General features: G+C 68.3%; 59 protein-coding genes (1 of these 59 only partly in view). 33 read left to right on the top strand and 26 right to left on the bottom strand.

Annotation, left to right across the window (positions count from 1 at the left end; translation table 11 throughout):
• The 4 genes from ACFQQC_RS08415 to purC all read right to left on the bottom strand — a co-directional run.
• Positions 1 to 314, bottom strand: partial view of a YbhB/YbcL family Raf kinase inhibitor-like protein gene (locus tag ACFQQC_RS08415; protein WP_376861555.1) — the 5' portion only. It extends 166 nt beyond the left edge of the window; the window shows 314 of its 480 coding nt (coding positions 1-314); the start codon lies at positions 312 to 314; its stop codon lies beyond the left edge, outside the window.
• Between the two features lie 69 nt (positions 315 to 383).
• Positions 384 to 515, bottom strand: a complete 132-nt coding sequence (locus tag ACFQQC_RS08410) for a hypothetical protein (protein WP_376861554.1) — start codon at positions 513 to 515, stop codon at positions 384 to 386.
• Entirely contained in the window at positions 512 to 748 is a 237-nt protein-coding gene (gene purS, locus ACFQQC_RS08405; protein ID WP_376861552.1) for a phosphoribosylformylglycinamidine synthase subunit PurS, read from the bottom strand. The genes ACFQQC_RS08410 and purS overlap by 4 nt, the downstream gene beginning before the upstream one ends.
• Positions 748 to 1,506 carry a phosphoribosylaminoimidazolesuccinocarboxamide synthase gene (purC, locus tag ACFQQC_RS08400; RefSeq protein ID WP_376861550.1) on the bottom strand — a complete coding sequence of 253 codons (759 nt, stop codon included), beginning with the start codon at positions 1,504 to 1,506 and terminating at the stop codon, positions 748 to 750. The genes purS and purC overlap by 1 nt, the downstream gene beginning before the upstream one ends.
• A gap of 271 nt (positions 1,507 to 1,777) precedes the next feature.
• On the opposite strand from purC, the gene ACFQQC_RS08395 reads away from it, so the two are divergent.
• Positions 1,778 to 2,101, top strand: a complete 324-nt coding sequence (locus ACFQQC_RS08395) for a DUF1476 domain-containing protein (protein ID WP_376861548.1) — start codon at positions 1,778 to 1,780, stop codon at positions 2,099 to 2,101.
• 64 nt (positions 2,102 to 2,165) lie between these two features.
• Here the strand turns inward: ACFQQC_RS08395 and purU are convergent, their stop codons facing one another.
• From purU to purB, 4 genes are read right to left on the bottom strand one after another with little or no spacing between them, the layout of a single operon-like run.
• Positions 2,166 to 3,008, bottom strand: a complete 843-nt coding sequence (gene purU, locus ACFQQC_RS08390) for a formyltetrahydrofolate deformylase (RefSeq protein ID WP_376861546.1) — start codon at positions 3,006 to 3,008, stop codon at positions 2,166 to 2,168.
• Positions 3,005 to 3,454: a DNA-deoxyinosine glycosylase gene (locus ACFQQC_RS08385; RefSeq protein WP_376862105.1), complete on the bottom strand. Its 450-nt coding sequence runs from the start codon at positions 3,452 to 3,454 to the stop codon at positions 3,005 to 3,007. Before ACFQQC_RS08385 ends, purU begins: the two co-directional genes overlap by 4 nt.
• A gap of 52 nt (positions 3,455 to 3,506) precedes the next feature.
• Positions 3,507 to 3,869 carry a hypothetical protein gene (locus ACFQQC_RS08380; protein ID WP_376861544.1) on the bottom strand — a complete coding sequence of 121 codons (363 nt, stop codon included), beginning with the start codon at positions 3,867 to 3,869 and terminating at the stop codon, positions 3,507 to 3,509.
• Positions 3,870 to 3,872: 3 nt separating this feature from the next.
• Positions 3,873 to 5,171, bottom strand: coding sequence for an adenylosuccinate lyase (purB, locus tag ACFQQC_RS08375; RefSeq protein ID WP_376861542.1), 1,299 nt, complete (start codon positions 5,169 to 5,171; stop codon positions 3,873 to 3,875).
• A 124-nt stretch (positions 5,172 to 5,295) separates the two neighbouring features.
• Between purB and ACFQQC_RS08370 the strand changes: the two genes are divergently transcribed.
• Complete coding sequence (locus ACFQQC_RS08370; RefSeq protein WP_376861540.1) at positions 5,296 to 5,940, top strand: glutathione S-transferase; 645 nt, start codon at positions 5,296 to 5,298, stop codon at positions 5,938 to 5,940.
• 188 nt (positions 5,941 to 6,128) lie between these two features.
• On the opposite strand, the gene ACFQQC_RS08365 is transcribed toward ACFQQC_RS08370, so the two are convergent.
• Together ACFQQC_RS08365 and ACFQQC_RS08360 are read right to left on the bottom strand one after the other, a co-directional pair.
• Positions 6,129 to 7,793: a transglycosylase SLT domain-containing protein gene (locus ACFQQC_RS08365; RefSeq protein WP_376861538.1), complete on the bottom strand. Its 1,665-nt coding sequence runs from the start codon at positions 7,791 to 7,793 to the stop codon at positions 6,129 to 6,131.
• A 158-nt stretch (positions 7,794 to 7,951) separates the two neighbouring features.
• Positions 7,952 to 8,743: a uracil-DNA glycosylase gene (locus ACFQQC_RS08360; protein WP_376861536.1), complete on the bottom strand. Its 792-nt coding sequence runs from the start codon at positions 8,741 to 8,743 to the stop codon at positions 7,952 to 7,954.
• 199 nt (positions 8,744 to 8,942) lie between these two features.
• On the opposite strand from ACFQQC_RS08360, the gene ACFQQC_RS08355 reads away from it, so the two are divergent.
• The 4 genes from ACFQQC_RS08355 (at position 8,943) to ACFQQC_RS08340 (ending at position 14,363) form a co-directional block, all read left to right on the top strand.
• On the top strand, positions 8,943 to 10,592 hold the full coding sequence (locus ACFQQC_RS08355) for an electron transfer flavoprotein-ubiquinone oxidoreductase (protein WP_376862102.1): 1,650 nt from the start codon (positions 8,943 to 8,945) through the stop codon (positions 10,590 to 10,592).
• 56 nt (positions 10,593 to 10,648) lie between these two features.
• Positions 10,649 to 12,481, top strand: a complete 1,833-nt coding sequence (locus ACFQQC_RS08350; protein WP_376861534.1) for a tetratricopeptide repeat protein — start codon at positions 10,649 to 10,651, stop codon at positions 12,479 to 12,481.
• Positions 12,482 to 12,484: 3 nt separating this feature from the next.
• A complete protein-coding gene (locus tag ACFQQC_RS08345; protein ID WP_376861532.1) occupies positions 12,485 to 13,363 on the top strand; it encodes a 4-(cytidine 5'-diphospho)-2-C-methyl-D-erythritol kinase in 879 nt (292 codons plus the stop codon).
• A gap of 82 nt (positions 13,364 to 13,445) precedes the next feature.
• Complete coding sequence (locus ACFQQC_RS08340) at positions 13,446 to 14,363, top strand: hypothetical protein (RefSeq protein WP_376861530.1); 918 nt, start codon at positions 13,446 to 13,448, stop codon at positions 14,361 to 14,363.
• Positions 14,364 to 14,639: 276 nt separating this feature from the next.
• Here the strand turns inward: ACFQQC_RS08340 and ACFQQC_RS08335 are convergent, their stop codons facing one another.
• Positions 14,640 to 15,380 carry a polysaccharide deacetylase family protein gene (locus ACFQQC_RS08335; protein ID WP_376861528.1) on the bottom strand — a complete coding sequence of 247 codons (741 nt, stop codon included), beginning with the start codon at positions 15,378 to 15,380 and terminating at the stop codon, positions 14,640 to 14,642.
• A 109-nt stretch (positions 15,381 to 15,489) separates the two neighbouring features.
• Between ACFQQC_RS08335 and ACFQQC_RS08330 the strand changes: the two genes are divergently transcribed.
• From ACFQQC_RS08330 to glyS, 3 genes are all read left to right on the top strand, one after another.
• Entirely contained in the window at positions 15,490 to 16,377 is an 888-nt protein-coding gene (locus tag ACFQQC_RS08330; RefSeq protein WP_376861526.1) for a glycine--tRNA ligase subunit alpha, read from the top strand.
• Positions 16,378 to 16,484: 107 nt separating this feature from the next.
• Positions 16,485 to 16,934: an endonuclease domain-containing protein gene (locus ACFQQC_RS08325; protein ID WP_376861524.1), complete on the top strand. Its 450-nt coding sequence runs from the start codon at positions 16,485 to 16,487 to the stop codon at positions 16,932 to 16,934.
• Positions 16,934 to 19,144: a glycine--tRNA ligase subunit beta gene (gene glyS, locus ACFQQC_RS08320; RefSeq protein ID WP_376861522.1), complete on the top strand. Its 2,211-nt coding sequence runs from the start codon at positions 16,934 to 16,936 to the stop codon at positions 19,142 to 19,144. The genes ACFQQC_RS08325 and glyS overlap by 1 nt, the downstream gene beginning before the upstream one ends.
• A gap of 277 nt (positions 19,145 to 19,421) precedes the next feature.
• On the opposite strand, the gene ACFQQC_RS08315 is transcribed toward glyS, so the two are convergent.
• The 5 genes from ACFQQC_RS08315 to ACFQQC_RS08295 form a co-directional block, all read right to left on the bottom strand.
• Complete coding sequence (locus tag ACFQQC_RS08315) at positions 19,422 to 20,405, bottom strand: glycerophosphodiester phosphodiesterase family protein (protein WP_376861520.1); 984 nt, start codon at positions 20,403 to 20,405, stop codon at positions 19,422 to 19,424.
• Positions 20,406 to 20,445: 40 nt separating this feature from the next.
• Positions 20,446 to 21,351, bottom strand: a complete 906-nt coding sequence (locus ACFQQC_RS08310) for a cobalamin biosynthesis protein CbiG (RefSeq protein ID WP_376861519.1) — start codon at positions 21,349 to 21,351, stop codon at positions 20,446 to 20,448.
• 80 nt (positions 21,352 to 21,431) lie between these two features.
• Positions 21,432 to 21,938 carry a hypothetical protein gene (locus ACFQQC_RS08305; protein WP_376862100.1) on the bottom strand — a complete coding sequence of 169 codons (507 nt, stop codon included), beginning with the start codon at positions 21,936 to 21,938 and terminating at the stop codon, positions 21,432 to 21,434.
• A 12-nt stretch (positions 21,939 to 21,950) separates the two neighbouring features.
• Positions 21,951 to 22,748 carry an exodeoxyribonuclease III gene (xth, locus tag ACFQQC_RS08300; protein WP_376861517.1) on the bottom strand — a complete coding sequence of 266 codons (798 nt, stop codon included), beginning with the start codon at positions 22,746 to 22,748 and terminating at the stop codon, positions 21,951 to 21,953.
• 102 nt (positions 22,749 to 22,850) lie between these two features.
• Positions 22,851 to 23,828, bottom strand: coding sequence for a hypothetical protein (locus ACFQQC_RS08295; RefSeq protein WP_376861515.1), 978 nt, complete (start codon positions 23,826 to 23,828; stop codon positions 22,851 to 22,853).
• 136 nt (positions 23,829 to 23,964) lie between these two features.
• On the opposite strand from ACFQQC_RS08295, the gene ACFQQC_RS08290 reads away from it, so the two are divergent.
• Genes ACFQQC_RS08290 through ACFQQC_RS08265 form a run of 6 tightly spaced genes read left to right on the top strand, consistent with a single transcriptional unit; the run spans position 23,965 to position 28,794 of the window.
• Positions 23,965 to 25,056, top strand: coding sequence for an MBL fold metallo-hydrolase (locus ACFQQC_RS08290; protein WP_376861513.1), 1,092 nt, complete (start codon positions 23,965 to 23,967; stop codon positions 25,054 to 25,056).
• Positions 25,053 to 25,826, top strand: coding sequence for an enoyl-CoA hydratase (locus ACFQQC_RS08285; protein WP_376861511.1), 774 nt, complete (start codon positions 25,053 to 25,055; stop codon positions 25,824 to 25,826). Before ACFQQC_RS08290 ends, ACFQQC_RS08285 begins: the two co-directional genes overlap by 4 nt.
• 34 nt (positions 25,827 to 25,860) lie before the next feature.
• On the top strand, positions 25,861 to 26,334 hold the full coding sequence (locus ACFQQC_RS08280) for a GNAT family N-acetyltransferase (RefSeq protein ID WP_376861509.1): 474 nt from the start codon (positions 25,861 to 25,863) through the stop codon (positions 26,332 to 26,334).
• 41 nt (positions 26,335 to 26,375) lie between these two features.
• Positions 26,376 to 26,927 carry a DUF1285 domain-containing protein gene (locus tag ACFQQC_RS08275; RefSeq protein WP_376861507.1) on the top strand — a complete coding sequence of 184 codons (552 nt, stop codon included), beginning with the start codon at positions 26,376 to 26,378 and terminating at the stop codon, positions 26,925 to 26,927.
• Positions 26,924 to 27,586 (top strand): CoA pyrophosphatase, encoded by a 663-nt coding sequence (locus ACFQQC_RS08270; protein ID WP_376861505.1) that lies wholly within the window; start codon positions 26,924 to 26,926, stop codon positions 27,584 to 27,586. Before ACFQQC_RS08275 ends, ACFQQC_RS08270 begins: the two co-directional genes overlap by 4 nt.
• Entirely contained in the window at positions 27,583 to 28,794 is a 1,212-nt protein-coding gene (locus ACFQQC_RS08265; protein ID WP_376861503.1) for a CCA tRNA nucleotidyltransferase, read from the top strand. Before ACFQQC_RS08270 ends, ACFQQC_RS08265 begins: the two co-directional genes overlap by 4 nt.
• Here ACFQQC_RS08265 and ACFQQC_RS08260 read toward each other — a convergent pair.
• Positions 28,775 to 29,767: an endonuclease/exonuclease/phosphatase family protein gene (locus ACFQQC_RS08260; RefSeq protein ID WP_376861501.1), complete on the bottom strand. Its 993-nt coding sequence runs from the start codon at positions 29,765 to 29,767 to the stop codon at positions 28,775 to 28,777. The two genes, ACFQQC_RS08265 and ACFQQC_RS08260, sit on opposite strands and share 20 nt — an antisense overlap.
• A gap of 33 nt (positions 29,768 to 29,800) precedes the next feature.
• Here ACFQQC_RS08260 and ACFQQC_RS08255 point away from each other — a divergent pair, with 33 nt between their 5' ends.
• From ACFQQC_RS08255 to ACFQQC_RS08220, 8 genes are all read left to right on the top strand, one after another.
• Positions 29,801 to 30,280, top strand: coding sequence for a DUF4112 domain-containing protein (locus tag ACFQQC_RS08255; RefSeq protein ID WP_376861499.1), 480 nt, complete (start codon positions 29,801 to 29,803; stop codon positions 30,278 to 30,280).
• 152 nt (positions 30,281 to 30,432) lie between these two features.
• A complete protein-coding gene (locus tag ACFQQC_RS08250; protein WP_376861497.1) occupies positions 30,433 to 31,698 on the top strand; it encodes a DUF2793 domain-containing protein in 1,266 nt (421 codons plus the stop codon).
• A gap of 3 nt (positions 31,699 to 31,701) precedes the next feature.
• Positions 31,702 to 31,890: a hypothetical protein gene (locus tag ACFQQC_RS08245; RefSeq protein WP_376861495.1), complete on the top strand. Its 189-nt coding sequence runs from the start codon at positions 31,702 to 31,704 to the stop codon at positions 31,888 to 31,890.
• Between the two features lie 18 nt (positions 31,891 to 31,908).
• Positions 31,909 to 32,064, top strand: a complete 156-nt coding sequence (locus tag ACFQQC_RS08240) for a hypothetical protein (RefSeq protein WP_376861493.1) — start codon at positions 31,909 to 31,911, stop codon at positions 32,062 to 32,064.
• Complete coding sequence (locus ACFQQC_RS08235; RefSeq protein WP_376861491.1) at positions 32,061 to 32,300, top strand: hypothetical protein; 240 nt, start codon at positions 32,061 to 32,063, stop codon at positions 32,298 to 32,300. The genes ACFQQC_RS08240 and ACFQQC_RS08235 overlap by 4 nt, the downstream gene beginning before the upstream one ends.
• Positions 32,301 to 32,532: 232 nt before the next feature.
• Entirely contained in the window at positions 32,533 to 33,360 is an 828-nt protein-coding gene (locus tag ACFQQC_RS08230; RefSeq protein WP_376861489.1) for a flagellin, read from the top strand.
• A gap of 92 nt (positions 33,361 to 33,452) precedes the next feature.
• Positions 33,453 to 33,737 (top strand): hypothetical protein, encoded by a 285-nt coding sequence (locus ACFQQC_RS08225; RefSeq protein ID WP_376861487.1) that lies wholly within the window; start codon positions 33,453 to 33,455, stop codon positions 33,735 to 33,737.
• Between the two features lie 129 nt (positions 33,738 to 33,866).
• Complete coding sequence (locus ACFQQC_RS08220) at positions 33,867 to 34,700, top strand: flagellin (RefSeq protein WP_376861485.1); 834 nt, start codon at positions 33,867 to 33,869, stop codon at positions 34,698 to 34,700.
• Between the two features lie 2 nt (positions 34,701 to 34,702).
• Here the strand turns inward: ACFQQC_RS08220 and ACFQQC_RS08215 are convergent, their stop codons facing one another.
• A complete protein-coding gene (locus ACFQQC_RS08215) occupies positions 34,703 to 34,828 on the bottom strand; it encodes a hypothetical protein (RefSeq protein WP_376861483.1) in 126 nt (41 codons plus the stop codon).
• 146 nt (positions 34,829 to 34,974) lie between these two features.
• On the opposite strand from ACFQQC_RS08215, the gene ACFQQC_RS08210 reads away from it, so the two are divergent.
• The 5 genes from ACFQQC_RS08210 (at position 34,975) to ACFQQC_RS08190 (ending at position 40,557) form a co-directional block, all read left to right on the top strand.
• On the top strand, positions 34,975 to 37,695 hold the full coding sequence (locus tag ACFQQC_RS08210) for a transcriptional regulator (RefSeq protein WP_376861481.1): 2,721 nt from the start codon (positions 34,975 to 34,977) through the stop codon (positions 37,693 to 37,695).
• A 76-nt stretch (positions 37,696 to 37,771) separates the two neighbouring features.
• Positions 37,772 to 38,449, top strand: coding sequence for a hypothetical protein (locus ACFQQC_RS08205; RefSeq protein WP_376861479.1), 678 nt, complete (start codon positions 37,772 to 37,774; stop codon positions 38,447 to 38,449).
• Entirely contained in the window at positions 38,449 to 38,850 is a 402-nt protein-coding gene (locus ACFQQC_RS08200; RefSeq protein WP_376861478.1) for a hypothetical protein, read from the top strand. The genes ACFQQC_RS08205 and ACFQQC_RS08200 overlap by 1 nt, the downstream gene beginning before the upstream one ends.
• Positions 38,851 to 39,066: 216 nt before the next feature.
• A complete protein-coding gene (gene ssb, locus ACFQQC_RS08195) occupies positions 39,067 to 39,561 on the top strand; it encodes a single-stranded DNA-binding protein (protein ID WP_376861476.1) in 495 nt (164 codons plus the stop codon).
• Positions 39,562 to 39,651: 90 nt separating this feature from the next.
• Positions 39,652 to 40,557, top strand: a complete 906-nt coding sequence (locus tag ACFQQC_RS08190) for a DMT family transporter (RefSeq protein ID WP_376861474.1) — start codon at positions 39,652 to 39,654, stop codon at positions 40,555 to 40,557.
• A gap of 58 nt (positions 40,558 to 40,615) precedes the next feature.
• On the opposite strand, the gene ACFQQC_RS08185 is transcribed toward ACFQQC_RS08190, so the two are convergent.
• Both ACFQQC_RS08185 and lspA read right to left on the bottom strand, forming a co-directional pair.
• Positions 40,616 to 41,182, bottom strand: a complete 567-nt coding sequence (locus tag ACFQQC_RS08185; protein ID WP_376861473.1) for a DUF3035 domain-containing protein — start codon at positions 41,180 to 41,182, stop codon at positions 40,616 to 40,618.
• A gap of 61 nt (positions 41,183 to 41,243) precedes the next feature.
• On the bottom strand, positions 41,244 to 41,786 hold the full coding sequence (lspA, locus tag ACFQQC_RS08180) for a signal peptidase II (RefSeq protein WP_376861471.1): 543 nt from the start codon (positions 41,784 to 41,786) through the stop codon (positions 41,244 to 41,246).
• A gap of 179 nt (positions 41,787 to 41,965) precedes the next feature.
• Between lspA and ACFQQC_RS08175 the strand changes: the two genes are divergently transcribed.
• On the top strand, positions 41,966 to 43,225 hold the full coding sequence (locus ACFQQC_RS08175) for a cation:proton antiporter (RefSeq protein ID WP_376861469.1): 1,260 nt from the start codon (positions 41,966 to 41,968) through the stop codon (positions 43,223 to 43,225).
• Positions 43,226 to 43,298: 73 nt separating this feature from the next.
• On the opposite strand, the gene ACFQQC_RS08170 is transcribed toward ACFQQC_RS08175, so the two are convergent.
• Positions 43,299 to 44,090, bottom strand: a complete 792-nt coding sequence (locus ACFQQC_RS08170; protein ID WP_376862097.1) for a PhoH family protein — start codon at positions 44,088 to 44,090, stop codon at positions 43,299 to 43,301.
• Between the two features lie 286 nt (positions 44,091 to 44,376).
• Between ACFQQC_RS08170 and ACFQQC_RS08165 the strand changes: the two genes are divergently transcribed.
• A complete protein-coding gene (locus ACFQQC_RS08165) occupies positions 44,377 to 44,904 on the top strand; it encodes a gamma carbonic anhydrase family protein (RefSeq protein ID WP_376861467.1) in 528 nt (175 codons plus the stop codon).
• A 3-nt stretch (positions 44,905 to 44,907) separates the two neighbouring features.
• On the opposite strand, the gene ACFQQC_RS08160 is transcribed toward ACFQQC_RS08165, so the two are convergent.
• The gene (locus tag ACFQQC_RS08160; protein ID WP_376861466.1) at positions 44,908 to 45,450 is read right to left on the bottom strand and encodes a PAS domain-containing protein; all 543 of its coding nucleotides are present in this window, start codon (positions 45,448 to 45,450) and stop codon (positions 44,908 to 44,910) included.
• A gap of 153 nt (positions 45,451 to 45,603) precedes the next feature.
• Here ACFQQC_RS08160 and ACFQQC_RS08155 point away from each other — a divergent pair, with 153 nt between their 5' ends.
• Positions 45,604 to 46,461: a hypothetical protein gene (locus ACFQQC_RS08155; protein ID WP_376861464.1), complete on the top strand. Its 858-nt coding sequence runs from the start codon at positions 45,604 to 45,606 to the stop codon at positions 46,459 to 46,461.
• A 129-nt stretch (positions 46,462 to 46,590) separates the two neighbouring features.
• Here ACFQQC_RS08155 and ACFQQC_RS08150 read toward each other — a convergent pair whose 3' ends face one another.
• The 4 genes from ACFQQC_RS08150 to hfaA form a co-directional block, all read right to left on the bottom strand.
• A complete protein-coding gene (locus tag ACFQQC_RS08150; RefSeq protein WP_376861462.1) occupies positions 46,591 to 49,440 on the bottom strand; it encodes a M16 family metallopeptidase in 2,850 nt (949 codons plus the stop codon).
• 147 nt (positions 49,441 to 49,587) lie between these two features.
• Positions 49,588 to 50,838, bottom strand: a complete 1,251-nt coding sequence (gene hfaD / locus ACFQQC_RS08145; RefSeq protein WP_376861460.1) for a holdfast anchor protein HfaD — start codon at positions 50,836 to 50,838, stop codon at positions 49,588 to 49,590.
• Positions 50,765 to 51,781 carry a holdfast anchoring protein HfaB gene (gene hfaB, locus ACFQQC_RS08140; protein ID WP_376861459.1) on the bottom strand — a complete coding sequence of 339 codons (1,017 nt, stop codon included), beginning with the start codon at positions 51,779 to 51,781 and terminating at the stop codon, positions 50,765 to 50,767. Before hfaB ends, hfaD begins: the two co-directional genes overlap by 74 nt.
• A complete protein-coding gene (gene hfaA, locus ACFQQC_RS08135) occupies positions 51,778 to 52,203 on the bottom strand; it encodes a holdfast anchoring protein HfaA (protein WP_376861457.1) in 426 nt (141 codons plus the stop codon). Before hfaA ends, hfaB begins: the two co-directional genes overlap by 4 nt.
• Positions 52,204 to 52,320: 117 nt before the next feature.
• On the opposite strand from hfaA, the gene ACFQQC_RS08130 reads away from it, so the two are divergent.
• Both ACFQQC_RS08130 and ACFQQC_RS08125 read left to right on the top strand, forming a co-directional pair.
• On the top strand, positions 52,321 to 53,019 hold the full coding sequence (locus tag ACFQQC_RS08130; RefSeq protein WP_376861455.1) for a rhomboid family intramembrane serine protease: 699 nt from the start codon (positions 52,321 to 52,323) through the stop codon (positions 53,017 to 53,019).
• A 48-nt stretch (positions 53,020 to 53,067) separates the two neighbouring features.
• Positions 53,068 to 53,496: a CBS domain-containing protein gene (locus tag ACFQQC_RS08125; RefSeq protein WP_376861453.1), complete on the top strand. Its 429-nt coding sequence runs from the start codon at positions 53,068 to 53,070 to the stop codon at positions 53,494 to 53,496.
• The last annotated feature ends 373 nt before the right edge of the window (positions 53,497 to 53,869 follow it).

Below are 53,869 nucleotides of genomic sequence, written 5' to 3'. Positions count from 1 at the left end.
GGAGGCGGGGCGGCGCCGCCGAAGCCCGCGGGGCCATAGTCCGTGCGGCCCTCGACCGCTCCGGCCGGCAGGTCGGCGGACGAGGCGCCGGTCTTCAGCTCGGTCACATCGGCGGGAATGTTGGCCACCGTCCAGTGCCAGAAGCCCGAGCCCGTCGGGGCGTCCGGATCATAGCAGGTGACGGCGTAGCTCTTCGTGCCCTCGGGCGCTCCCGACCATTTCAGGTGCGGCGAGGTGTTCCCCTTCGCCTGGACCTGCGCGTCCGGCAGTACGCCGCCGTCGGTGATGTCGTTGGAGGTGAGGGTGAAGGTCATGGGCGTCTCCCGCGATTGGCGCGGCAGACTTAACGCATCAGGCGCGGATCCGTCACCCGCGACGCGACGTCAGTGCGCCGCGTCCTTGGCGGCTTGCGTGAAGGCGCTGTCATCCATCAACCCGCCGGCCAGCGCGGAGGCGAACACCACGCAGCCGGCGAGGATGAACAGCACGACCAGCAGCTTGCCGATCCGCTTCAAGCGACCTCGATCCGGTAGGATTCGATTACCGTGTTGGCCAGCAGCGTCTCGCACATCTTCTTCGCCTCGATGGCGGGGTCGCCCTCGCCGGCGAAGTCGAACTCGATCAGCTTGCCGACGCGGGCGTTGGCGACGCCGCCCCAGCCCAGATTGCTCAGCGCGCCTTCAACGGCCTTGCCCTGGACGTCCAGCACGCCCGGCTTGAGGAAGACGTGAACCTTGACCTTGGCCATCAGTGCAGCCCTCCCTGAATGACCGTCGGCATGCCCTTCATGATGCCCAGGCGGCGCGCGACTTCGGTGTAGCTTTCAATGACATTGCCCAGGTCGCGGCGGAACCGGTCCTTGTCCAGCTTCTCGCCGGTGGTGGTGTCCCACAGGCGGCAGCTGTCCGGGCTGATCTCGTCGGCCAGGATGACGCGGGCGAAGTCGTTCTCCCAGACGCGGCCGAACTCGATCTTGAAGTCGACCAGCTGGATGCCGACGGCGCCGAACATGCCCGACAGATAATCGTTCACGCGCACGGTCATCGCCAGGATGTCGTCCAGCTCCTGGGTCGAGGCCCAGTTGAAGGCGGTGATGTGCTCTTCGGTCACCATCGGATCGTTGAGCTCGTCCTTCTTCAGGTAGAACTCGATGATCGACCGGGGCAGGGGCGTGCCTTCCTCGATGCCGAGGCGCTTGCTCATCGAGCCGGCCACGACGTTGCGGCACACGACTTCCAGCGGAATGATCTCGACTTCGCGGATCAGCTGCTCGCGCAGGTTCAGCCGCTTGATGAAGTGGTTCGTCACGCCGATGCCGTTCAGGCGCGACATGATGAATTCGCTGATCTGGTTGTTAATGACGCCCTTGCCCTCAAGCTGGGCCTTCTTCTCGCCGTTGAAGGCGGTGGCGTCGTCCTTGAAGTACTGGATCAGGGTGCCGGGCTCGGGTCCTTCATACAGGATCTTGGCCTTGCCCTCGTAGAGCTTCTTGCGCTTGACGTTCATGGGGTCTCGTCCAGGCGGGCCTCTCCGGAAACAAAAAACGCGCGGCCAGCGCGTAGGTCTGGTCAGCGCGATCCGGAATCGGGGAGGCGGGTAAAATCGTCGCGGCCTCCTTAGCGGAACACGCCTCACGATACAAACGCGCGGCGTTAATGACACCGAAGGCGGACAAGCCGCCGCAACCCATCGGTTCCGGTTGCGTTCGACCCGGTCGCGGCTTAGAGCAGCGCGACGCGGCCATCCTCCCGGCCGTTTGAGGAGCCTGCAGACGCCCATGACCACCTTTGACGATCGCGAAAAGGGCTACGAGGCCAAGTTCGCCCTCGATGAGGAGCAGGAGTTCAAGGCGACGGCTCGCCGGAACAAGCTGCTGGGTCTGTGGGCCGCCGAGAAGATGGGCCTGAACGACGAAAGCGCCGCCCAGTACGCCGCCGCCGTCGTCCGCGCCGATTTCGAGCAGCCGGGCGAGGAAGACGTCTTCCGCAAGGTCGCCCAGGACTTCGAAGGCTCGGGCCTGACCGTCTCGGAAGGCGAAATCCGCCGCAAGATGGACGAGCTGTCGTCGGTCGCCCGCGAGCAGATCCGCAACGGCGAGTAATCCCGGCTCATACCGGACAGAATCAGGGCCGCTCCGGTGACGGGGCGGCCCTTTTCGTTGCGCCTCAGTCGGCGAAGACCACGGTCTTGGAGCCGTTCAGCAGCACCCGGTCCTCCAGATGGTGCGCCACGGCCCGCGCCAGCACCCGCCGCTCGATGTCCCGGCCCTTGCGCACCAGATCCTCGGGCGTGTCGCGGTGGCTGATCGGCTCCACGTCCTGCTGGATGATCGGCCCCTCATCCAGGTCGGCGGTGACGTAGTGGGCGGTCGCCCCGATCACCTTCACCCCGCGCGCATGCGCCTGATGATAGGGCTTGGCGCCCTTGAAGCCCGGCAGGAAGGAGTGGTGGATGTTGATGCACCGGCCCTCCAGCCGCCCGGCCAGATCGTCCGACAGGATCTGCATGTAGCGCGCCAGAACCACCAATTCGGTGTCCGTCTCCTCGATCAGCCGCAGCAGCTCCGCCTCCTGCGCCGCCTTGTCCGCGTTGCTGACCGGCAGATGGTGGAAGGGCAGGTCGCCCAGGTCGACATGGCCGATCTGATGACGCGGGTGATTGGACACGATGCCGGTGATCGTCATCGGCAGTTCCTCGGCCCGCCAGCGATACAGCAGGTCCGCCAGACAGTGATCGAACCGCGAGGTCAGGATCATCACCCGCCGAGGCTCCGGCCCGCGCAGGGTCCAATCCATGCCGAATCGCGTCGCGACCGCGCCGAAAGCGTCGCGCAGGGCGTCGATGTCGTCCCCCTCGGCGGGCTCGAACACCACCCGCATGAAGAAGGTCTCCGTCGACGGATCGCCGAACTGCTGGGCGTCCGAGATGTTCGCGTCGCGCTGGAACAGGAAGGCCGAAACGGCGGCCACGATGCCATGCCGGTCGGGGCAGGAGAGGGTCAGGATCATGCGGTCTCGGTCGGGGAGGCGACGTAGGGCGCCAAGATGGCCCAATGTTCGGCCTTCCACGCAAGCGGTTTCGCCATCGCGGGGCTGCTGGACGGCAGAACCAGCCGCGCGATCCGCCCCTCATCCGGCCCCAGAACCCGCTCTCCCTCCTTCGCCGCCTTGCCGCCGTTGAAGGCGATGGCGCGCAGTTGGGGCAGGCTGGCGATCAGGGTCTTCAGGTCCGCATGGGTCGGCATGCGGATGGCTGTGTCCAGACTGCCGACCCGCGTCGCCTCGGCGATCACGTCCCACAGCCCGATCCCGTGCGCCCGCAACAGGTCCAGCCGCGTCTCATAGGGCTGCGCTTTCAGATCGGGGTGCCCGATCACCCCGCCGACCAGCGGCCAGAAGCCGTTGCGCGGATGGCCGTAGTACTGCCCGGCCTTCAGCGAGGCCTCGCCGGGCAGGCTGCCGAGGATCAGCAGGCGGGTGTTCGCCCCGATGATCGGCGGTAGGGAGTTACTGACGCGGGCGATAGAATTCCGATCTCCCGTTCATGGTCATCCGCACGACGCGGCCCACCGCCGGAGCCCCGTCGGGGCCATAAACACGGGTCGCGGCCGCCATGCACTCGAACCGGCTACGATACCGCAGCACCGCCTCGTTCTGGGTGAGCAACTCGCACTGCCGCATGGACCCGTCAGCGGCGACCGTGCACTGCACCGGCACGTTGGAGAAGCCGACCAGGCTGCCGATGCAACGCTCCGCCGCACCGTCGTCGACCACACGGGTCAGTTCCACCGGCGCTCGCTCGGCCCGAGGGGCTTCAGCCTGCTGAAAGCCCATGGCCAGGACAAGCATGAGGAGCGTCATGGATGTCATGGATTACTCTCCGAACACCCGGGCGAACACCGTGTCCACATGCTTGGTATGGTAGCCGAGATCGAACAGGGCCTCCAGCTGGGCTTCCGGCAGGGTGACGCGGGCGTCGGCCTTCAGGAAGTCGAGGAAGCGACCTTCGCCGCGCCACACCTTCATGGCGTTCTCCTGCACGGCGGCATAGGCGTCCTCGCGGCTCACGCCCGCCTGCGTCAGGGCCAGCATCACGCGCTGCGAGTGCACCAGTCCGCCCAGCAGGTCGATGTTCTTCTGCATGTTCTCCGGATAGATGTTCATCCGCTCGACCACGCCGGCCAGACGGTGCAGGGCGAAGTCCAGATGGATGGTCGCATCCGGGCCGATGCCGCGCTCGACCGACGAGTGGCTGATGTCCCGCTCGTGCCACAGGGCGACGTTTTCCATCGCCGGCACCACCGACGAGCGGACCAGACGGGCCAGACCCGTCAGGTTCTCGGTCAGGATCGGGTTGCGCTTGTGTGGCATGGCCGACGAACCCTTCTGGCCCTTGTCGAAGAACTCCTCGGCTTCCAGCACTTCCGTGCGCTGCAGGTGGCGCACTTCCGTCGCCAGACGCTCGATCGACGAGGCGACCACGCCCAGGGCCGCGAAGAAGGCGGCGTGGCGGTCTCGCGGGATGACCTGGGTCGAGACCGGCTCGACCTGCAGGCCCATCTTGTCGGCGACGTACTGCTCAACGGCCGGATCGACGTTGGCGAAGGTGCCCACGGCGCCCGAGATGGCGCAGGTGGCGATCTCTTCCTTGGCGGTGATCAGGCGGCGCTTCGCCCGCTGGAACTCGGCGTGATAGCCGGCCAGCTTCAGGCCGAAGGTGATCGGCTCGGCGTGGATGCCGTGGCTGCGACCGACCTGCGGGGTGAACTTGTGCTCTTTCGCGCGGGTCTCCAGCGCCGCCAGCACGCGATCCACGCCGCCGATCAGCAGGTCCGCCGAGCGGGCCAGCTGGACCGCGAAACAGGTGTCCAGCACGTCCGACGAGGTCATGCCCTGGTGCAGGAAGCGGGCTTCCTCGCCGACGATCTCGGCCACATGGGTCAGGAAGGCGATGACATCATGCTTGGTGGTGCGCTCGATCTCGTCGATCCGGTCGGCGTCGAAGACCGCATCCTTGCCCTTGGCCCAGATGGCTTCGGCGGCGTCGGTCGGAATGACCCCCAGCTCGGCCATCTTGGTGGCGGCGTGGGCCTCGATCTCGAACCAGATCTTGTACTTGGTCTCTTGCGACCAGATGGCGACGGCGTCGGGGCGGGAATAGCGCGTGATCATGGACGGGCCGTGTCGGGTGATGGGGCCTCCGAGTCAAGCGCCGCTTGTGTTTCGCGCGATCAATCTCGGTCGCATCCGGTCGCGTCCCGCCCTATGAACGGACCCGAACCGGGAGGGATTTCAAATGGAACTGATCATCGGGCCGCGCCTGTATTCGACCTGGTCCCTGCGCCCCTGGCTGGTGCTCAAGCGCTGCGGCGCGGACTTCACCACGACCGAGATCGACATCTACTCCCCCGCCGGTCAGGCCGAGCTGGCGCGCATCTCGCCCTCCCGCCTGGTTCCTCTCCTGAAGGTCGAGGGCGAGACCATCTGGGATTCCATGGCCATCTCGGTCTGGTGCGCTGAACGCTATCCCGAGGCCAGACTCTGGCCCGCCGATCCCCACGCCCGCTGGCTGGCCCGATCCGCCGCCTGCGAGATGCATGGCGGCTTCATGGCCCTGCGCACCCACTGCGGCATGGGCCCCGATCACACCATGGTCGGCCCGGACCGCTCGCCCCTGCCGACCGGGGAGGGGCTGGAGCGCGATATCCGCCGCCTCGTCTCGCTGTTCATGGAGATGCGCGCCCGGTTCGGCGCCGGCGGCCCGTATCTGTTCGGCGAATGGTCGATCTCGGACGCCTTCTTCACCCCGGTGGCGACCCGTTTCCGCCACTTCCAGGTCAACCTGGCGGACGTCGGCGATGATGGGACGGCCCAGGCCTATTGCGACGCCCTGCTGGCGCAGCCGGACTTCCTCGAGTGGTCAGAGGCGGCGTTGCGTTAACCGCACACCCGAACCCGGCCTTAAGACAACGGCGGTATTCGTGGAAACCTGAACGCAGCGAAGCGTTCGAGGTCTGTCATGTCGATGCAAGCGCCCCAGCCCGTCGCCGCCCGCCGCCCCAGCCTGCTGGTGTACGGACTGCTGATCGTGGTCGCCTGCTGTCTGCCGGCCCTCCTGCTGGCCGGGCTTTAACCGCCCGTCGGCTGAACGGCCGCCACTTCAACCGGCTGCGCCGGCAGCGGAGGCGGCGGCACATAGTCCAGGCTCAGCGGAACCAGCGGCGCGCCTGACGCCACGGCGTCCAGCGTGTTCAGCGGCAGGCCGTTCATGCGCTGGTAGACCCAGTAGGCCGCGACCACCTTCTCCACATAGTCGCGAGCCTGCGGCACATCGATGGTCTCGATCAGCAGCAGCGGGTCGGCGTCCGGTCCCAGCTTGCGCACAGCGGCCATCATCGGGCCCGGCCCCGCGTTGTACGAGGCCGCGACCCGCAGCAGGTCGCCGTTGATCTCCGGCATGGCCAGCACGCGGTTCACATAGGCCTGGCCGAGGCGGGCGTTCACCGCCGGGTCGAACAGCCGGTCCGGCGAGCTGACGAAGCCCCGGTCACCGGTCAGCTCCGCCGCCGTCGTCGGCATCACCTGCATCAGGCCATAGGCCCCGGCGCCGGAGCGGGCGCGGGCGTTGAAGCCGGTCTCCTTGCGGGCGATCGCATAGACCAGCGAGCGCTCGATGGTGAAGCCGCCGACCGGCTCGATCACCGGCTGGGCGTAGTTGTTGGCGTCCACGCGCCGCACGTCATTGTCCGAGCCGGTTACGCGCGGTCCCAGCGCGCGTCCCAGCGCGGCCCACAGCTCGCGGCCGCGTTCGGTCGCCGCCGCCCGCATGCCGGTCCGCAGTTCCTGCCGGGCGTCGCTGCGACGACCGATCTCGGTGAAGGCGACGGTGCGGCGGGCGCGGGGCTCGGATCTGACGAACTCTTCCAGTTCATCGGCCGGCACGCCAATGGGCTCGTCCGGCGAATAGGCTGCGCGCTGTAGCGACGCCGCCTGATAGGGGCGCGGCCCCATGTTCTCGATGGCGACATCCTCGCCCAGCTGTCGCAGGGCGATCTGGCCGTAGAAGGTGGCGGGCCAGGCGGCGGCGCGACGCAGCAGCGGCTGCACCCGGTCCTGCTGGCTCGACCGGCCGGCCGAACGCGCGGCCCAGAAGCCCGCGCCGGCGCGCACCCAGCTGTCTTCGGTCGGATCGTTCAGCACGGTCTCGAAGGCGTTGGTCGCGGCGCCGAACTCACCCAGCCGGTACTGGGCCAGCCCCACGGTCCACCAGTCGCCGACCTCCTGTCCCAGGATCACGGCGCCGGCCAGGTCATCGCGGTTCAGGGCGACGCGGGCGGCCTTCAGCGGATCGCCCTCGGTGTTCTGGCCCGCGGCGGATGCGGCGGCCCAGCTGCGGTTCGAGAAGCGCGAGGCCCGGCGCGGCTCGGCGGCCCCGTCCGGACGACGGCGCATGGCCAGACTGTAGACCCGGTCCGCATTGGGCAGGTCCGAATACTCTTCCAGCCAGGCGGCCAATTCCTCGTAGGTGGCGGTGTGACTGCTGTGGAACAGGCGCTCGAACTCGACGGTCCCCAGCAGCACCCGGTCCTGCGCCTGTCGGGCCGAGGCGCGGGCGGCCTCAAGGTCGCCCCGGCGCAGGGCGTCGAAGGCGGTGGTGTAGCTGAGCCGGTCGGCGGGGCTCAATGCGCTGGGCGCGCGGGGATCATCCTCGTCCGCATGGGCCATGCCGCCGAAGGCGGTCAGCGCAAGAACAAGCGTCGGCGCGAGGATCGCGCGGCGGAAAGAAACAGGCACTGAGGCGGCCCCCCTGAGAGCGGACCCCTGACCGTCTCGCGCGGTTCGGCGTCTCGCTGTTCGTTCGGTCGTCAGATCAAAAAGGCGCCACGCCCTCGACCCATGTCAAGTTTTCCGGATTTTTGGGGCCGTTTTGCGTCGCCAAAGTTAACGGCGGATCAGTCCGCGGCGGCGTCCAGCTTGGCCGCAAGCGCCAGCATATCGGCCCAGGCCGCCTTCTTCGCCATCGGGGTGCGCAGCAGGAAGGCGGGGTGGAAGGTCGGCAGGGCCGGCGCCGAGACATTGCCCTCGGCCAGCCGCCATTCTTTCCAGTGGCCGCGCAGCTTCATGATGCCGTCCTCGGTCGACAGCACCGACTTGGCCGCCGCGGCGCCCAGCAACAACACCAGCTTCGGCTTCAGCAGGAAGAAGGCGCGTTCCAGGAAGGGGGCGCAGACCGCCTGTTCCGCCGGACTCGGCGTCCGGTTGCCCGGCGGCCGCCAGAAGACGGTGTTGGTGATGAAGACCCTGTCCGTCAGCCCGGCCTCGGCCAGCATCCGGTCCAGAAGTTGCCCCGCCTTGCCGACGAAGGGTTGGCCGCGCTCGTCTTCCTCGGCGCCGGGGCCTTCGCCGATGATCAGGATCGGCGCCCGCGGATTGCCGCGCGAGAAGACGGCCTGTTTCGCGCCCATGTCCCGCAGCGGGCATCCGGTGAAGGCGGCGATGGCCTCGCCCAGGGCTTCCAGCGTCTCGGCGCCGGCCGCCAGTCGTCGCGCCTCCGCCGCCGCATCGCCGGTGGCGGGCAGGGCGACCACCGAGGCCGTCGCCTTGGCCACCGCCTTCACCGCGGGCGGCGGCGCCACATGGGTGCGGTCGACCGGCGCGTCCTCGAAACAGGCGTCGACGCCCGCATCCCGCCAGAAGGCGAGCAGGCTTTCGGTCGCTGCGGTGTCGAGGGCTTGGGCGTTCATGTCGGTCCGCACAGGGATAGTCCTTGACCGCCCCCGCGTCACCTTCCGATAAGCGAACAAGGGAAGACCATACGAATAACGAGGATAATCGGGCATGGCCGAGGAAGCGATCGAGGGCGGGGCGAAGAACGCCTGGCAGGAAGCCGTGATCGACAAGCTGCCGCCGGCCGAGGCGCTGGCGGGCGTCGAGCGCGAGGTCATGGAATACGATGTCGTCATCGTCGGCGGCGGCCCCGCCGGCCTGTCCGCCGCCATCCGCCTGAAGCAGCGCGCCGAGAAGGACGGCAAGGACATCTCCGTCGCCGTGCTGGAGAAATCGGCCGAGATCGGCGGCCACATCCTGTCCGGCGCCGTCATCGACCCCAAGGCCCTGAACGAGCTCTTCCCCGACTGGAAGGAACGCGGCGCGCCGCTCGAGACGCCCGTCACCAAGGACAAATTCCTGCTGCTCGGGCCGCAGGGCGTCCTGCCGCTCCCGATGTTCGCCTTCCCGCCGCTGATGCACAACGACGGCTGCTACATCGCCTCGCTGGGCAATGTCGCCCGCTGGCTGGGCGAGCAGGCCGAGGCGCTGGGCGTCGAGGTCTATCCGGGCATGGCCGCCAGCCATGTCGTGTGGGATGAGCCCACCGGTCGCGTGAAGGGCGTCGTCGCCGGCGTCTTCGGAATCGACCGCGAGGGCAAGCCCACCGGTGAGTTCCAGCCGGGCATCGAGCTGCACGGCAAATACGTCTTCATCGCCGAAGGCGTGCGCGGCTCGCTGGCCAAGACCATCATGGCCCGCCACAACCTGTGCGACGCCGCCGACCCCCAGAAGTTCGGCATCGGCATCAAGGAGCTGTGGCAGATTCCGGCCGAGAAGCACCAGCCCGGTCTGGTCCAGCACTCGACCGGCTGGCCGCTGGACGAGTTCACCGGCGGCGGCAGCTTCCTGTACCACTTCGGCGATCGCTACGTGACCGTCGGCTATGTGGTTCACCTGAACTACAAGAACCCCTTCATCTCGCCCTTCGATGAGTTCCAGCGCTTCAAGCACCACCCCTCGATCGCCGAGCATCTGGAGGGTGGTACGCGCATCTCCTACGGCGCCCGCGCCATCACCGAGGGCGGCTTCCAGTCGGTGCCGAAGCTGGCCTTCCCGGGCGGCGCCCTGATCGGCTGTTCGGCGGGCTTCGTGAACGTCCCGCGCATCAAGGGCAGCCACAACGCCATGAAGACCGGCATGCTGGCCGCCGACGCCGCCTATGACGCCGTCATGGCCGGTCGCTCGGGCGATGAACTGGTCGAGTACCAGACCGCCTATGAGAACAGCTGGGTCTACAAGGAGTTGAAGCTCGTCCGGAACGCCAAGCCCCTGCTGTCCAAGCTGGGCACCAGCATCGGCGGCGCCGTCGGCCTGTTCGACATGTGGTTCGGCACTCTGTTCGGCGGCTTCTCCCTGTTCGGGACGATGAAGCATACCAAGACCGACGCCGCCTCCACCGAGCTGGCCTCGAAGCACAAGCCGATCGCCTATCCGAAGCCGGACGGGAAGCTGTCGTTCGACAAGCTGTCGTCGGTCTTCATCTCCAACACCAACCACGCCGAGGACCAGCCGGCCCACCTGAAGCTGCTGGATCCGTCGGTGCCGATCCGCGTCAACCTGCCGAAATACGGCGAGCCCGCGCGTCTGTATTGCCCGGCGGGCGTGTACGAGGTGCTGACCCCGGAAGGCGGCGGCGAGCCGCGCTTCCAGATCAACGCCCAGAACTGCGTCCACTGCAAAACCTGCGACATCAAGGATCCGTCGCAGAACATCGTCTGGACCACGCCCGAAGGCGGCGGCGGCCCGAACTATCCGAATATGTGAGCCGGAGGCGGCGACAGGCCTTGTCGCCGCCGCATAAAGCGGGAAGGGTCGCGGCCATGCGCTCTTCCTCGCTTCGCCTGCTCCTGACCGGCTGCGCCCTGCTGGCCCTGGCCTCTCCCGCCTTCGCGCAGGAGGCCCCGATCATCGTTCCGGCCACGCCGATTCCGGCGCCGGAGGATGCGCCGGACCCGCATCCGCCCGCCGTGGTCCCGACCGGTGAGCCGGTCGCCGAGGCCGAGCCCGCCGCGCCGCCCATCCCCGAGGTCTGGGCGCCTGTTCCCGTCGATGCGGAAGGCCGCTCCGCCTATGGCCTCTATCTGGCCGGCCGCATCGCCAGCTTCCGCGGTGACAGCGCCGAGTCCGCGCGTCTCCTCTCCGAGAGCCAGATCCTCGTCCCCGAGCAGCCCAAGCTCTCGAACGAAGCCTTCCTGACCAGCCTGTTCAGCGGCGAGCTCGACACCGTCGTCCGTCTGACCCCCGCCGTGGAAGGTCAGACAGAACTGGGCGAGGCGGGGCGACTGGTCACCATCATCGCCACCCTGCGCGACGGCGACGCCCGGGCCGCCTATGCCGCGATCCGTGAACGCCCGCTGGTCCAGCCCTTCGCCAGCATCGGCCAGTACATCACCCCGTCGCTGGCGGCGGCGACCGGAGACTGGGAGACGGCGCTGCGTCCGGTCACGGTCAACGTCCAGGATCCGGCGGCCCTCATTCTTCATCTCCAGCGCGCGCAGGCGCTCGAAGCCCGCCGTCGCCACGACGAGGCCGAGGCCGAATACAAGGCGCTGATCGCCCTGCCGAACGGGGCGCGCCTGTTCACCATCCGCTATGGCGAATTCCTTGAGCGCCGCGGTCGGCGCGAGGAGGCCCTGGCCCTGTATCAGGGCTCGCTGGCCGGACCGGCGCCCGATCCCGGCGCGCTCGATGGTCTGGCGCGCCTGTCGACCCGCGGCCGTCCGCCCGCCGCGCCGACGCCGAAGGCCAGCGTCGCCGCCGCCCTCGACTTCGCCTCCTTGATCGCCACCGAGCGTCAGGATCACAAGCTCACCGCCCTGCTCCTGCGCCTGTCGGAGAGCCTGCAGCCGTCCGACACCACCACCCTGCGTCTCGGCATGGCGCTGGCCTCCGATCAGCAGGAGGACGCCGCCCGTCAGGCGTTCGAGCGCGTCGGCCAGGGCAATGAGGTCGTTTACGCCGCCGCCCGCTACAATCTCGGCCTCAGCTATCAGCGCGAGGAGCAGGACGAGCCGGCGCTCGCCGCCTTGACCTCCGCCTGGGAGGCCGCACCCGGCCAGACCCGTCTGGGCCTGTCGCTCGCGGGCCAGCTTCTGGCCATGGACCGGAACGAGGAGGCGCTGGCCGTGCTCAACGGTCCGGAGCTCAACACCGCCGACCAGACCGCCGATGTCCGCTTCATGCGCGGCGCGGCGCTGGAAGCCGTGGGCCGCGTCGAGGAGGCCGAGAACGAGCTCTGGACCGCGCTTCAGGCCCATCCGGAAAATCCGATCCTGCTCAACCATCTCGGCTACCTCTGGGTCGACAGCGGCCGCCGCGTGGATCAGGGCGCCGAGATGATCGCCCGCGCCCACGCCGCCGACCCCGAGAACGGCAACATCCAGGACTCCCTCGGCTGGGCCCAGTACCGCCAGGGCCAGTATGAGACCGCCGTGGTCACGCTCGAGGGCGCGGTCGCCAAGGAACCGGCCAACGCCGAGATCAACGACCACCTCGGCGACGCCTACTGGCAGGTCGGGCGTCGTCGCGAGGCGGGCTGGCAGTGGAACCGCGTCCTGACCCTCGACCCTGACGCCGAGCGCCGCGCGGAGATCGAGCAGAAGCTGGTTTCGGGCCTGCCTGAGCCCACGCCGGTCGCCACGGCCCAGCCCTGAACCATGGCTGACGCCCCGGCGCTCGCGTCCGCCCTGGCTCCGGCCAAGGTCAATCTGTTCCTGCACGTCGGCCCGCTGGACGCCGACGGCTACCATCCGCTCGCCAGCCTGGTCGCCTTCGCGGATGCCGGTGACCGGGTTAGCGTCGCCCCGTCGGACCGCCTGTCCCTGACTGTCACCGGCCCCTTCGCCGCCGGACTGGGCGGGGAGGGGGACAACCTCATCCTGCGCGCCGTCCGCGCCCTGGCGGATACGGCGGGCCTGGCCGAGCCGGAGCTGGCCTTCACCCTCGACAAGCGTCTGCCCATCGCCGCCGGTCTCGGTGGCGGTTCCTCGGATGCGGGCGCCGCCCTGAAGCTGGCCCGGGACGGGCTGAACCTGTCGATGGACGATCAGGCGCTCGCCGAAGTGGCCGCACTGATCGGCGCCGACGGCCCCATGTGCCTGCACGCCCGCGCCGCCTGGGCCGAGGGGCGGGGCGACCAGCTGACGTTCGAACCGGCCCTGCCGCCGCTGCCCGCTGTCCTGATCAATCCCGGCGTGCCGTCCCCCACCGGCGCGGTCTATCGCGGCTATGACGCCGGACCGCCCGCGACTGCCGACCGTCCCGCGCCGCCGCGGGACTGGAGCCTGCCGGTCGTCCTCGACTGGCTGGCTGCCTTGCGCAACGACCTCCAGTCGCCCGCGCTGGCCCTCCAGCCCGCCATCGGCGCGGCGCTCCAGGCCGCCGCCGAGCTCCCCGGCGTCCGCCTGTCGCGGATGTCCGGGTCCGGCGCCACGGTCTTCGCCCTGTTCGACACGGATGCGGGCGCGGCCGTCGCCGCCCGGTGGCTCGCACAGCAGCGCCCGGACTGGTGGGTCCAGCCGACGATCCTGTCCTGATCATCAGGCCGGCGCCCGTCTCCGGCCCTTTTCTCGCGCCCGCTTAACCGTCGGCAAACCGCTGCCGGTGCAGGCTGCGGCCATGGAAACGCTCACGCCCGCCCACATCGCCGCGTTCGAGGCTGTTCTGAACCGTGTCCCGGCCGAGGACCGCGCCCGCCTGCACGCGCTCAAGGACTCCGCCGCCGCCGCCGCGCTCGCCTCCGCCCCGCACTGGGACTTCGACCAGCCCGGCCACCGCGCCGAGGAGGCGCTGCAAGCCGCCTTCGGCCCGGCCCTGACCGACGACCACCGCCGCGCGCTCGTGGCCATCTGGGCGCTGGAGATGCCCGCCCGCGTCCCCGCGGCCGACCTGCCGCTGGCCTCGCTTGAGCTCTATCCGCAATGGATCGACCGCCTCGCCGCCTTCCTGACCGAGGGCGCCAATCCCTACGACCGCGACTTCTGGGCCAAGGATGTACGCATCTCGCTGGTCCTCAGCGTGCCCGGCGCCCGCACCCAGATGATCGACCTGTCCTCGCCCATGGGGCCGGGCCAGATCCTGCGCCACGCCCGCGAAGGCTGGGGCTGGTCGGTGATCCCGGCCTACGCCGCCGCCCAGTCGTGGAAGCCCTGGCTGGAGGTGCACACCGAAAGTCGCGAACTGTCGGACTTCAACGAGGCCGGCTGGGACCGCGCCTGGGCCACCGCCGCCGAAATCCTCAAGCGTCGCCCGGAAATGGCGGGCATGCTGGGCTCGTCGTGGTTCTACGATCCGCCGCTGGAGCAGATCAGCCCGCGCCTCGCCTATCTGCGCGTGAACCCGCTGAAACACGGCGCCTTCCTGGTCCATCAGGGGCCGGGCGACATCCACACCCAACGCGCCGCGACCTCGTCGCCCACCCGCAAGGCCCTGATCGAGGAAGGCAAGTACACCGCCCGCTCCTGGATCGTTGCCTGGCCGCGCGCCGCGCTGATCAGATGGGCCGATGCGCGCAAGCAGATGGCGGAAGCCGCCTAAATCCCTTCTCCCCTCGAGGGAGAAGGTGGGCGGCGGAGCCGCTCGGATGAGGGGGCTGTTTGAGGGTGACGGGTAAGAGGCGGGCGTGCGTCTGGCCTACCCCTCATCCGTCACGCTCCGCGTGCCACCTTCTCCCTCAAGGGGAGAAGGAAAACGCATACGTCCAATATTGACGCACCGGCATGCCAGACTGCGTGTCATGGCTCCCGCGCAACTGCACAAAGTGTACAAATTGGACGAAGTGGACTGTGTTTTCGCCGACACGGACCGTCCAATTTACCCGGCGTGCATCGCCCGCCACGCCTCGCCCACCGGTCGGACCTCCAGCCCCGCGCCCTTGGCCAGCCGGATCACACGGTCCAGATCGTCGGGGGTGCAGCCATAGTCGGTCGGGTCGTCAGACACGTCGTGGGCGTAGGCGGTCAGCCAGCCCTTCGACGCCGCCGCCTCGGCCATCAGGCCTTCGAGGTCGTAGTGGGGCAGGCGGCGGCTCTCCAGACCGATGGACTTGATCAGCCCCCGGTCCTCGCGCCCCGCATTGACCCCGTCGCGCACGCCCCGGCCCAGATCGAACCGCCCGCGCACATGCCGCTTGGCGCTCAACGTCGCGTCGCCGAACGGATAGGCGAAGGTGGTCATCTCATACCCGCCAAGCCGCTCGCTCACCCAGGCCGCATTGGCGTCGAGGCTCAGCTTCAGCGCCGCCGCATCCATCCGCAGCACGCTCGTATGTCCATAGGTATGACACCCGACCTCGTGCCCGGCCGCGTGCAGTTCCTGCAGGTGCCGCACCTGGAACTGGTCCCGGTCCATGTTCCGCCCGCCGGCCAGCCCACCGCAGACATAGTAGGTCGCCTTGATCCCGTGCTCCGCCAGGATCGGCCCCGCCTCGGTCCAGGCCGTCGCCGGAATGTCGTCGAAGCTCAGCGAGAACACGCCTCTCGCGGGGGCGATCTGAACCGCCTCCACATCGAGATACCGCGCGGCGCGCCGCCGCATCTGGTCGATCTGCTTCATGGCGCCACGAATACCGGTTCGCGCTTAAGGAACCGTATGGCCTCGCCTTGCCCCGCTACCCCCTTGCCGTTTAGGGTCCGCGGCCTTCTTCCCCGGATGAAATGCTGCCGTGACGACCGAACCGCTCGCCTTCCAGGACCTCATCCTGACGCTCCACAAATACTGGGGCGATCAGGGCTGCGCGATCCTCCAGCCCTATGACATCGAGGTCGGCGCGGGCACCCTGCACCCGGCCACCGTCCTGCGCGCGCTCGGCCCCAAGCCGTGGAAGGCCGCCTACGTCCAGCCCAGCCGCCGTCCGGGCGACGGCCGCTATGGCGAAAACCCCAACCGGCTCCAGCATTATTATCAATATCAGGTCCTTCTGAAGCCGAACCCGGACAATCTGCAGGAGCTCTATCTCGGCTCGCTGCGCGCCATCGGCATCGATCCCAGCCTGCACGACATCCGCTTCGTCGAGGACGACTGGGAGAACCCCACCGTCGGCGCCTGGGGGCTCGGCTGGGAGGTCTGGTGCGACGGCATGGAGGTGACGCAGTTCACCTACTTCCAGGGCGTCGGCGGCATCGAGGTCGACGTCGTCTCGGGCGAGCTGACCTATGGGCTGGAGCGTCTGGCCATGTACGTCCAGGGCGTCGACAACGTCTACGATCTCAAATTCACCAAGGAAGGCGTGACCTACGGCGAGGTCTTCCTCGAGAACGAGCGCCAGCAGTCCGAAGCGAACTTCCACGGCTACGACGTCGACGGCCTGAAGCGCCGGTTTGAGGACATGGTCGCGGAGGTCTCGCGCCTGCTGGCCATGACCGGCCCGCAGGGCCAGCAACTGGTCCTCCCGGCCTACGACCAGGTCCTCAAGGCCTCGCACCTGTTCAACCTGATGGACGCCCGCGGCGCCATCGCCGTCGCCGAACGCCAGAGCTACATCGGCCGTATCCGCGAGCTGTGTAAGGCCTGCGCCACCGCCTATGTCGAGCGCGAAAGGGCTGAGGCGTGATCCTTTCTTCTCCCCTTCCCCTCGAGGGGGAAGGGGCCGGGGGATGGGGTGGCGGCAGTGCGTTTCAGAATGTGGCGCGTGAGGCGTCGTCGAAAGGGAGGGCTTTCATGGTGGATTTCGACCGCTTTGCTGGTCCCGACCGGATCAAGGCCGGAGGAGAGCGAAGGGCTCGTCGCCTTCGCGCTGATCCTACCCATGCTGAAGCGAAGCTGTGTGAGCGCCTGCGTCTTCTGACCATCCGCATTCGCCGACAGGCGCCTATTGGCGGCTATGTCGTGGACTTCGCCTGCCTGCGGGCCAAGCTGGTCATCGAGGTCGATGGGGGCGTGCACGAACGCACCGATGTCGCCCTGCGCGACCTTGAACGCGATACTTGGCTCAAGTCCGAAGGTTTCCGGGTCATCCGCATCCCGAATGCTCGCGTCGAGAATGATCTTGATGCGGTGGTGACCGAGGTCGAAGCCGCCATCCGCGCCTCAGTGCCCAACCTGAAACAGCCTGCCTCCACCCCATCCCAACCCTTCCCCCTCGAGGGGAAGGGCTTTAGCGACTTCTGATGCCCCAACTCCTCCTCGAACTCTTCTCCGAAGAAATCCCGGCCCGCATGCAGCAGGGCGCGGCGCGCGACCTTGAGCGGATGGTCGCCGACCGGCTGAAGGCCGCGGGCCTGACCTATGAAGCCCTGACCACCTATGGCGGGCCGCGTCGCCTGACTCTGGTCATCGACGGCCTGCCGTCGGCCACACCCGACCGTGAGGAAGAGCTGAAAGGCCCGAAGGCGAGCGCCCCGGAACAGGCGCTGGAAGGCTTCCTGCGCAAGACCGGCCTGACCCGCGAGCAACTGGTCGAGCGCGACGGCGTCCTGTTCGCCGTCATCAGCCAGAAGGGCCAGTCTACCGCCGCCCTGATCCCGGCCATGGTCGACCAGATCGTTCGCACCTTCCCCTGGCCCAAGTCGATGCGCTGGGGCACGGGCACGCTGCGCTGGATCCGTCCGCTGAAGCGGATCATCGCCCTCTTCGACGGCGCGGTCGTGCCATTCGAGATCGACGGCATCGAAAGCGGCGACCTGACCGAGGGCCACCGCTTCTTCGGCTCGGGCAAGCCGTTCGCCGTGAAGGACTTCGCCGACTACCGCCAGAAGCTGGAGCGCGAGCATGTCCTGCTGGATGTCGCCGACCGTAAGCTGCGCATACTCGAAGCCGCGAAGAAGGTTTGCGCCGACAAGGGCCTCGCGCTCGTCGATGACGACGGCCTGCTGGACGAGGTCGCCGGTCTGGCCGAATGGCCGACCCCGATCCTGGGCGACATGGACCCGCAGTTCCTCGCCCTGCCGCCCGAGGTGGTGCGCCTGTCGATGAAGGTGCACCAGAAGTATTTCGCCGTCCGCGACCCCGCCAAACACGGCCTCGCCCCGCACTTCGTCGTCGTCGCCAACGTCGAGGCCTCGGACGGCGGCAAGGCCCTGGCCGCTGGCAACAGCCGCGTCCTCTCCGCCCGCCTGAACGACGCCCGCTTCTTCTGGGACGAGGACCAGAAGGTCGGCTTCGAGCCCTGGCTGAAGAAGCTGGAAGGCGTCACCTTCCACGCCAAGCTCGGGACCCTGGCCGAACGCGTTGAGCGCATCGCCGCCCTGGCCCGCGAGATCGCCCCGCTGGTCGGCGCCGACCCGGATCAGGCCGAACAGGCCGCCCGTCTGGCCAAGGCCGATCTCGCCTCGGGCATGGTCGGCGAGTTCCCGGAACTGCAGGGGATCATGGGCGGCTACTACGCCCGCGCCTTCGGCCAGCCGGATGATGTCGCCGACGCCATCCGCGACCACTACAAGCCGCAGGGCCCCTCCGACACGGTGCCGACCGCCCCGCTGACGGTGGCCGTCTCGCTGGCCGACAAGCTCGACACCCTCGTCGGCTTCTTCGCCATCGACGAAAAGCCCACGGGGTCGAAGGACCCGTTCGCGCTCCGTCGCGCGGCGCTTGGCGTGATCCGGCTGGTGCTGGAGAACGGGGTGCGGGCGCCGCTTAGAAGGACGCTAGGCTTGCGCTTTGCGGAAGTCTGGTTGGAAGCGCTGATCAAGGAACTGCGTCAGGGCGATCAGCAGGCGATGCGGTCGGCGGCAGATGCTGGCTGGAATATTGCTGAGTTGGCGGAGGCCAACGAGGAAGCGAAGCAAGAGCGGACTGCGTTGATTGCCCAACGGTCGATGTCGTCGGGAAGCCCTGACCTCGAAGTGGCGGTTCGTCTCCGAAACCTCTTGGACTTCTTCGCCGACCGCCTGACCGTCCTCCTGCGCGACCAAGGCCAACGCCACGACCTCGTGGCCGCCGTCTTCGCGCTCGGCGACGACGACCTCGTCCGCATCGTGCGTCGGGTCGAGGCGCTGGCCGCCTTCCTCGCCACCGACGACGGCGCCAACCTGCTGGCGGGCTACAAGCGCGCGTCCAACATCCTCAAGGCCGAGGAGAAGAAGGGCGAACTGCCGGTCGGCATGGTCGAGACCGGCTTGCCGAACCAGCCGGAGGAGGAGACCACGCTCGCCTTCGCCGCCGCCGCCGCCGCGACCGCCGTCGACGCCGCGCTGGAGACCGAAGACTTCGCCGCCGCCATGACCGCCCTGGCCCGCCTCCGCGCCCCGGTCGACGCCTTCTTCGAGAAGGTCATGGTCAACTCGGAGGTGGCGTCCGAGCGCGACAACCGCCTGAAGCTGCTGGGGCAGGTCCGCACGGTCATGGGCCGCGTCGCCGACTTCGGGCAAATCAACGGCTAGGTTTTCCTTCTCCCCTTGAGGGAGAAGGTGGCTCGCGGAGCGAGACGGATGAGGGGGATGGTCGGGTCGCCCCGGCCGTCATCCGACCTGTCTCAGGCTCACCCCTCATCCGGCCCTGACGGGCCACCTTCTCCCCCAAGGGGAGAAGGGCGATAGGCATACGTCCGTTTTTGACGCATCGGGCTGGCATAATGACCGTGCTCCATTCCGGAGCCGGTCTTTGACACCGTTAGCCTAGTGAGCCTGATGAGACCAATGAGACCTGCTTTTCAGGGTCTCAGCGTCCGGCCAATTCCGGCTGATCCATGAACGCCGCATCCAGCCCGTAGCCGGCGAACCTCGCCAGCCGCTCAGCGATCCGCCCATGCCCCGCCGGAGCATCCCCGATCCGGTCGCCCTCCGGCAGGAAGGCGTTCTCGGCCCGGAAGGTCCAGGCGGCGACCTTCAGTCCCGCCGCATGGGCGTCCATGATCAGCGCGGTCGGCGCCCCCGGCTCCGGCTCGATCATCGCCGTGTCCGCCCCGATCCAGCGGGCATAGCCGGCGATCCGCGCCAGCCCCTCGGGCGTCGCCATTTCGGCATAGGTCAACTCCGGCCGGTCCGCTGGCCCGCTGCCCCGGGCCATCAACTGCAGCAGGGGCGTCTCGATCCGTGCGGCCAGCCGCTCCAGCGGCCCCACCTCGAAGCACTGGACCAGTATCGGGGCGTCGGCGCCGGTCAGCCCATGCCGCTCCAGCACCGCCACGAAGGCGTCCTCCATCGGCAGGCCGATCCCGGCGAAATACAGCGGGTGCTTCAGCTCCGGCGCCACCGCGACCCCGGCCTCCCGCGCGATCTCCAGCACCTGCTCGAAGGTCAGGATCGGCTCCTGACCGTCAAACGCCGTCCCGCGCAGCTCCGGCAGCCGCTCCCGCGCCCGCAGGGTCATCAGCTCGGCCAAGGTGAAGTCCTCGGTGAACCAGCCGGTCACCGCCAGTCCGTCGATGGTCTTCGTGGTTCGGCGGGCCGCGAACTCGGGGTGGGCGGCCACATCGGTCGTGCCACCGATCTCGTTCTCGTGCCTGACGACCAGCACCCCGTCGCGGGTCATCACCAGATCCGGCTCGATGACGTCCGCGCCTTGCCGGATGGCCAGTTCATAGGCCGCGCGCGTGTGCTCGGGCCGTTCGCCCGAGGCGCCGCGGTGGGCGATGATCAGGATGTCAGCCACGGCAGGGCTCGCGGTCAGGAGGAGCAGGGCGGTCAGGATGATCCGGAACATGGCGCAGCGATAGCGCCGCGCCACGACATCCCGGTGAAGGTCACGCCCCCAGGATCCAGCCTTCTTCCTGCTCGACCTGCTCAACCAGCGCCTCGCTCGCGCCCTTCGGCGGGGCGAAGGCCTTCGCCAGTTCGCCGGCGTCGTCCATCCTGGCCAGGGCCTCGGCGGTGACCCGCACCTGGGCCTGATCCTTGTATTCGCCGGCTTCAGGCTTGGCGGCGAACATCGACGGCCACACCTCGACCACCACGGCCGACAAGGGCTCCACGTCCGAGGCGTCCAGCGCGCGCCAGCCGGTGCCGAAGGGCCAGACGGCGCCCGACGGGCCGAGGCTTTCCAGCAGGCGGCGCACCATCGGGATGCCGGTCAGGGTCTGGCCGCCGACCGCGCCGGCGCCGTGCATCTGCCAGACCGACTTGGGCTGCAGCTTGCCCTTGCGGGCCGCGTCCTCGGTGGCGCGGAACTCGGGGATGTCGGCACCCGCGCCTGCGGGCGGCTTGGTCGTGGTCAGCCAGCGCTGGGCCTGCTTGGCCGGGGCGCCCCAGAAGGGCCAGGCCTCGTCGGTCATCAGCCGGTTCATCTTGGCCGCGACCTGATAGCGGTTGTTGGTGTTGTCGGCCTTGTCCACGACGTTGGCCGCGATGAATTTCCACATCGCCGACCACGGGGTTCCGTCCAGCTTCAGGCGCGCGGCCGTGCCGACCGGATAGCCGAAGTTGAAGTCCAGCCCGACCAGCACCCGGTCGCCCCGCTTGCGGTGTTCCGAGATCAGCTTGGTCAGCAGGGCCTCGCCCTCGGCGCGCGTCGCGACGTTGTGGGTCTCGGTGTACAGGCGGAAACGGACGTCACGCTTGGCCACCCCGATCCAGACGGACTGGTCGCCGAGCTTCTTGGTCTCGGCGGCGGTCCAGTCGGCAATGATGACGGCGTCGAACAGGCGGGCCACGCTGGGCTCCTTCAGGCTTACTCAAGACAGGTTGCGGGGCTTCTAGCGCTCCCCTGACGCGGGAGGAACCCCGGACGCGATCAACCTTTGAGCAGCGCTTCCAGATGCGACAGCCAGCGACGGCCCAGCCGCAGGGCCTCGCCGGGAGAGCCTGTCTGGACGGGCTGGGCGGCGTCCCACAGGGCCAGTTCAAACTCGGGATGGCGGGCGTCCGCGAACATCAGCCGCAGCACCACCTGTTCGGCGTCAGGGGCCAGGATGTCCAGCGACTTGCGGGTCTCGCCCCGACGCACGCGGGCGACCACATGGCCGTCGACGATGATCTCGCCGCCCTCGATCTCCTCGAAGGCGTAGACGAGGCCGGAGCCGCCGCGGTTCCAGAGCACGGCCACCTGGCCGCCGTCGAAGTCCAGCCCGGCGGCGCGACCCTCGGCGGGCGACAGGGCTTCGGCCTCGGGCGCGACGCCCAGCGACTTGAGCAGGGTCCGGCGCATCCGGCGCACGGGCTCCATCCACCAGACCAGCAGAAGCGCTCCGGTGGTCAGCGCCGCCGCGGCCAGCGCCACCAGCAGGATGACCCGGAACACCTCGCCCAAGGATCAGTCCTCCAGCTCGACGACCACGGGAACGTGGTCGGACGGCTTGTCCATGTCGCGGGCGTCCCGGTGGGTCTCGACGCCCCGGAACCGGTCCGCCGCCTGTGGCGACAGCAGGTGGAAGTCAATGCGGATGCCGTGGTCCCTCTGCCAGGCGCCCGCCTGATAGTCCCAGAAGGTGTAGGTTCCGGGCGGCTGCTTGCCCAGTTCGCCCGCCTCGCTCAGGCCGAGGTAGCGCAGGGCGCGGAAGGCGGCGCGGCTCTCGGGCTGGAACAGGGCGTCATTGACCCAGGCCTTGGGATCCTTGGCGTCGTCCGGCGTCGGGATGACGTTGTAGTCGCCGCACAGGGTGAAGGCTTCCTCCTGCGCCAGCAGGGTGCGGGCGTGGGCCTCCAGCCGCTCCATCCAACCCAGCTTGTAGGCAAACTTGGGGCTCTCCACCGGATTGCCGTTGGGCAGGTACAGGCAGCCGACCCGCACCGGGCGCGGCGCCTCGATCAGCGCCTCGATGTAACGGGAGTGGACGCCCTCGGCCTCGACGCCGGACTGGTCCTCGCCCGGCAGGCCGCGCATCACGTCGGACATCGGGTATTTCGAAAGCAGGGCGACGCCGTTGTAGGTCTTCTGCCCGTGAACCTCGACGTTGTAGCCGAGGCTCTCGAAGGCCTCGCGCGGGAACTTCTCGTCCACGCACTTGATCTCCTGGAAGCCGACGACATCCGGCTGGGCCGCTTCCAGCCACGCCAGCACGGTGGGCAGGCGGGCGTTGACCGAGTTCACATTCCAGGTGGCGATACGCATGGGGCGGGAAGCTAAGGCGTGTCGCCGGGTGAGGGAAGCGCCAACGAAAAACGCCCCGGAGTCTCCTCCGGGGCGTCTGTCTGGATCAGCGTCTGACGGGTGTCAGGCGCGACCGCCGGTGGCCGGGGCGGCGGCCGGAGCCGGAGCCGGGACCGGCGTCAGGGTGCAGCCGCCGCCGATCGGCTGGGCCGTGGCGCAGGGATAGATCTGCTGGGTCACGCCCTCGGTGCTGACGCGGGCGATATAGCCCTCGCCGTCGGTGGCGCATTTCACTTCGTAGAAGCGGCCGTTGGCGTTGTGGCCCATCAGCTTGGACTGGGTGACGGTGCAGCCCGCGGCGTCGGTGCCGGCCAGCTTGGCCTGGATGGTGGCGTTCTGTTCAGCCGGGGTGGTGAAGCGGCAGACGCCGCGGGCCGACATGACCTCGAAGCAGTCACGGGCGGTCCAGCCGTTCGCGCCGCGCTCGACCCAGTAGCCGTCCGCGCCGTCGCAGCCGACTTCATAGACCATGTTTGCGCCGTTCTTGCCGCTGGCCACGGCCTGGTCGATCGTGCAGGTCACGCCGGCTTCACGGGCCCAGCCGCCGATGACGGCGAGGCTGTTGTTGTTGGCGGGCAGGCTGCATTGCAGGCCGGTGTCGGCGGTCGGATCGCGCTCACGGCTGATGGCGGCGGTGCCGGCCAGTTCGAAGCAATCGATCGCGGTCGGCGGGGTCGCGCCGATCAGGATGTAGCCCGGGCCGGTGGCGCAGGCGACTTCATACACGGTGCCGGTCGGGACGATGCCGGGGCTGACGGCTTCGGTGACCTGACAGGAGGTAATCCCGGCGGTGCCGAGCACGCCTTCGGCCGCGGCCTTGATGGCTTCAGGGCTCTGTCGGGGCGCCGGACGCTCGCTGCCGCGGCGGCGGCTGCGCGACGAGCTGCCTTCCGTTTGCGGCGGGTTGTTGCCGTGGAGGCCTTGCGACTGGGGCGCGGCGGGGGCGGTTGCGGTCGCCGTCGCGGCCGCTGCAGGCTCGGCCATCAGGGCGAGCCCCATCAGGGCCGTGGCGAGAAGGCCAAAAGTCTTGCGTTTCGTCACAAGAGAACTCCGTCAGGGAAAAAGCGTCCCGCAACCCATGACCACCCCGTCGAACGGGGTCAAGGCGCATAACGGTCAGGCTGGACGCGGCGGGGATGTCCGGCGTATCACTCCTCCGTTGCGATTGGAGACGGACTTGGCGGACGGAGTGATCCCGGCAGAGACGGAGGCGAGGCCCCCCGCGCGTGGCCTGACCTATCCGTTCGCGGGGCCGCCTGCCTCCGGTGAAGCCGTCGCGGTGACGCCGGACATTCTGTGGATGCGCGTCGCCATGCCGATGCAACTGGACCACATCAACGTCTATGCGGTGCGCGATGGCGACGGCTGGGCGGTGGTCGATTGCGGTCTGGCCATTCCCGCCACCAGGGAAGAGTGGGAGTTGCTGCTGGCCGGGCCGATGCAGGGGCTGCCGGTCACGCAGGTCATCTGCACCCACATGCACCCGGATCACATCGGACTGGCGGGCTGGTTGTGCGAGCGCTTCGAGGCGCCTCTGCTGATGACCCGGCTGGAATATGTCATGGCCCGGATGCTGCTGGCCGACACCGGCAAGGAGGCGCCTGAAAGTGGTGCGCTCTTCTATCGGGCGGCGGGCTGGGACGAAGCGCAGATCGGCCGCTATCGCAAGGAGTTCGGCCGGTTCGGACTGGCCGTGTCGCCGATGCCGGCCGCCTATCAGCGCATTCGGGAGGGCGATCGCCTGACCATCGGCGGCCGGGACTGGACGATCGTGGTGGGCGAGGGACACAGCCCTGAGCATGCCTGCCTGTGGCGGCAGGACGACGGGATCGTGCTGGGCGGCGACCAGATCCTGCCGCGCATCTCGTCCAACGTCTCGGTCTGGCCGACGGAGGCGGACGCTGATCCGCTCGGCGACTGGCTGACCTCGCTGGAGCGGATGAAGTCGGTCTTCCCGGACGATGTGCTGATCCTGCCCTCGCACGGGGACGTGTTCCGGGGCGTGCAGCCGCGGCTCGACGCCCTGATCCGCGGGCACCAGGTCGCCCTGAAGCGACTGGAGCGCAGCCTGCGCGAGCCGAAGCGGGCGGTGGACGTGTTCCCGGCCCTGTTCGCCCGCCCGGTCGGAGACAGCGTGCGCGGCATGGCCACGGGCGAGGCCATCGCGCATCTGAACTACATGCGCCTTCAGGGGACGGCTGTTCGCGAACGCGATGCGGACGGCGTCGACTGGTGGCGCTCAACAACAAATGGGGAGGCGGCGGCATGACCGACCACATCAAGACTGAACTGGCCGGCGGCGTCCTGACCGTGACGCTGGCGCGGGCGGACAAGAAGAACGCGATCACCCAGGCCATGTATGCGGCCCTGGCCGAAGCGACCCAGCGGGCGCGGACCGACGACGCCGTGCGCGTGCTGGTCTTCAAGGGCGAGGGCGACAGCTTCTCGGCGGGCAATGATATCGGCGACTTCATCGCCATTGGCTCGCAGGCGGGGAGCCCGTCCGACATGGCGGTCTTCCGGTTCCTCAAGGCGCTGGCGGATCTGGACAAGCCGGCGGTGGCGGCGGTGCGGGGGCGGGCCGTGGGCATCGGCCTGACCCTGCTGCTTCACTGCGACATGGTGGTGGTGGCGGAGGACGCCCTGCTGTCGGCGCCCTTCATCAATCTGGCCCTGGCCCCGGAGGCCGCGTCCTCCCTGCTGCTGCCGCAGGTGCTGGGCCACCAGCGGGCCTTCGAGATCTTCGCGCTCGGCGAGCCCATCGACGGGAAGACCGCCCTGGCCTGGGGCCTGGCCAACCGCGCGGTTCCGGCCGATCAGGTCGAGGCTCTGGCGGACGAACTGGCGGGCAAGCTGGCGGGGCGGGCGCCCAACTCGATCCGCAAAACCAAGCGTCTGATGCGGGACGCGGAGCGCATCTGGGAGCTGATGCAGCGCGAGGGCGAAGCCTTCGGCAGCCAGATGAAGAGCCCCGAGGCGATGGAGGCCTTCATGGCCTTCACCCAGAAGCGCGCGCCGGATTTCTCGAAAGTCGGTTGATTCCCGGCTGCGCGGGCCTTAGGTGCGCGCGCTCATGACCGAAGCCGCCTTCCAGACCTCCGTGCGCATTGACGCCGAAACCCCCGCCGACGCTGCGTCGGTGGAGGCGCTGGTCATGGCCGCCTTCGGCCCGGGCCGCTACGCCAAGACGGCCGAGCGCATTCGCGAGCAGGCGGCCATCACCGCCGGCTTTGTGGCGCGCGAGAACGGCCGGGTGATCGGCGCCGTCCGTCTGTGGTCGATCACCGTGGGCGACCGTGCGGCCCTGTTTCTGGGGCCCATCACCGTCTCGGCGGACAGCCGCAAGGGCGGGCTGGGCGCGGATCTGGTTCAGGCCTGCATCGACCATGCGGGCGAGACCGGCATCCTGCTGATCGGCGACGCGCCCTACTTCAGCCGTTTCGGCTTCCGGCCCGCGCCGGAGGCCCGGTTGCTGGGTCCGGTGGATCAGCGCCGGGTGCTGTGGCTGGGCGAGGGCGACCCTGCCGGGATCGTCCGCCCCGCCTGAGCGGGTTTGCAGGTCGGGGCGAACACCCTAAGTCTGGCTTCATGGCCAACGCCGACAAGACAACAGGATTGGCCGCCATGGCCGAGGCCGCGAAACAGGCGCCCGGGCGCGGCCTGCCGCCGGTGCATCTGTGGCATCCGGCGCATTGCGGCGACATCGACATCGTGATCCGCCGTGACGGCGTCTGGATGCACGAGGGCTCGCCCATCGGTCGGCCGGAGCTGGTGCGCCTGTTCTCGACCATCCTGCGCAAGGACGCGGACGGCCATGTGCTGGTCACGCCCGGCGAGAAGCTTTCGATCACCGTCGAGGATCTGCCGTTCCGCGCCGTCGCGGTCGAGCGACGCGGCGAGGCGCTGGTCTTCACCACGGATGTGGGAGACGAGACGACGGCCGGGCCGGAGTGTCCCCTGATCGTCGAGACCGACCCGGAAACCGGCGAGCCCTCGCCGCGCGTGAGGGTGCGCGCCGACCTGTGGGCGCGGATCGCCCGACCGGTCTTCTATGAGCTGGTCGAGATGGCCGAGCAGGAGAGCGGGCGGCTGGTCGTCCGGTCGAGCGGCGAGACCTTCGTGCTGGGCGAGGTCGGATGAGCCTGACGACCCTGCGTGACCGCTTGCTGGAAAAGCTGACGCCGCCCTCCGACTGGTCGGCGGACGCCAGGCCCGCGCGCTCCGACTTCGATCTGAACCCCGGCGCCCGGTCGTCCGGCAAGGCGTTGCGTCCGGCGGCGGTGCTGATCCCGGTCATCGCCGGGCCGGAGGGGGCGACCGTGCTGATGACCCGCCGATCTGACAGCCTGGCCAGCCATACCGGACAGATCGCCTTCCCCGGTGGACGGCTCGATCCGGGCGAGACGGCGGTGGACGCCGCGCTGCGCGAAGCCTTCGAGGAGGTCGCGCTGGATCCGGCGCTGGTCGAGGTGCTGGGGATCTGCGACCCGTATGAGACCGGGACCGGCTTTCTGGTGACGCCGGTGGTCGGCTGGTTGCGCGAGACGCCGTCGACCACGCCCTCGCCGGCGGAGGTGGCCGAGGTGTTCGAGGTGCCGTGGGACTTCGTGATGGACCCGGTGAACCATCGCCGGGATTCGTATCAGCTGGAGGGCCAGCCGGAGCGCTGGTTCTGGGCCATGCCCTATCAGGAGCGCTACATCTGGGGGGCGACGGCGGGGATCCTGCGGAACCTCTGCGCCCGGTTGTATGGCGACGAGGCCGACCGGGCGGCCGCCGCCGGGGAGGACGCGGCGTGACGGATCTGGCTGGTCAGGCGTGGCTGACGACTTCGGCCACGCGCGCGGTGATCGCGGCGCTGGAGGCGGCGGGCGGCCCGGGCTGCGCGCGCTTCGTCGGCGGCTGCGTGCGCAACGCCCTGATGGGGCGCGAGATCGACGACATCGACATCGCGACCACCTTGAAACCCGAGCAAACCGAGAAAGCCATCCGCGCGGCGGGGCTGAAGGCCGTGCCGACCGGCATCGCCCACGGCACGGTCACGGCGGTGGCGGAGCGTCAGCCATTCGAAATCACCACCCTGCGTCGCGATGTGACCACGGACGGGCGTAACGCCACCGTCGCCTTCACCGATGACTGGGCCGAGGACGCCGCGCGCCGCGACTTCCGCCTGAACGCGCTCTACGCCGACGGCGAGGGGCGGGTGTTCGATCCGACCGGCGAGGGCGTGGCGGACGCGGCAGCTGGCCGGATCATCTTTGTCGGCGACCCGCGCACCCGCATCCAGGAAGACTACCTGCGCATCCTGCGCTTCTTCCGCTTCTTCGCCTGGTATGGCCGGGGCCAGCCGGATGCGGCGGGGCTGGAGGCCTGCCGGGAGCTGGCGTCGGGCATGACGCGACTTTCCGCCGAGCGGGTGTCGAAGGAGCTGATGAAGCTTCTGGCCGCGCAGGATCCGCGTCCGGCGATGGCGGCGATGGCCGGCACGGGCGTGCTGGCGCAGGTGCTGCCGGAAGCCGGCGGGCTTGAGCTGTTCGATGCGGTCATCGGGCTGAGCGATGATCCGGTCGTGCGGCTGATGACGCTGTTTCAGGTGGATGCCGACGCCATGCGCGGCGCGGCGGAACGATTGCGGTTCCCCAATTCCGCGCGGGACCGGCTGGTCGCGTCAGCCCTGGCTGCGCCCGATGTCTCGCTGGACATGACGCCGGCGCAGGCCCGGGCGGCGGTCTATCGACACCGCAGCCGGGCGGTCGAGGATGCGCTGCTCAGGCTGTGGGCCGCCGCGCCGGATCGCGACGCGTCGGCCCTGCTGGCCCTCGCACGGGACTGGACGCCCCCGCGTCTGCCGGTCGGCGGCAAGGACGTCGCCCGGCTGGGCGTCGCGCCGGGGCCGCAGACCGGACGTCTGCTCAAGGCGTTTGAAGACAGCTGGGTCGCCGACGACTTCCCGGGCGACGGCCACGCCGAACGCCTGTCGGCGCTGGTCAGTCCGCCGCGCGGGTGAACTCGGTGATGACCGGATAGTGGTCTGACCCGTTCCGGAGGCCCAGCTTGCGGCTGGTGAAGGTCAGGTCGTACGAGCGCCAGACCTGATCGATGGTGATGCCCAGCGGCGCCGGCAGATCCGTGGGCCAGGTGCCCGGGAAGCCGCCGGCGGGGGTCATGTCCAGGTCCTGCTTCATCTGGCGGCCGATGCGGCCGTTGGAGACGCTGTTGAAGTCCCCGGCGATGATGACCGGCCCCTCGAGGGTCCGGCGGATGTCCCCCAGCGCCATGGTCTGACTGATCTGGCCCCATTGATACTGGAAGGGCCAGGGACGGGTCAGGTGGACGCCGACGACGTTCAGGTCGCCCAGCGGAGTCTCGGCCACCGCCGTCACCGAGTGCAGCCCGTTCGGCCGGCTGGCCACCGGTCGCAGCGGCCAACGCGATGCGATGATCGATCGGGACGGCCCTCTGACGCTGTCGGTGCGCATGGAGCCGGCGCGGTGGGGGTAGCCTTCCAGCAGGGCGTCCAGCTGTCCGAGCGGCGCCTGGCCCAGTTCGATCAGGATCAGGATGTCCGCGTCCGCCACCTCGATCGAGCGCCGCATCGCTGCGACATCTTCGTTCAGATAGTAGACGTTGGCCGAGTAGAGCCGGATCACCGGCGCGCCGTCGGCGGGCGCCCTGCCTTCGATGAACCACTGGGGGGCCGCACAGACGAAGACCGAAATGCTGGCCAGGAAGCCGGCCCAGACGGCCTTCTTCAGGCGAAGGACAGCGGCGACGAGCATCGCGGCGACCGTCGCGATGAACAGGGGGGCAGTGAACTGGGCGAAGATGTCGATCCAGCGATGACCGATTTCAGCGCGCAGCAGGGCGGTCAGAATGATGACCCCGGCGAAGGCGGGTATGCTCAGCCAGTCGAGCGCGCGAAGGATGAAGGGCCGCGCTGACGAACGGCCTTGCGCTTTATGATGAACGCCGGTCTCCATGGCGCGTTACGGTCTCGCTTTCGGAGAGTGGGAATGGCCCGACGGACCCTCGGCGATATCGAGAAAATCTGGACCAATGTCGAGAGCGTCAAAAAGCTCTCTGACCGGGTGATCGGCATTGGCCCGTTCGGGGTCGGGATGGATGGCCTGCTGACCTGGATTCCGGTCGTCGGGACGGCCTACACCCTCGGCGCGTCCGGTTGGTTGCTCCTGCAGGCGGTCAGGGCCCGCGCGGCGCCGGGCACCATTGTGAAGATGGTCGGCTATCTGGGGCTGGACAGCGTGACGACCGCCGTGGGGGAGGTGCCCTTCCTCGACTTCGTCCCGAACGTGGTCGATGTCCTGTTCCCGGGGCATCTGATGGCCGCGAAGACGCTTCAGAAGGACATCGAAAGCACCCATTGGGTCGAGGCGCGGGAGCAGGACGCCCGCGCGTCCGGGGAACACGACCAGCATGTCGCCCGGGTGAAGGCGGACCGGAAACTGCGTCGGATCGTCTATCTCCACGACTGAGAAAGCGCGGGAGTTAATGTTGAGCCATCCTATCGGATCGGCCCAACAGATTGAGATTTCTGCAGAACCTCCTCCGACCGTTCGGCTGAGCCCGCCTGAGGTAGCCGGGCGCGCAGACTGATCTCCGACGATCCCTGATCCCGGAGATTTCCATGAGCGACGACCAATCCGCCCGCCTCGGCCTGCCCTATCTGGCGGCGGGGCAACTGCAGAAGCATGTCACCCTGAACGAGGCCCTGACCCGGCTGGACGCTCTCGTCCAGACGACGGTGGTGAGCCGATCGATCGTGGTCGAGCCGGGCGATGCGCCGGAGGGGGCGCTCTACATTCTCCCCGAGGACGCTTCCGGCGAGGCCTGGACCGCCTTCGCGCCCGGCGATCTGGTGCGGGCCGACATCAGCGGCTGGATCCCGGTGGCGGCGCCGCAGGGCGCGCTGGCCTGGATCGACGACGAGGCGGTCTTCGTCGTGAGGGGCGCCGGCGGTTGGTCCTTGCTGGGCGCGCATTTGGGCGCGGTCGGACCGCTGGGTCGGCTCGGCCTGGGCACGGAAGCGAATGCGGAAAATCCGTTCGCGGCGAAACTGAACAAGGCGCTGTGGACCGCCCTGGAAGCCGCCGACGGCGGCGATGGCGATCTGCGGCTGACGCTGAACAAGGAGGCGACGGCGGACGTGCTCTCGATCCTCTTCCAGTCCGGCTATGTCGGCCGCGCGGAACTGGGACTGGTCGGCGGTGATGACCTGACCCTGAAGGTCAGCGCGGACGGCGCGACCTGGCGCACCGCCTTCAGCGTGGATCGGAACAGTGGTCGGGTGTCCTTTGCGGGCGGCGCCGGTCGGCGCGAGACCACGATGGTCGCTGCAACCGCCGCCTGGAGCCCGCCCGCCTGGACGCGAACGGTCGAGGCGGTGGTCGTCGGCGGGGGAGGCGGCGGAGGTGCGGGAGCCTTCGGCGCCAGCGGCGCGCGCTATGGCGGTGGGGGCGGCGGCGGCGGCGTCAGTCGGGCGGTCTGGGCGGCGGACCAGCTTTCGGCGGGATTGACCGCCGTCATCGGAGAGGGCGGCGCCGGCGGCAATGGATCAGCCGGTGGAGGCGGCTCCGGGTCGCTCGTCTATCTCGGTTCGACCATGCTGGTCTGCGCGACCGGCGGCGGGGGCGGAGGGCTGGGCACGGCGTCGACGGGCGCCGGAGGGTCGGCCGGCGCCGGCACGCCGAACTCCAATGCCGGCGGATCGTCCAGCGTCACAGGCCCTGGCGCGACCGGCCGCGCCTTTGATCGTCCGGACGCCCCCGGCGGAGGCGGTGCGGGGGGAGGGCTGGACGCCGGCGGCGTGGCCCGGGCGGGCCTGGTGGTGACGGCGGCGTGCTGGCGGTCAAGGCCGTGGGCGGCGCCGGAGGAACCGCGTCTGGCGGCGTGACCGGTGCGGCTGCGCTGCTGCCGCAGCTGCATTGGGCGGGCGCAGGCGGAGGCGGCGGTGGGGCGGCGGCGACCGGCGCGGGCCATGCCGGGGCGGCTGGCGGTCTTCGTGGCGCAGGCGGTGGAGGCGGCGGCGCAGGCGTCAGTGCGGGCGGCGTCGGCGGCGCGGGCGCGTCCGGCACGATCTGGCTGACGGCGATCGGGTGAGATCATGGCGCTCGAACTGATCCTCGATGATCCCGAGATGCTGGATCCCGAAGACTTGGAGGCGCCTCGCCGCCTGAGCAGGGACGAATTGTACGCCGCCTCTGATCTGGGCTGGCGTCGGGATGGATGGCGGTTCGACGAAATGGAGGACGGCGCATGACGGAGGCGCCGCCTCTCGCCGAAGGTCGGTGGTTGTGGCGAAGGCTCTATGTCTTCGCCGCCACCGGGGCCGCCTGGACCCTGCTGGGCAAGTTGGTCGCCATGGCTCCGGCCGTTGCGGCGCCGGGCCTGGCCGGGCGTCTGATCGATCTGCTGGCGTTGACCCTGGTCCTGTACCTTGTCGCGCCGACGGCCCAGCAACTGCTTGCCGGTCTGCGCGTGCTCAAGGGCCGGTGAAAAGGCCGGCGCCCGGCAAAACCTGCCCGGCGCCCGGTAGATTTTGCCGGGAGGGCGGTCAAAAGTGCCGACAGATCGACGTGCTTAACAGGAACTAACGTAGCAAAAACAATGATCGACGGCGTGGCACGCCGAAACCCGAAGTGGTCCCATCCTTGCTCCGAGGCCCACTGAGCAAAATGCTCCCGGCAGCCAAAATGGCGTCGGACACCTTGAAACAAGGACTATCGTCATGGCGCTGAACAGCGTTAACACGAACATGGGCGCTATGGTCGCCCTGCAAAACCTGTCGGTTACCAACTCGGAACTGGCTACGGTTCAAAGCCGCATCAATACCGGTAAGAAGGTCAACTCCGCCAAGGACAACGGCGCCGTCTGGGCTATCGCCCAGGGGCAACGTGCCGAGATGGGCGCCCTGAATGCCGTCAAGGACAGCCTGAATCGCGGCCAATCGGCCGTCGACGTCGGCATCGCCGCCGGTGAAACGGTGTCGGACCTGCTCACGCAAATGAAGGAAAAGGCGCTCGCCGCCACCGACAAGAGCCTGACCACGGCCGCCCGCAAGGCCCTGAACGAAGACTTCGTCGCTCTGCGCAAGCAGATCGGTTCGACCGTGTCGAACGCCAAGTTCAACGGCGTCGCCGTGATCTCGGGCACCGCCGGCTTCAAGGCCCTGGCCGATTCGGCCGGCTCGACCACCATCGACATCGCCGCTGAAAACATGTCGCTGTCGGGTGCTATCGTCACCCTGACCTCGACCGCCAGCATCAGCACGATGACCAACGCCACCGCCAACCTGGCGAAGGTCAATGCGTCGATCGACAACGTGTCGGCGTCGCTGGCCCGTCTGGGCACCGGCTCGAAGGCCCTCGGCACTCACCTGAACTTCGTGAGCAAGCTGCAGGACACCATCGACTCGGGCGTCGGCAACCTGGTGGACGCCGACCTGGCCAAGGAGTCCGCGCGACTGCAGGCCCTGCAAACCAAGCAACAGCTGGGCGTGCAGGCGCTGTCGATCGCCAACTCCTCGACCTCCATGCTGCTGGGACTGTTCCGCTAAGGAACGATCGGAACGGCGGGAGCTTCGGCTCCCGCCTGACCGCTCCAGTCCCCTTGAAGGGAACCGACGCCTGAAATGCGTCGGCAGGAGACATGCAAAGCAATGCAAAGATAGGTGCAGTAGCCGCTTACGACGTTTCCGGTATTTCGGTCGCCAACGGCGATGACTTCCACGAGAACCGCACCCAGCAGGAGGCTGATCAGGCCGCCCGCTATCGCCTGGTGATCGAGGAAGGTCCGCGAACCGGATCCTTTATCTACAAGACGATGGACCGGGTGACCGGCGAGATCGTGAAGCAGTTCCCCCGCGAGCAGGTCATCGAGCTGATGCGGGACCCGGGCTACAGCGCCGGCGCGGTGATCGACACCCGCGCCTGACTATCCAGACCCCGACCGACCCGCCGCGCAGGAGCGATCCGCGCGGTTAAGATGCGTGGTGAATCGACGTTAACCATGTGTCCACCCTTCCGGCCTTAGCCTTGGCCAAACCTCGAAGGGCTGAGTCGGATGACGAATAGCGTCCACACCAACGTCGCGGCACAAATCGCGCTGCAGAACCTGAGCAACACGAACAGCCGTCTGGCTGACGTGCAGGGCCGTGTTTCCACGGGCCTGAAGATCCAGGGCGCGAAAGACAATGCCGCCATCTGGGCGATCGCCCAGACGCAGCGTGCGGACGTCGGCGCCCTCGGCGCGGTGAAGCAGAGCCTGGACCGTGCGACCTCGATCGCGGATGTGGCGCTCTCCGCCGGTGAATCGGTCTCGGACCTGATGAACCAGCTGAAGGAAAAGGTCACCGCGGCGAAGGACAGCTCGCTGAAGACCCAGTCGCGTCAGTTGCTGAACGCCGACTTCCAGGCCCTGATGAAGGCGATCAAATCGGCCATCGACAACGCCAGCTTCGACGGCGGCAACATCCTGAACGGCTCGCTGACCAACGGCATCAAATTCCTGGCCAACGCCGACGCCTCGGCCTTCGTGACCCTGTCGTCGAAGAACCTGTCGCTGGGCGGCTCGATCATCGAGCTTTCGCTGAGCGACAGCCTGATGACGATGACGGGCGCGACCAACGCCCTGACCAAGCTGGACGATTCGATCACCCAGCTGAACGCCGCTCTCGGTGAGATCGGCGCCCAGGCCAAGCAGATCGAGGCTCACAACACCTTCGTGTCGAAGCTGATCGATACGCTGGAATCGGGCATCGGCAACCTGGTCGACGCCGATCTGGCCAAGGAAAGCGCGCGTCTGCAGGCCCTGCAGGTCCAGCAGCAGCTCGGCGCCCAGTCGCTGTCAATCGCCAACCAGGCGCCGCAGATCATCCTGTCGCTCTTCCAGGGCTGACGTCAGGCGAGACGCCGGTCTCCCGATCGCCCGATCGAAACGGGCGCGGGACGCCGGCGGTGGGCGCCGCGCGGTCCGAAGCCGTACAGGGCGAGAAGCGATACAAGGGTGTTGACGAAGGCACTCATCGGGCACTCCTCCGTATTGGCCGCGCGATCAACGGGCGCGGGCGATCATTGTTCCCCGAGTCGCGTGACTTGTCGCGTCGGCTGTCGCCTCATCCGTTAAGCCCTCGTTACGCCTCAGCTGTCAGACTGGCGCGCAGGAGCCGCCTGTGATCGACAACAGCTATCTTCTGGGCCTGTTCACCGGAACGACGGTCACGCCGTCGAACGCCGCCGCGACGGCGCTTGCCCAGGCAAAGAAGCAGCCGACGCCCCCGTGGTCGACCACCACCAAGCCGCCGGAACAGAGCGCGCTGTTGCGCGCCGCTCTCGGCGGGCGCGACTTCATCAACGAAGGCAACGCCCAGCTGGACGTGAAGGGCGCCTCGGCCGACTACAAGAAGCTGTTCGCCCTCTATCAGGGGCTGGAGAGCATGAACGCCCTGGTCAACCGGGCCGCAACCAAGGGCGTCTCGGCGCTCGAGCTGACCCAGCTCAACAAGCGTTTCGCCGCCGGCATGGCCGAGGTGAGCAAATGGCTCCCGTCCGCCGATCTGGACGCCATCCGGCTGGTGCAGGGCACCTCGGCCACGACCAGCAAGACCACGGCGGCCGTCGCCCGCGATTCCGCGATCTCGGTGACCGGGCCGATCCATGAAGGATCTCCGGACTCGCTGTCTCCCGCCTTCGCCGGCGAGGTGCAGTTCTCGATCTCGGTGAAGAAGTCGGACAACAGCGTGGTCGAGGTCGCTATCGACCTTGATGAGATGGGCACGACCTCCCGGACGCTGACCAATGTGCTGGAGCACATCAACGGCAAGCTGGAAGACGCCGGCCTGGAGACGCGTATCGGCCGGGAGCTGGTCAAGCCGGAGCCCAAGACGATCACGACGGGCGGCAAGACCATCACCCTGCCCGCGGGACCGGATCAATTCGCGCTGGTCGTGCGCGGATCGACCACGGAAAAGGTCAGCTTCGTGCCGGCCCAGTCGGCGGATGCGGTCTACGTCGTTCAGAAGTCCGGCACGGCCGGCGGTCTGCAGATGCTCAAATTCCAGAGCGACACCGGCGGCGCCGCCCCGGCGCCGATCGCAGGGGTGGGTGAGACCCAGTGGGTCGAGGGACGGGCCTCCCAGACGGCCCTGCCGGAGGGTGTGGAAACCGTGCGGGCCAGCGCGACCGGGCCGGACGGCTCGGTCTGGATGGTCGCCGACCTGACCGCCGGTCCGGACAACCAGCCGATCAAGGGCCAGAAGGACGTCGCCCTGATCAAGCTCGACTCGGCGGGGCGGGTGGTGATGACCCAGGCGCTGGGCGCGGCTTCCACCGCCAGCGGTTACGCCATCGCCGTCGATGAGAATGGCCGGGTCGCCGTTGCGGGCTCGGTCACCGGCGCGCTGGACGGCGGCAAGACCGGCGATGTCGCCAATGTGGCTGACAGCTTCGTTTCGGTGTTCGACGCCGACGGGCAGGAGGTCTGGACCCAGCGGCGCGGCGCCCGGGCGGCGGACGAGGCCACCTCGGTCAGCTTCGGACCGGACGGCATGGTCTATGTGGCCGGACGCTCGCAGTCCGCGATGGCCGGCGCGGTCGGTGTCGGCGGCTGGGACGGCTATCTGCAGGCGTTCAGCGAGACGCAGGCGCACAAATACGCCCCCATCGTCGCCACGGCGACCGGCACGGTTCAGTTCGGCACCAGCGGCACTGATGGCGTGGACGCCGTGGCGGTGGACGGAAACAACCTCTACTCCGCCGGGATCGAGGATGGGCGCATCGTGGTGCGCCAGTTCACGCTGGAGGCCGGCGGCAAGCCCGTCCTGGCGGCGACGCGGGATCTGGGCGAGGCCAGCGGCGAGATCAGCGGTCTGGCGATTGTCGATGGCAAGGTCGTGCTCAGCGGAACGACCCGCAACGCCGCGCTGGATGTCGGCACGGTGACCACGGCCCATCACGGCGGCAAGGACGCCTTCATCGCCGTGATCGACGGCAGCCTGACCGCATCGGCGGACGACCGCCTGACCTATGTGGGCGGGGAAGGCGACGACAGCGCCGCCGATATGAAGATCCTGGACGGCAAGGTCTGGCTGACGGGCGTGGCCAACCGGCCGGAGGGCGCCAAGGACACCGACCCGACGCGGGCCTACCTGACCCGCGTGGACGCCACGACCGGCGCCGTGGAATGGCGTCAGGAGTGGGATGGCGACGGGGCCCAGGCCGCGCCGCTGACCTTGGCTGTCGCCTCGGGTGGCGCCAGTGTTCTGGATCGGCTGGGTCTGCCGCAGGGCGAGATCGACCAGAGCCAGTCCAAGACGCTGGTCAACGCGACGTCCTTGCGGGTCGGCGATCGCTTCTATGTCTCGCCTGCCGACGGCGGGCGGTCGGTCGCTGTGACCATCGAGGCGCGCGACACCCTGCAGACCCTGGCCCGGAAGATCGAGCAGGCCTCGAACATGAAGCTGAAGGTCACGGTCTCCTCCGAGTCCGCCAAGGACGGCGAACCGGGCGATCTGGCGACCGCGCTCAAGACCGGGCTGCAACGCCTGTCGATCACGGCGCGGGATGGGGTGAAGGGCGCAGTTCTGACGTCCGGGGAGACGGGGCGCGACGCCCTGGCCGGACTGGGCCTGTCGCAGGGCTATATCGGCAAGACCAGCGGCGATGACGTGACCGCGACCTTCGGTCTGGGGCTGCCGACGAACCTGAATCTGGGCAGCGCCAGCGCCATCGCGACGGCGGGCGAGAAGCTGCAGGCGGCGATGAAGGTGATCCGCGACGCCTATCGCGGCCTGTCCCCGGAAGCGAACAAGCCGGCGGTGACCGGGCAGGCTCCTGCCTATCTGCAGGCCCAGCTGGCCAACTATCAGGCGGCGCTCGCCCGACTGACCGGCTGAGGCGCGCGGCGACGAATCGCGTTGACGCGCCGGGGCCCGCCGGGGTTAGTGGGGGCTTCATCCGCGTGAGCTCCGTATGCCCAAGGACAACCGAATTCTCATCCTGATCGGCGCGGCCGCGGCCGTTCTGATCGCCATCATCATCGGGCTGCTGCTTTCGGGTGGACGTGATGAGGGGCCCGCCGAGCCGCCGCCGGCCGCCCAGGGCGGTCTGACCGTCGCGGTCGCCGACGCGCCCGGGCTGGATTCCACGCGCGAGCTTCGCTGCTACGTCGATGGCCAGTTCGTGGGCATGGCGACCCTGACCGACTGCGCCCGCCGCAACGGTCTGGCGACCGACGCGCTGGACGTCGGCGTTGACGCCACCGGCGCCCTGGTCGCCGCGCCGACCGCCTCGCTGACGCCGCCGCCGGCCTTGCCGCCGGTCGAACTGACGGACAATTCAACGGGCGCGGCGCCGATCGACTCGACCCAGCCGGCCCAGCCTTCCACCCAGCCCGCTTCGACCGGCGGCCAATGCCTGCGCTACACCGGTTCGGACTGGCGCGTGGTGTCGTCGGGCGGGAGCCTGAACCAGTGCGTTCAGGAGCTCTACGCCGGAACCTGCGTGCGTCCGGGCGAAGCCCTGTACGGTCGCTGGGGTGAGACGACCCTGCGTCTGGTGCCCCGCCGGGTCGAGCAATCGCCTGACAACAACCGCTTCCGCACCCTCGCGGATCAGGATCGCAGCTGCCAGTTCCCGGGACTTCGCTGATGACGCGTTCGCTTGTTCTGCTCACCGCCCTTGCAGGCGCAATGACACTCGGCGCCTGCGCCGGCGGGGTCGAGGCGCCGGCCGAGCGCGGCGTCTGTTACGCCATCGAACCGGGCGAGAACGGCGCCGAGCCCAAGTTCAACGTCGTGGCCCGGGACCAGCCCCAGATCGAGTTCTGCGCCGCGCGGCTCGAGGAAATGCGCCTGCGTTTCCTCGGCCTGGGCGGCACCCGTCGCGAGGTGAGCGGCGCCTATCAAGGGCAGTTCATCTTTATCGACCGGGCGGGAGTCTGGTTCGGCAAGAGCCTGGAAGGCCCGCGCTTCATGGCGCTGGCGCGCACCGGTGACGGTCGTCTGGCGGTTCCGGGCGCGATCGAGCAGCCGCCGCCCGTCCCGCAGTAGGAGACCGATCTGTTCCGCGCTCCCGGTCGGTCGGCTCAAGCCGTCTGGACAGGTGTGAACAAAGGTGGAACAGTTGGGCGTCCGCCTGAGGGCTGTGCGAGTTCTGTGGATTGCGACGACAAATCGGCCCCGGCGGCGCGAAAGCGCGCTAGGCCACGTGGGAAGGGCCCGAACAGCGAGAATCGCGGTGGGCCAGCTAGCTAAAGGAGCTCGATGATGGCGGGCAGCGTCAACAAGGTCATTCTGGTCGGCAATCTGGGCAAGGATCCGGAAATCCGGTCCCTCAACTCGGGCGAGCGCGTCGCCAACCTGTCGATCGCGACCTCGGAGACGTGGCGCGACAAGTCGACCGGCGAGCGCAAGGAAAAGACCGAGTGGCACCGGGTGGTGATCTTCAACGAGAACATCGTGAAGGTCGCCGAGAACTATCTGAAGAAGGGCTCGACCGTTTACATCGAGGGCGCGCTCCAGACCCGGAAGTACGAGCAGGGCGGCGTCGAGAAATACACCACCGAGATCGTGCTGCAGAAGTTCCGTGGCGAACTGACCATGCTGGGCGGTCGCAATGACAGCGGCGGCGGCTCGGGCGGTGGTTACGGCGGCGGCGGTCGTGGCGACGACGACTATTCGTCGGGCTTCTCGACCGGCGGCGCCAACAAGCCGTCGGGTCCGAAGGAAAGCTACGACCTGAACGACGATATTCCGTTCTGATCGACGGATCGGCCTGACGGCCACATTCCGAAATGCGAAGTGTCGGGCGCGTCTCTCGCGTCCGGCGCTTTCGCGGGCTAACCCGGTGCGGTGATTACCCCGGACAAGCCCCACAGCCCGCTCAGCCCGCTCGAGATCGCCGCCATCGTGGCGATCATCGTCATCTGGGGCGTGAACAACGCCGCGGCGAAGGTGGCGACCGAGGTCCTGCCGCCGCTGATGACCGGCGCCCTGCGCTTCGCCATCGCCGCGCTTTGTCTGGTTCCTTTCGTCCGCCCGCCCTTTCCCAACTGGAAAAGCCTGCTGCTGATCGTCGTGATCGGCGGCCCGCTTCACTACGGTCTGGTCTATCTGGCCTTCTGGCTGGCGCATGACGTCAGCCCGGTGTCGGTGGCGACCCAGCTATGGGTGCCGTTCACAGCCCTGTTCGCCTTCCTGGTGCTGGGCGAGAAGCTGTCCCGCGCCGCCCTCATCGGCATGGGCGTGGCCTTCCTCGGCGTGGCGTGGATGACGCTGGACGCCCATGCGATCGAGGACTGGAAGGCCGTGGCCGTCGGCGTCGTGGCGGCGAGCGCCTGGGCGATGACGACCGTGATCGCGCGGCGCACCACCTCGATCCCGCCGCTGAAGATGCAGGGTCTGCTGGCGCTGGTCGCCCTGCCGACGCTGGCCTTCGCCTCGGCCTTCTTCGAACGGGGCCAGATGGAGGCGCTGCAGAAGGCCGACGCCCTGATCTGGGCCTGTCTGATCTGGGCGGGCGTGGTGTCGTCGGTGCTGGCGACCACGCTGGTGTTCTGGCTGGTGCAGAAACGTCCCGCCGGGCGGGTGACGCCCTATCTGCTGGCGACGCCCGTGGTGTCGATCCTGATCGGCTGGTCCCTGATGGGCGATGTTCTGACGCCGCAGATCCTGACCGGGGCAGGGATGACCCTGCTGGGCGTGGCGGTCGTCGCGATCGCGGAGCGAGGCCTGCGGGCCGGCGCGGCCAAGGCCTGAAAGCAAAAGGCCCGGACGCGAACGTCCGGGCCTGATGATATTCGACTGTGGTCCGGACCTAGAGGCCGGGAAGCTTGAAGCCCGAGTCGCGGCGCGGGGTGATGCTGATGCCGGCGCGGCCGCCGGTCAGTTCCTGAAGGCGAGCGTACTCGCTGGCCGCATCGATGGTGACCGAACCCTCGGAAGTCTGGGCGACCGTCGCGGTCTGGGTCGACGGCTCGCCGCGACGCCAGAACATGATGCGGTTGGCCCAGCTCTCTTCCTTGTGGGTCAGGTCGCCGAACTCGTCGTCAACGACGTAGCGGGCGAGAGGATCGGCGCGGTCGCCACCGGCCTGTGCGACCAGTTGCTGCTCACCCGCCGAGCGCGTGACCGACTGGCGCTGGCCCAGCAGGATCTGACGGGCGGCCGATTCCGGCGCCAGCTCTTGCGGGCGGGGCTGGCCGGGGGCCGGCGGTGTCAGGCCGTATTCCGGCGGCACGGTCAGCGGGGCGGTCGAAACGGTCAGGAACTCGTCCGGCGTCACCTTCGCCAGGCCGATGCTCCGCTGGAGACCGCCACAGGCGCTCAGCGTGAGAGCCGACACGGCGGCGAGGGTCAGAACGGCGGTAGTGCGAAGGCGCATGGTCAATCCCGGTGCAACGCGCCGATGGGGCGCATGCGTAAACCCTAGTGGAAGCGGTTGATTACGACTTTTCGGCGGCGACGCCAACCTTCGCGGCCCGGTCGCTCAACAGGCTGTCGATGATCAGCAGGACAACGCCGATGGTGATGGCGCTGTCGGCGATGTTGAACACCCAGGGGAACAGGTTCGTCCCCGAGAAATCCAGGAAATCGACCACGAAGCCGAAGCGGACCCGGTCGATCAGATTGCCGATGGCCCCGCCCATCACCAGGCCGATGGCGGTGATCAGCAGGCGACGGTCGGCCTTCAGCGCCCACCAGCCCAGGGCGATGGAGATCACCACGGCGAAGATGCTCAGGAACCAGCGGGCCGAGCCGTCTCCGAACAGGCCGAAGCTGACGCCGTAGTTGGCCACGAAGGTGATGCGGAAGATGTCGCCCAGCACCTCGACCGAACGGTAGCCCCACAGTTCCGGGTCCAGCATGGCCCCGTTCAGATCCAGCATGTGCAGGCCGGACAGAACCCAGGCCTTGGTGAGCTGGTCGAGGACGATGACGACGAGGGCGAAGCCGTAGGCGGCAAAGGCGATGCGTGGGATGTTCATTCGGGCCGCTGAGAAATTGAGCGATCCCGGTTAGCAGTCCCGGTCACGTGCGCGAAGTCTCTTTTTGTCGTGGCACAGGGTCGCGGATCAGCCCTTTTGGCTTGTTTTGAAGGGCTTCAGGCCCCAAATGTCACGCTTCAACCCGCAAGGATTCCCCTCACGCACCTCAAGGAGCGCCGATGACGCATGCCGACGTGGCCCAGCAAGCCACCAACGTCGCCAGCCACGCTGACAGCCTGATTCTCACCTTGGTGGGGGGCTTCGTGCTGGCGTTCGTGTTCGGCATGATCGCCAACCGGATGAAGCTGTCGCCGCTGGTCGGCTACCTGTTTGCCGGGATCATCGTCGGCCCGCACACGGCCGGGTTCGTGGCGGACCAGGAGCTGGCGCCCCAGTTGGCCGAGATCGGCGTGATCCTGCTGATGTTCGGGGTGGGGCTCCACTTCTCGCTCGCCGACCTGATGAAGGTCCGCAAGATCGCGATTCCCGGCGCTCTGGTGCAGATCGCCGCCGCCACCGTCCTCGGCTGGGGTCTGGGACGACTTCTCGGCATGGGCGACGTCGAGGCCGTGCTGATGGGCTTCGCCCTGTCCGTGGCATCGACCGTCGTGCTGCTGAGGGCTCTGGAAGAGCGCAAGCAGGTCAAGGGCGACGTCGGCAGGCTCGCCATGGGCTGGCTGATCGTCGAGGATCTGGTCATCGTCATCGCCCTGGTCGTGCTGCCGCTGGTCGTCGTCCAGCCGGGTACGGAAGTGAACGGCGGCGCCCTGGCCGCCTCGATGGGCTGGACCCTGTTCAAGGTCGCGGCCTTCACCGCCGTCATGCTGGTGGTCGGCGCCAAGGTGCTGCCGTGGGTACTGGTTCGCATCGCCCACACCAAGTCGCGTGAGCTGTTTACCCTCGGCGTTCTGGCCATCGCCCTGGGCATCGCCTGGGTGGCCTATGCCCTGTTCCACTCCTTCGCCATGGGCGCCTTCCTGGCAGGGCTGGTGCTGAACAGTTCGCCGCTGGGCCATAACGCCGCCGAGCGCTCCCTGCCTCTGCGCGACGCCTTCGCCGTTCTGTTCTTCGTGTCGGTCGGCATGCTGTTCGACTGGCACATCCTGATCGAGCGTCCGCTGGACGTTCTGGGCGTGCTGGCCATCATCATCGTCGGCAAGTCGATCGCGGCGCTGATCATCACCACGGCCTTCAAGCTGGACAAGGCGACCAGCCTGACCGTCGCCGCGGCCCTGGCGCAGATCGGCGAGTTCTCCTTCATCCTGACGAAGATGAGCGTGGATCTGGGCGGCATGAGCCCGGACACCCAGAATCTGGTTCTGGCGGCGGCCCTGCTGTCGATCTCGCTGAACCCGTTCGTCTTCGCCCTGATCGATCGTTTCGGCGGCAAGCCCAAACCGCCGGTCAAGGAGACGCCGCCGGTCACCTCGTTGATCTAGGCGAGGGACAAAGAAGAAGGGGCGCCGGTCGATCCGGCGCCCCTTTTCCGTTTCAGGCGGGCGGCGTCGAGGTTCAGAGCACGCCGATCATCGAGGCGACCAGCGGGTGACGAACGATGTCGCGCTCGGCCAGCTTGACCACGCCGATGTCCGGTACGGCGGTGAGTTTCTCGGCGATGTCGGCGAGGCCGGAAATGCCCGGAAGCAGGTCGGACTGCTGCGGGTCGCCGGTGACGACCATGGTCGAGTGCCAGCCCAGCCGGGTCAGCAGCATCTTGAGCTGCACATAGGTGCAGTTCTGGGCCTCATCGACGACGATGAAAGCGTTGTTCAGCGTCCGGCCGCGCATGTAGCCGATGGGGGCGATCTCGATCAGGCCCTCGGCCATCAGCGCCTTGACCCGCTTCATCGACAGCCGATCCGACAGGGCGTCGTAGAGGGGGCGCAGATAGGGGGCCAGCTTGTCCTCCATGTCGCCCGGCAGGAAGCCGATCGACTCGCCCGCCTCGACCGCCGGGCGGCTCAGGACGATGCGCCCGACCTTGCCGGCCTCCAGCGCCTCGACCGCCTTGGCCACCGCCAGATAGGTCTTGCCGGTGCCTGCCGGGCCCAGGGCCAGGACCAGGTTGTGATGATCGATCATCGTCATCAGTTCGACCTGGCCGTCCGACTTGGGCTTCAGCGTCTTCAGATAGGCCTGGTCCCGCTCGTCATTCGAGGGATGGGGCGACCAGCCGGCGTGGGTCGGCAACCGCCGTACCTTCGAATCCTGGATGAACTGGCTCGTATCGAGCACCCCGAACTCACGGGACGCTTCACGGGTTTGACGCTTCAGGGCCGAACGCTTGGTCATGGACGCCTCCAGGGCATGAAAAAAGGCGATGCCGCAAAAGCATCGCCTCGAACGATCGTGGGGAGGAGAGAAGAGGATGCGCAGCACCCGCCCGGGTCGGAGGAGTATCCAACTTCCAGCGGACGAAGCCGCCGAACCGAACGCGTCACGGCGTTCCTCCTGCTTGACCGGACCGGGGTTGATCCGGTTACGGATCCGGGGCCGAAATGTCGGTCTCGAATCGCATCAACAGATTGATGCTAGCGTGGTTTACGAAGGCTTAAAGCGCTGATTAAGCCAAAGATAAGGTGATGTTTCGATGACGATCTATGCGTTGGCGGACAAGAAACCGCAGCTTCCGCCGGAGGGCGAATACTGGGTTGCGCCAAATGCTGTGGTGGCAGGAGACGTGATTCTTGAGCCCGGCGCCAGTGTCTGGTTCGGTGCGGTCGTGCGCGGAGACAATGATCCGATCACCATCGGCCGCGACACCAACATCCAGGACGGCAGCGTCCTGCATTCGGACCCGGGCGAACCGCTGACCATCGGCGCGGGAGTGACCGTGGGCCATATGGTCATGCTCCACAGCTGCGAGATCGGCGACAACACCCTGATCGGCATCGGCGCGGTCGTGCTGGGGCGGGCGAAGATCGGGAAGAACTGCCTGATCGGGGCCAACGCCCTGATCACCGAGGGCAAGGTGATCCCGGACAACTCGCTGGTCATGGGGCAGCCGGGCAAGGTGGTGCGCGAACTGGAGCCGGGCCAGATCGAGGCCCTGCGCATCTCCGCCCAGCATTATGTCCAGAACTGGAAGCGTTACGTCACCGACCTGAAGCCGCTCTGAGGCTCAGGCGATCCGGCGGCCCCCGACCACGGCCAGGCTGAGGGCTGGTCGGCCGGGCGATCCGGCGGCCACCGACAGACGGGCCGTCAGCAACGGAGCATCCCCGCTCACCGGTGTGAAGGCGGAGGCAGGCGCGAACAGGCCGAGCACGCGGTCGGGGCGATCCGAAGCGCCGCGCAGGGGTGCAATCACCATCTCGACCGCCAGCGCGGGCTCGCCGGAGGTGAAGGCGGTGACGACCACGGGGCGCGCCTCCAGGATCGACTGACCCACGGCGCGCTCGATCATCTCTGATGAGCCCGGCGTCCACAGGGCGGTCAGGCGTTCGCCGGCCAGCGGGCGACGCCAGAAGGCCTCCAGTCCCGTCCCGGCCAGCGTCAGGATGCTGTCACCACCCCGCCGTTCGGCCACGAATGTCCGGGCCAGCCGGCGCCTCAGCACTTCCGGATGCAGGGCCGAACGCGCCGGAATCCCGCCGCGCACGGGCGTGGCGCGGGCCAGTCCGGTCCAGTGGTTGATCAGAAACTGCGTATCGGGATGAAACACTGTGCTCGCCTCGGGACGGAATGCCGCAAGGCCCGGGCCGCGAAGGCAACGGAAATGCAAGGGTTTGGGGGCTTTGATGCAGGCTGGAACGGTCCGCGTGCGTCGCGGGCCGCGCAAACCTTTTCTGGAGGTCGGCCCATGCGGGTGCGGATCATGACATGGCTGCCGGCGGCGGCGGGCTTCCTGGCCCTGTCGGCGGTGGCCGATTCAGCGGCGGCCCAGTGCACCAGCGGCTGCGAGCCGCCCCCGCCGCCCTGCTGCGAGCCTCCGCCGCCGCCCCCGCCGCCGCCGCCGCCGGTGTGCTGCGCACCGCCTCCGCCTCCGTCCTGCTGTGGCGGCGGCAATCTGAATCTCAATCTGAACGTCAACGCCGGCGCCAATGCGAACGCCGGCGCCCGCGGCAGTGCGGGCCTGAACGCCCGCGCGGGCGGCTCGGTCTGGGTCAGCGGCGGCGGCTCGGCCTATGTCACGGTCGACCAGCCCTATCCGACGACCATCAGCGGCCTGAACGTCGAGGGCGCGCGCGTCCGCGAAACCATCCGCGTTCCCTATGAGGAGCGTCGCCGCTGGGAGAAGCGTGTGGTGATCCAGGCGGTCTGCATCGACGACCGCGCAATCCCGCATCCGGCCTCGCAGGTGCGGCCGGACCGTGAGGTCGACAGCGCCTATGAGGGCGAACTCTACCGGTGCCTGGCGGGTACGTCGCTTCAGTACACCTGGGCCGAGTATGACGGCGCGGTCCGGTTCGATCACGGCCAGACCATCACCTGCCGCAAGGGCGAGTCGCTCTGGTACGGCGGTTCCAACGTCGAATGCCGGGCCCAGAAGGCCGAGCGCGAGTGCAATGAGCGGTCGCTGCTGCGCCGCTACGGCGCGGGCGTGAAGATCCTGACCTGGGTGCGTGAGGAGACCTACACCGCCTATCGCGAAGAGGTCGTGGAACAGTCCGGCATGGCCCTGACGGGCGGGACGATCGCCCTGGACGGCGGCGTCGGCGGTCGGGTGTTCTGATCTGTTGAACGGCGCGTTCAGCCTGCCGTCAGGCGGGAGAGACTAGAAAGATCATGTCGTCGGCTCTCCGTCGACGATCCTGAGAAGCGAAACTGGCCCCGGTCCTGAGACCGGGGCCTTTTTTATCGCTTACTGCTGGGCCTGGGCCGAGACCACGATGGCCTTCCACGCCGTGTCGTCACGCAGGTACTGGCGGGCCAGAGCCTGGATGTCGGCCGGGGTGACGGCTTCGAGGTCGGAGATGTGGGTCAGGGTCTGTTCCACGTCCGAGGGCTTCTCGGCCACGTCAGCCAGCTGGCCCATCCAGTACTCGTTGCCGGCCTGGGCGCGACGCAGGGACTCGATCACCGGAAGGCGAGCCCGGTTCAGTTCGTCCTCGCTGGGCGGAGCCTCCTTCAGCGAGGCGACGATGGACGCCACCGCCGCATAGAAGGGATCGACCTTGTCGGCGGCAATTTCGGCCCGGATCGAGACCGAGCCGTAGCCGCGATAGGTGTCCGAGGCGCTGCCGCCGGTGCCCGGCGAATAGGCGAGGGCCTGCTGTTCGCGGATGACCTCGAGGACGCGCAGCTTGAGCACCTCGGTCATCATCGAGATCCGGCGAGCTTCGGTGCGGTCGTCCACGGCGTCCGTGGTCGGCCAGGCGATGTAGGCCAGGGTCTGTTCGGCCGGACCGTTGTGGGTCAGGCGAACGGGCTCGGCCGTACCGGCGGGGAAGCGCAGCTCGGTCGCGCCCGGAGCGGGCTGGGCGTTCGGGCCGCGGCGGGGCAGGGCGCCGAAGGTCGGGGCCACGGCCGCGATGGCGTCATCCACCGTCACGTCGCCGACCACGACCACGTCGATCGGACCGGTGCTCAGACCCTCGATGATGCCGGCGCGGGCGTCGGCAATCGTCCAGGACGCCACTTCTTCGGCGGTGGGGAGCGACTGACGCTTGTCCCCGCTGGCCAGCAGGCCCGAGGCCTGCACACCGAAGGCGCCGCCCGGGGTGGCCATCTGCTGGGCGATGATCTGCGGGAACAGGCCCTTGATCTGCTCGAACGGCGCAGCACGCAGACCCGGGTCGGTCAGGTAGGCGGTCAGAACCTGCATTTCGAGGCCCAGGTCCGCCGGACGGGTCGCGCCCGAGAACGAATAGGCGTCGTCGCCGACCGAGAAGCCTGCCGAATAGACGTGGCCGTTCAGGACGCGGTTCATCTCGTCGAAGGTCAGACGTCCGAGGCCGCCCGACGCCACGAAGAAGGGCGCCAGCGACTGCGGGGTCGCGCGATCGGTCGGCAGGCCCTGCTCGCCGATGCCGGTGCTCACGCTGACCAGAATCTGCTCGTCACGGAAGTCGGTCGGCTTGACCGTCAGGCGCACGCCGTTGGCGAAGGTCACCACGGTCGCGCCGACCTCGGCGATCTCGCGACGCTCGGCGACCGTGCCTGCGGCGCCGAACTGGGTGTAGGGCCACTCCAGCTCGGCCTGGGCCGCTGGCGCGGCGACGGCCGTCTGACGCGAGGCTTCCAGCGCAGCGGTCACCGCCGCTTCACCGCCCTCGATCTCGACCGGGGTGACGACCAGCGCCAGCGGACCGCCGCCGGTGAAGACCGTTTGCAGCGACTGGTTCACCTGGGCGGCGGTCAGGCCTTCCACCGAGGCGTTGAACAGCTCCAGATTGGTCTGGGGCGAGGAGAAGACGGTGCGACCGTTGACCGAGCCGACGATGCCGCTGGCCAGGGCAGGCGTGCGACGGGTGGCGGCGCCGGCGACGGCGTTTTCGAGCGACGTGCGGTATTCGGTGATCTCGCGCTGCAGCTCGCTGTCCGACACCCCGTACTGGACCAGACGGCGCTGCGCCTGCTCGATCGTCTCCAGCGCGGGCTTCCAGCCGCCCGGATTGAAGCTGGCCGAGATGGTGGCGATGTCCAGGCTGTTGGCCAGGGTGGACTGGCCGGCGCTGGCCGAGACGAACGGCGGATTGTCGCCGCGTGCGATCTCGCCGAGGCGACGGTTCAGAACGGCCAGGCCCAGGTTGGTGATCAGGTTCGAGCGGCGTTCGCCGGCGGTGTCCGGATCGAGGTCCGGCGCCTTGGTCCAGTTCAGCTGGATGCTCGACTGGATGCCCGGTTCGACCAGAATGCTGGTGCCCGGTTCGCGCGGGGCGACCGTGCCCAGATCCGGTTCCGCGCCGTCAGCGGCCTTCGGCTCCCAGCTTTCGAAGGCGCCGCGGATCTTGGCTTCCATCACGTCGACATCGAAGTCGCCGACGGCGACGAAGGTCGCGCGCGAGGGGCGGTAGTAGGCGTTGTAGAATTCGACGAAACGCTCGCGCGGCGCGTTGCGGATGATCTCCAGATCGCCGATCGGCAGACGCTGCGAAATGCGCTGGCCGGGGGCCAGCAGGGCCAGCTGGGCCTTGACCGAGCGCAGGCCGGGCGTGTTGCGCAGACGCTCTTCGCCGACGATGACCCCGCGTTCGGCTTCGACGGCCTCAGGCGCCATCAGCGCCTCCGAGACCTGTTCACGCATGATGCGCAGCGAGGTGTCGACCGTCTCGTCGTTCGTGCGCGGCAGTTCCAGCATGTACACGGTCTCGTCGAAGCCCGTGTAGGCGTTGGTGTCGGCGCCGAAGGCCAGGCCCAGGCGCTCGAGGATGCGCAGCAGGTCGTTCTCGGGGATGTTGGTCGTCCCGTTGAAGGCCATGTGCTCCATGAAGTGGGCCAGACCCAGCTGGTCCTCGTTCTCCATCAGCGAACCCGCGTCGATGCGCAGGCGGAAGGAGGCCTGCCCCGGAGGGGTGGCGTTGCGCAGCACGGCGTACTGCATGCCGTTCGGCAGGGTGCCGAAACGCACATTGCTGTCGGCCGGGATGTCGCTGGCGGCGTGCGCGAACGGATCGGTCGGAACGGCCTGTTGAGCCAGCGCGGGCGCGGCGGCGGTCAGGGCGACGGCGGAAGCGGCCACAAGAAGAAGCAGGCGGCGGGCGGAATGCATGGGTCGGTCAGTCTCCAAAGGCGCATTTCAAAGCCCGTGCGGGCGCGCCGGCAAATCTGGAGGGACCGCGATCCTGATATAACGCCGACGCCCCGTCTCAACCCATCGGGGACGGAGCGATGTCGCTCAAGTTACCGAAGTTTAATGTCAGGGCCGGGAGACGTAGAAGGTGGCCGAGTTTCCCGTCGCCGTGGCGCTGGAGATGACCGAACGGTTCGAGCCTGCGACAACAGTGCTCGCCCGCGCCGACACATCGCCCGAGTTGGTCTGGACGTTGTTGGCCTCCAGATACCCCTGGCACTCCGAGCAGGCGTAGCCGGTGACGGCGTTGCCGGTCGCCTCGGCGCCCACATAGACATCATAGCCGTTCGTTCCGGCGAAGGTGGCCGTGACCTCGACCCCGCCGGTGTTGATCTGGCTGTTGTCGATCTCGACGAAGATGTCGTTGTTCCCGACCGACAGCTGGTTGCCGGAGCCGCTGGCGTAGGCCTGGGCGCGTCCATAGTCATAGGCGGTGGTCGTGGCCGCCGAGCGGATGAAGGACGCGTTGTCCTGCGCCGAACCGACCTCGACCGATCCGCCGGCGTTGTAGCTGTTGGCGTAGTTGCCCACGGCGCGGGCGCGGGCGGCCAGATCCCAGCCGTTGCCGGTGTTGGCGCTGGCCTCGGCCTCGATGAAGTCGCCGGTCGAGGTCTGGTCGAAGGCCAGGTTCTGGCCCGAGGTCTGACCGCTATTCACCCCGATGGCGTTGCCCATGGCCTGGGCCTGAACCTCGGCGGCGGCGGGAACGTACTGGCTTTCCAGCCGGCTGTAGGCGCGCACGGTGGCGTCGGACGATTGTTCGACCGTGCCACGCACAAAGCTGCCTTCGCCATAGAGGGCGACGGTGTTGGAAGTCGCCGTGGCCGATACGACGCCGCCGGCCAGCAGGCGGGCGTTCTCGTCGCCGACTTCCGTCAGGGCGCCGACCAGTTCGCCGGTGTTGCGCTGGACCGCCTCGATGGTGACGTCGGCGTCATAGCCGCTGGCGGCCAGATAGTTGCCGCCGGCGTTTGAGTTGATCGCGACGGGGCCGGAGGTGTCGCCGCCCAGGGTGACCGAGGTGGTGGCGATGGAATCGCCGCGCATGTCCTGGGTCGAGCGGATCGTGACCGTGCCGTTCTCCACCGCGCCGGACGCCGAGTTGCCGTTGGCGGTCGTGGCGACCGTGACCTGCTCCTGCGAGTCGACGACGTTCAGCGTCTGGTCGGCGAAGACGTCGCCCAGCTGCAGCTGGTTGTTCAGGACAAGGCTGTTGTCCTGCGGGGGCGTCTGTGCGGCGGCCTCAGTAGCGGCTGCGACGCACATCACCGTCGCGGCGATCGTGCCAGCGAGACGGATCTGCACGGGTCTGGCCATTGTTGGTGTCCGTGTTGGGGTAAGCCGGATAGTAGCCGCCGGTGATGCTGACGGTGCCCGCCAGCGGGTCCTGACCGGCCTGCAGGCAGATGTCGGGGCCGGGCGCGCCGTACAGATTGGCCATGAACTCGACCGTGGCCCGTTCGATCAGGGCGCGGACCGCCAGCTGAACCGGCTCCAGCGCGCCTTCGCCCGCCGAGATGTCGAAGACATTGCCGTTCAGGAAGTCGAACACGCCCGCGGAGATTTCGCGGCCGATGATCTGCTTCTGGTAGGAGACGACATCCACCACCTCCAGCGTCGTGGTCTGGACCAGACGCAGGTCGATGGCGATGTTCATCACGAACGCCTTGCCCGCGAAGGCCGTCGACAGGGGGGTGTTGGTGTCGGCCTGGCCTGCGGCCATGTCGAACCCGCCCGAGCGGATGTTGTAGTTCACCTCGGTGATGCCGCCGACAATATAGAAGTCGGAGCCCGGCACCGACCCGGCGATGATCCGGCGATACTGGATGTCTTCGGCGCCGCCGGCGCCTTCGTCGCCGATCAGGCGGTTGTTGGCGTAGCGCAGCTCCATCTCCGAGACGGAGGTGTCATAGCGCTCGACGATCCGGGCGCCCGACTTGGCCAGGGCCGTCATGGCCATCAGCGAGGCGCCGCCGGTGACCTGACGTCCGCCGTCCGCCGAGACTGTGCCGGTGTAGTCGGCGATGCGGCCCACCGCGATGCGCGGCGAGGGCAGGGTGTAGCGACGGGCGTAGTCCGCCATGCAGACCAGGGCCGTCGAATAGGGCGTCGGATTGGCCGTCACCGGCGCATTGCCGATCGGCGTCGCGTAGGTCCCGCGCGGACCGGCGCTGGACGAGATACAGCCGCTCAGCAGGGCGGCGGTCGCACAGGCGACGCCGACAGTCCGGATCAGGCGGTTGGTGCGGCCATCGCTCATGGAAGCCTCAGGGTGCCGTTGAGGTCGGTGCCGGCGGAGACATTGCCGTTGTTGACCTGGCTGGAGTTGACGATGACCGTGTTGTGGTTGCCCTGGACGACGACGTTCAGGCTGTTGCCGATGGCGGTGGAGCCGCCGATGGTCTGGCCGTTGCGCGAGCCCGAACCGACATAGCCCACACCGCCCGAAGTGCTGGAGTAGGCGCTGGCGCCGCTCTGGATGATGCCGTTGACGATCAGGCGGTTGCCGTTGGCGTCACGGGTCGAGCCGGTCTGGGGCTGGGCCGTGGTGTAGCGCGATCCGCCGTAGCCGGACTGATAGCCGCTCATGTTGGACGAGCCTGCGGACTGGGCCGAGGCCGCGGCCGGGATCACCAGGGCGGCAAGGGCGACGGAGGCGGCGACCTTGAGTTTGACGGGCATGGCGGCGGTTTCCCACGAGACACGGTTTACGGACTGCTAGGCATTCCGGGCGCCAATCTGGGGCATTCACGTTAACGATGACTTGCGATCCCCGACCTCGGGCCCGACCTCGGGGGTGTGTGGGGACTTTCAGGAGAGCCGCAACTGGCCGAACCGTCTTCCGAACGGATATTCAACGCCCCGGCGGTCGCCCTGCTGGTCGTCGCCTCCATGCCGCTCCTTTATATAGGGCAAGATCTGCTGCCCTATGGTGAAGCCCGCTTCGCCTTCCGACCGGCGTCGCTGGTGGAGGGCGGCTGGTGGCCGGGGCTGCTGACCGCGATGTTCCTGCACGCGGGCTGGACTCATGTGGCCATGAATGCGGCCGGAGCGCTGGCCTTCGGTCCGCCGGTCGCCCGGTTGATGCCCGGTCCGGTCGGCGGCATCGGGTTCCTTCTCTTCTATATGGCGTGCGGCGTGGCGGGAGCGCTGGGCTACGGCCTGCTGCACCTCGATAGTCAGGGGCTGGCGGTTGGCGCGTCCGGCGCGGTGTTTGGCCTGACGGGGGCGGCGATCCGGCTGCTGGGCGTTCGCGGTGGTCGTCCAAGGGCGTTGACGGACCATCGGGTGCTGCGGATCAGCCTCATATTGATGGGCGTGAATGCGGCGACGGGACTGATCGGCTTCGCGCCGGGCATGGAGGGCGTCAGCATCGCCTGGGAGGCCCATGCCTTCGGCTATCTGTTCGGTCTGGTGATGATCGGGCCGTGGAGCCGGATGTTCCGCGGCCGGACAGGATTTGATTCACCGCCGGATCCGGGTGATCCTGTCCCCTGATGCGGCCCCGCCGCGGCCGCCGCTCTCAAGGGAAGGGGAGACGCCGCCATGCTGGTTGCCGAGATTCTCAAGGACAAGGGAAACGTCGTTCACACGATTCCGCCGGGCCTCAGCCTGGCGGAGGCCTGTGTGGAGCTGGAGCGCCTGCGGGTCGGCGCGCTGATGGTCTGTCAGGGCGACCGTGTGGTGGGCGTGCTGTCCGAACGCGACGTGGTGCGGGCGGTCGCGCGTCATGATCAGGGCGGGCTGGCGCGTCCCGTGTCGGACTTCATGACGGCGGAGGTGGTGTTCGCCGGGGCGGCCGAGTCGGTGGCGGTGCTGATGGAGCGGATGACCGACCGCCGGATTCGCCATCTGCCGGTCCTGATCGAGGGGCGACTGGCCGGAGTCATCTCCATCGGGGACGTGGTCAAATGCCAGATCGCCGAGGCCACGCACGAAGCGGAATCCCTCAGAACCTATATAGCCGCTGGCTAGGCGCGGATGGACCGTCGTCCGGTGACCCGGAGTCGGTGAGAAAGTTCGCAAATCTGTCGGAATCCGGTTGCGGACAAAATGGCTGCTGCGTATACCGCCGCCTCGCTCGGAAACGGGCCGGCCGCCGGGGCCACGGAGACTTCGGTCTTCGGGTTCCACGGAGAAAAAAGAACCGAAAGGCTCTTGCTTCTCCAGGGTGGTTTGGTTAGGTTCCGCGCTCCAATCGAATCGTCGGAAACGAACACAGGGGTCAGCCTCTTGGCTTTCCTCCCGGCGGTTTTTTGCGGTCTGGAAGGTCTCGATCTTCTCTCCGCAAAATGGCTGAAAAGCCCGCTTGACAAGAGGATCGGCCTTCCTTAGATAGCCGCCTCCG

It is taken from the genome of Brevundimonas sp. GCM10030266 (assembly GCF_042666595.1).
In the GTDB taxonomy this organism is placed as follows: domain Bacteria; phylum Pseudomonadota; class Alphaproteobacteria; order Caulobacterales; family Caulobacteraceae; genus Brevundimonas.
Note: the sequence above shows the minus strand (reverse complement) of the source record. Positions and strands in the feature narration are given on the sequence as shown.

What these genes read in the sequence shown, in the direction of transcription:
- purS (WP_376861552.1), bottom strand. Translation starts at nt 748, where the DNA reads ATGGCCAAGGTCAAGGTTCACGTCTTCCTCAAGCCGGGCGTGCTGGAC.
- purC (WP_376861550.1), bottom strand. Translation starts at nt 1,506, where the DNA reads ATGAACGTCAAGCGCAAGAAGCTCTACGAGGGCAAGGCCAAGATCCTG.
- ACFQQC_RS08395 (WP_376861548.1), top strand. Translation starts at nt 1,778, where the DNA reads ATGACCACCTTTGACGATCGCGAAAAGGGCTACGAGGCCAAGTTCGCC.
- purU (WP_376861546.1), bottom strand. Translation starts at nt 3,008, where the DNA reads ATGATCCTGACCCTCTCCTGCCCCGACCGGCATGGCATCGTGGCCGCC.
- ACFQQC_RS08380 (WP_376861544.1), bottom strand. Translation starts at nt 3,869, where the DNA reads ATGACATCCATGACGCTCCTCATGCTTGTCCTGGCCATGGGCTTTCAG.
- purB (WP_376861542.1), bottom strand. Translation starts at nt 5,171, where the DNA reads ATGATCACGCGCTATTCCCGCCCCGACGCCGTCGCCATCTGGTCGCAA.
- ACFQQC_RS08370 (WP_376861540.1), top strand. Translation starts at nt 5,296, where the DNA reads ATGGAACTGATCATCGGGCCGCGCCTGTATTCGACCTGGTCCCTGCGC.
- ACFQQC_RS08360 (WP_376861536.1), bottom strand. Translation starts at nt 8,743, where the DNA reads ATGAACGCCCAAGCCCTCGACACCGCAGCGACCGAAAGCCTGCTCGCC.
- ACFQQC_RS08355 (WP_376862102.1), top strand. Translation starts at nt 8,943, where the DNA reads ATGGAATACGATGTCGTCATCGTCGGCGGCGGCCCCGCCGGCCTGTCC.
- ACFQQC_RS08350 (WP_376861534.1), top strand. Translation starts at nt 10,649, where the DNA reads ATGCGCTCTTCCTCGCTTCGCCTGCTCCTGACCGGCTGCGCCCTGCTG.
- ACFQQC_RS08345 (WP_376861532.1), top strand. Translation starts at nt 12,485, where the DNA reads ATGGCTGACGCCCCGGCGCTCGCGTCCGCCCTGGCTCCGGCCAAGGTC.
- ACFQQC_RS08340 (WP_376861530.1), top strand. Translation starts at nt 13,446, where the DNA reads ATGGAAACGCTCACGCCCGCCCACATCGCCGCGTTCGAGGCTGTTCTG.
- ACFQQC_RS08335 (WP_376861528.1), bottom strand. Translation starts at nt 15,380, where the DNA reads ATGAAGCAGATCGACCAGATGCGGCGGCGCGCCGCGCGGTATCTCGAT.
- ACFQQC_RS08325 (WP_376861524.1), top strand. Translation starts at nt 16,485, where the DNA reads ATGGTGGATTTCGACCGCTTTGCTGGTCCCGACCGGATCAAGGCCGGA.
- glyS (WP_376861522.1), top strand. Translation starts at nt 16,934, where the DNA reads ATGCCCCAACTCCTCCTCGAACTCTTCTCCGAAGAAATCCCGGCCCGC.
- ACFQQC_RS08315 (WP_376861520.1), bottom strand. Translation starts at nt 20,405, where the DNA reads ATGTTCCGGATCATCCTGACCGCCCTGCTCCTCCTGACCGCGAGCCCT.
- xth (WP_376861517.1), bottom strand. Translation starts at nt 22,748, where the DNA reads ATGCGTATCGCCACCTGGAATGTGAACTCGGTCAACGCCCGCCTGCCC.
- ACFQQC_RS08285 (WP_376861511.1), top strand. Translation starts at nt 25,053, where the DNA reads ATGACCGACCACATCAAGACTGAACTGGCCGGCGGCGTCCTGACCGTG.
- ACFQQC_RS08280 (WP_376861509.1), top strand. Translation starts at nt 25,861, where the DNA reads ATGACCGAAGCCGCCTTCCAGACCTCCGTGCGCATTGACGCCGAAACC.
- ACFQQC_RS08275 (WP_376861507.1), top strand. Translation starts at nt 26,376, where the DNA reads ATGGCCAACGCCGACAAGACAACAGGATTGGCCGCCATGGCCGAGGCC.
- ACFQQC_RS08270 (WP_376861505.1), top strand. Translation starts at nt 26,924, where the DNA reads ATGAGCCTGACGACCCTGCGTGACCGCTTGCTGGAAAAGCTGACGCCG.
- ACFQQC_RS08260 (WP_376861501.1), bottom strand. Translation starts at nt 29,767, where the DNA reads ATGGAGACCGGCGTTCATCATAAAGCGCAAGGCCGTTCGTCAGCGCGG.
- ACFQQC_RS08255 (WP_376861499.1), top strand. Translation starts at nt 29,801, where the DNA reads ATGGCCCGACGGACCCTCGGCGATATCGAGAAAATCTGGACCAATGTC.
- ACFQQC_RS08250 (WP_376861497.1), top strand. Translation starts at nt 30,433, where the DNA reads ATGAGCGACGACCAATCCGCCCGCCTCGGCCTGCCCTATCTGGCGGCG.
- ACFQQC_RS08240 (WP_376861493.1), top strand. Translation starts at nt 31,909, where the DNA reads ATGGCGCTCGAACTGATCCTCGATGATCCCGAGATGCTGGATCCCGAA.
- ACFQQC_RS08235 (WP_376861491.1), top strand. Translation starts at nt 32,061, where the DNA reads ATGACGGAGGCGCCGCCTCTCGCCGAAGGTCGGTGGTTGTGGCGAAGG.
- ACFQQC_RS08230 (WP_376861489.1), top strand. Translation starts at nt 32,533, where the DNA reads ATGGCGCTGAACAGCGTTAACACGAACATGGGCGCTATGGTCGCCCTG.
- ACFQQC_RS08225 (WP_376861487.1), top strand. Translation starts at nt 33,453, where the DNA reads ATGCAAAGCAATGCAAAGATAGGTGCAGTAGCCGCTTACGACGTTTCC.
- ACFQQC_RS08220 (WP_376861485.1), top strand. Translation starts at nt 33,867, where the DNA reads ATGACGAATAGCGTCCACACCAACGTCGCGGCACAAATCGCGCTGCAG.
- ACFQQC_RS08215 (WP_376861483.1), bottom strand. Translation starts at nt 34,828, where the DNA reads ATGAGTGCCTTCGTCAACACCCTTGTATCGCTTCTCGCCCTGTACGGC.
- ACFQQC_RS08205 (WP_376861479.1), top strand. Translation starts at nt 37,772, where the DNA reads ATGCCCAAGGACAACCGAATTCTCATCCTGATCGGCGCGGCCGCGGCC.
- ACFQQC_RS08200 (WP_376861478.1), top strand. Translation starts at nt 38,449, where the DNA reads ATGACGCGTTCGCTTGTTCTGCTCACCGCCCTTGCAGGCGCAATGACA.
- ssb (WP_376861476.1), top strand. Translation starts at nt 39,067, where the DNA reads ATGGCGGGCAGCGTCAACAAGGTCATTCTGGTCGGCAATCTGGGCAAG.
- ACFQQC_RS08185 (WP_376861473.1), bottom strand. Translation starts at nt 41,182, where the DNA reads ATGCGCCTTCGCACTACCGCCGTTCTGACCCTCGCCGCCGTGTCGGCT.
- lspA (WP_376861471.1), bottom strand. Translation starts at nt 41,786, where the DNA reads ATGAACATCCCACGCATCGCCTTTGCCGCCTACGGCTTCGCCCTCGTC.
- ACFQQC_RS08175 (WP_376861469.1), top strand. Translation starts at nt 41,966, where the DNA reads ATGACGCATGCCGACGTGGCCCAGCAAGCCACCAACGTCGCCAGCCAC.
- ACFQQC_RS08165 (WP_376861467.1), top strand. Translation starts at nt 44,377, where the DNA reads ATGACGATCTATGCGTTGGCGGACAAGAAACCGCAGCTTCCGCCGGAG.
- ACFQQC_RS08155 (WP_376861464.1), top strand. Translation starts at nt 45,604, where the DNA reads ATGACATGGCTGCCGGCGGCGGCGGGCTTCCTGGCCCTGTCGGCGGTG.
- ACFQQC_RS08150 (WP_376861462.1), bottom strand. Translation starts at nt 49,440, where the DNA reads ATGCATTCCGCCCGCCGCCTGCTTCTTCTTGTGGCCGCTTCCGCCGTC.
- hfaD (WP_376861460.1), bottom strand. Translation starts at nt 50,838, where the DNA reads ATGGCCAGACCCGTGCAGATCCGTCTCGCTGGCACGATCGCCGCGACG.
- hfaB (WP_376861459.1), bottom strand. Translation starts at nt 51,781, where the DNA reads ATGAGCGATGGCCGCACCAACCGCCTGATCCGGACTGTCGGCGTCGCC.
- hfaA (WP_376861457.1), bottom strand. Translation starts at nt 52,203, where the DNA reads ATGCCCGTCAAACTCAAGGTCGCCGCCTCCGTCGCCCTTGCCGCCCTG.
- ACFQQC_RS08125 (WP_376861453.1), top strand. Translation starts at nt 53,068, where the DNA reads ATGCTGGTTGCCGAGATTCTCAAGGACAAGGGAAACGTCGTTCACACG.